This window comes from Sulfitobacter sediminilitoris, from assembly GCF_010667575.1.
In the GTDB taxonomy this organism is placed as follows: Bacteria; Pseudomonadota; Alphaproteobacteria; order Rhodobacterales; family Rhodobacteraceae; genus Sulfitobacter; species Sulfitobacter sediminilitoris.
Window position 1 is genome coordinate 1 of record NZ_JAABNT010000020.1, and the last position, 57,671, is coordinate 57,671.

Here is a 57,671-nt window from a genome sequence, read left to right on the forward strand (position 1 = left end):
CCTGAATCAATCAGCTCTGACTGCTCTTTCAATTGAGACAGAAGATGAAATTGATTGTGCTGAGTGCCCATATCGAGGCCAAAACTTTTCAACGATCAGATCCTAGCATGGCGCCGTTCTCCAAACAGGTTATCAGGTGAAACCCGAACCTGCCATAGACTGAACCCGAATGATCCACGGCGAGGAAACATCACCGCTCGTTTCTGCTGAAATGTGCTTGCAGCCTACCCGCAGGACAGAACAGAAGTCGACAAAGTGGGGAATCAGCTGTTCTGACGCAGCAATCGGTTGAAGCTCATCGAGATAACGGCCCATTGAAAATGCGCCACTGCCTCCGGATCGACTGACCGTAAGGCAGGCTGGATGGCCTCCAAGGGGCATTGGCGCGAAAAGCTGGGATTTGATCGCACCGTGTAGTTCAATTGACGGTTTCCATGTTAGCTCGCTGGCACTGCGCGCAAGCCCTTTGCGGACTATGGGCCCATTCGCTGCGAACAAATAAGGAATAGCAAGCCTGGCTCTTTGGTCAGGGTTTCGTACCCAAAAGCCGCGCAATCACGCCGACGAGAAATGCAGTGGTCAGGCCAAACATCAATATGCCGCAAACCGATGCCATGGCGCCCAGGATGCGAAACGTTTCGGTCAACGTAATGTCGCCGTAGCCGAGCGTCGTATAGGTGACGAGTGAAAAGTAGATCGGAGCCTCGTAACCCTGCAGCGCGCCACTTGCCCAGAAAGTGAAGGCCCACACGTAGATTTGCACCGTGTGGGAGAAGAGCAGGAATAGAAAAAGCGCAGAAATTGTCTTGAAGCCGGACCAGTACGTAAGGCCGTGGCGCAGTGGTTGCTTGGCGCGCAACCATGCCACCGTAACCATCGCTACTGAGATATGAATAGTCGCGCAAATGATAAGGAGAGCGCTGCCCAAGGCGATTTGCACCGCGACCGGCATCCCTGTCACACCGTCCGCGCCGCGCTGCTGAAAAACAGTCGATATAGTGGCGGGACAAGCAAAAGTGTCAAAGGTGAAGCCAGAACCAGACCGCCAATCATCAGGGCCGCCATTGGCTCGAACAAAGCGCCCCCGAACAGTGCCATGGGGATCAGGCCGAGAACCGTCGTCAAAGATGTCAGCAACACAGGGTTCAGCCGTTTTTTGGACGCCGTGACAATCGCATCGTCGAGCGGCAGTGTGTGGCGTTCGATATCAATCTGGTCGATCAGGACGATGGCGTTATTGATGATGATCCCCATCAACGAGATCATTCCCAATATCGCAAAAAACGAGAGCGGTTGACCGGTGACCAATAGGGCGAGAGGGGCGCCGATAACGATCATCGGTATTGTCAGGAAGGTGATCGCCACCCGGCGAGCCGAGTTGAACTGGAACATGAGCGCAGCGATCATGACGACCAACGCATAGGGCATGCCGCCCACGAGATTAGCATTAGCTTCTGCCGCGTCCGCGCTCTCGCCACCAACCCGGACCTGATAGCGTGGCCCGAGATCCAACCCTTCCAATGCCGGTGCGATCAGTGCCTCAACCTCAGCCGCCGCCAGTGCGTTGCTTTTGCCCGAGATGGTGATCTGGCGTACCTGGTTTTCCCGGCGCAACTGCGAGAATTCGAGCCGCGGCTGGAAGCGTGCAACCTGATCGAGGGAGACAAGCCCGCTTTCGGTTGGAATGCTCAGGTTCGCGAGGTCTTCGAGGCTGTCCCGGAAGGCCTCCTCAGCCCGCAAGACGATTGGAATCTGATCGACCTCGTCTCGAAAGACCGAGAACTGCGCCCCCGAGAAATAGGTTTGCATGACGTTCGAGATATCACGCGAGGTCACACCCAGTTCGCGGGCCTTTTCCTGCAGAATGTCGACAGCCACCGTCAGGCTCTTGTTTCCCCAATCGTTGCTGTTGAGCACGAGACCCGGAACCGCGTCGAAGGCCGCTTCGACGCGATTTGCGGCGAAAAGCAAGGTATCGGCGTCTGGCCCGGTGATTTCGACCTCAACAATGCCAGACTCGCTGCCGCCCATAGAAAGGCGGGTTACGCGGGCCCGGACCGCCGGGAAATTGGATGCAATGTGTTTGCGGGCGCGGTCCGCCGCTGCCACGGCACCTTCGAAGCTGTGGGTGTTGACCACAAAGAACGCGCTTGCGGGGTCTGTATCTGCGGGCGAGAGCGCCAGATAAAAGCGTGGTCCCCCGTGGCCGACGAAGAGCGTTGTGTTAGCGACCTCTGGGTTGGCCTCTTCATCCCGCAACCAACGGTCAATCGCCAAGGCTTCTTCCCGTGTTGCGGTAACGGAGCTGCCCTTGGGCAGGTCGATATAGATCAGGTACTCTGCGCGCTCCGACAGTGGGAACATCTCGGATTTGAGCGCCCCGAAGCTGTTGATCCCGACAGCAACCAACCCGTAACAGACAAGTGCGACGGGAATGCCCCAAGGGAGCAAACGGCGCACCAGCGCTCCATAGGTCCGGACGGCAGCGCTCTCTTCCTCGGTTGTCGCAGCCGTCGGGCGCAACAAGGCTGCAGCAAGGAACGGCAGAATGTAATGGGCCGTGAGCCATGAGCCAGCGAGCATGAGCGCCACGACGGCACCGAGCGAAAACGCGAACTCCCCGCTTGTCCCCTCAAGGATAAGCATCGGCAGAAACGCCGAAACAGTTGTGATCGACGCAACGGCCAAAGGCACGAAGAATTGCCCGCCCGCCGCGGTTGCAGCTTCTGCTGGCGATGCTCCATCCTTGATCCGCCTGTCGATATCTTCGACGACGACAAGTCCGTTATCGACCAGAAGCCCGAGCGAGATGATCACGGCCGCGATAGAGATCTGCTCAAGATCGATGCCCCATTGCGACATGCCCAGCAGCGCAAAGGTGACCGTAAACGGCACGATACAGGCGATGACCAGAGCGGCGCGGAATCCCAGAAATACCAGCATCACCAGGAAGACGACAGCGAAGGTCTGGCCGACATTTGAAAGCGCCCCGTTGATCGACGCTGTCACGTTCGTTTCCTGAAAGGTCGAGATATTGTAAGCAATTCCGATGGGCTGCGTGTTCTCCAGTTTGGATATCTCGTGGCGCAAGACCCGGCCGAGTTTCTGGATATCGCGCTCGTCCGACATCTCGACACTTACTAAGGCGGCGGGTTCACCGTTGAAATACAAAGGGCGCTGTAGCGGCTCGACATATCCGCGCCGCACTTCCATGAGGTCGTTGAGGCGGACGATCTCTCCGGTTGGCAATTGCGTCAGGACAGCTGCAATGTCCTGTATCGACGCAAGGTTCCCGTTCGCCTCCAGATAAATATTGGTCCCGTCCGCGTCGATTTGCCCGGCGGGCAGAATGACGTTCTGAGCATCGAGGTCATTGAGGAGCTGCGGCAATTGAACGCCGATCGCTGCAAGCCTGCGGCTATCGATCTCAAGCCAGATACGTTCTTCCTGAATGCCCGACAAGGTCACCTTGGTAATGCCGGGCACACGGTAAAGACCGGTCTGTAACGCTTCGGCCGCGTCTTCGATTTCTGCGTAGGTAAACCCATCTCCAGTCACGGCGACGGTCGCAATCGCTACATCGCCATAGTTCGTATTCACAAATGGTCCGACTGTGCCCTCCGGCAATTCGCCGGCAGTGTCCTCCATCTTGTTGCGAATGTCGGTAAAAATCCTGTTCAGCTGATCCGGGGGCACGCTGTCTCCAACGACAATGTTGAGTTGCGCGCGCCCGGTGGTGATCAGCGTCGAGATATCTTCGACCTCGCCGATCTCGCGGGCCGCGCGTTCCAGCGGCACCGCGATCAGATTTTCCACGCGTACCGGCGCCATACCCGGAAACTGTGCCGAGACGATCACCGTGCGGATGGTAATGGCGGGATTTTCGCGCTTGGGCAGAGCCAGATAGCTGAGCGCGCCAATCAGCAGCAAACCCACCATGACCAGCAATGTGAATCTGGACTTCTCGATGCCGAAGCGGGCCAACCAATCCATCCGGTCAGTCCCTACCGTCGAGGAGCCTGACCTCCTGACCTTCCTTGAGGAAGGACACGCCCGCAGAAGCGACAAGATCGCCGATCTCAAGACCTTCGGTCACGACAAGCATGTTCTCGCGGATGCCGCCCAATTTCACTTCACGCCGTTCGACAGTGGAGCTTTCGGCATCGTAGACGAATACCCCGGCCGTGGCCCGCTCCTGCCCATCTCCGGGGCTGCCGCCGAGCCCATCCTTGATTAGGGCGGATAGGGGAAGGGTGTATCCTTCTCGCGTTGGCAGCGGATAGTCGATGGCCGCCTCCACGGCCATGCCTGCTTTCAGCACCGGGTGGGTCTCTCTCAGCTCCAACACGATCGGAAAACTCGACACGGCATCGGCCCGCGCGCCGATTTCGCTGACGACAGCGCTCAGCGTGATGTCCGGACGATCGGCCAGCCTGACCTGCGCCGGCGTTCCGATCACCAGTTGACTAACTGCGTCGAAGCTGACCGAAAACGAAACCTCAAACCCTTTTGCCGAATACATCGATGCAATGGGAGTTCCTGGGCTGACCGTGGCGAAAGAGGTGGCCTCGACCGAATTGACCACACCGTCGAAAGGTGCGCGCAGTTCGGCCTTTTCAAGGTTTTCCAGAGCGGAATCCAGCGATGCCTCAGCCTGCTCCAGTGCCGCCGCAGCGGCCTGCGCTTGCGTGCGGGCGTTATCCACAGCGACCCGTGTTGTGCTGCCTCGCGAGAGGAGTTCTTCTTGCCGGACCAGAGTTGCCTCTGCATTACGTGCGTTTGCCTGTGCTTGCGCAACTGCCGCTTCGGCGCCTTCCACCTGGAAGGCCAGAGTGGCCGTATCCAGAAGAGCGATCCTATCTCCGGCATCCAAGCGCTGCCCCACATCCAATTCTACCACGTCGAGGGTCCCGCCAACCTCGAACGAGATGACCGTGAGATCGGAGGGCTCCAAAACACCTGGGAAACGGCGGGTCTGTGTCCGTTCGCGTTCCTCGATTTCGTGAACTTTCAACCCACGGATCACTGGCTCGGATGCGTTTTCTTCTTCGCGGCACGCCCCGACCATCAGCACCAACGAAATCACAGCGGCCGACTGAATAAAGCGCATTTCCCGCTCCTTCCTATTCCATGCAAGAGTGTCTGACAAATAGCTAGCTGTCCACTAGAGGATGCCATTTGTGCAGCTATGAGGCCTAAGGTCAGTCCCTGTGGCGTGCGGGCTGGTAGATCTCTCGAGGAAGAAAAGCGCCATTTGTGTTCGCTCCCGCCATGTAAGCAGCGCTGAGTGACAGCTGTCCGGCTTCAAACGGTCATCTGACAAAATGACTCAGATGTCTCAGGAGAGCCGATTGTGTTGAAAAACTCCGATTTTGACGAAAACCGCTAAAAAAGTGGCCCATAGAAAGCCAGTCGAAAAATTCGGCGAGGGGGTCTGCCAAAACGCTGACTTGGCAATGTGAGAGAGCCTCAAGGCTTACGCTGGCCGTTTGGTACGGACTTGGATGATTCAATAGATTCTAGCGGAAAATTCTGATGGTCGAATTTTCGAGTTTTTCAACACAATCAGCCCAAACCGGAAGCCTTCAGCTCCGACACTCGCACGTGCAGCATCTCCGAACTTGCACAGCATCAGACGTTCATGTTTCAACGCCGTACAACTATCGGGCTTTTAAAAGCCAAAGCGAACTTCATAAAGCCTATGTTCGCGTTGCAGGAGTCACTTTGGCGATAACAGCACGTGGACTATAACGCATTTTCACAGGCTCAGGTCAGAGCGGCAAGCCCGCCTTCACTAGCGCATTCACCCAGTGTTTACGTGCCTCTTCATTTTTGCCGAAGGGAATTTGCCGACCCGAGGCCGAGGCCGTATGTCCCGGCAAAAGGCGTAGAATATCCTCTTCGACAATCCGCTTTGCCTCCGCGAATTGACCATTCTTGACGTGGGCGACAGCCAACTGGCGATAGCCTGTCGGCATACCTGGAAAATCGCGTATCATTTCGCGGGCATTTCGTTCCAACTCCTCGGTTTGACCGAGCATCAGAAAGTACATTCCGCGCGCCGATCGCACCATAGAGCGAAAAGGATCCTGTGGGCTGAGCTGTAAGGAGTCCTCGCCGAACCTGTGGGCCTCCTCGTATTGCCCTTGCTGAAAATACCCCAACGCCATTGCCGCGTGGGACACGGCAAGATGAGGATTCAATTGGACCGCCCGCTGGGCCAAGGATATAGCATCGTCGGCCTCGCTCAGGAGAAGCTGCGCAAAACTTGCCGCAGTCAGTGCATATGCGTCTCCTTCATCGGCGGCCACCGCAGCGCGCGCAGTCTCCTGCGCACGAAGGCTTGTTACATCCAGCGCGGCACCCCACCCATAGATGCGCTGGATCGTGTAGGACCACGACAGATCACTCTGCCCGATGCCGCTTTCCGAGTTTAGCTCGATCGCCTGTCGGAAGAGTTCCTGTGCGCTGGCAACATCTTTTTCGTTCACGTGCCACATCAGGTTTCTGCCCTTGAGGATCAGATCCCAGGCACTGCCATCAGTGGCGATAGCCACGCGTCGCGCCTCCGCCCCCAAAACGCGCGGCAGGACCTCAGCCAGAATGGATCGCGTGATACGGTCTTCCATCTCGAAGGGGTCTGCAGCCTCCCCATCGAAATGGCCCGACCAAATACTGTCGGAGGTGTTCACATCCAGCAAATCGATATTTACCCTTACCCGCCCTCCGGCGAGACGTAGTTTACCTTCAACAGCGTAGGATACACCTTGGTCTCGGCGCAGCGTTTCAAGCGTGGTTTCTTCCCCTTCATAGATGCGGCTGATGTTCCGCGGAATAGTCAGAAACCAGGAAAAGCGGGAAAGCGCCGTAATGATCGTGTCCCAAAGTCCCATGGCGAGGGCGGGAGCATCACCTGTTTTTTCAGCTGTGGAAAAGGGCAGGACGATCAGAGCGGATTTTCGGGAACCGCGGGTATCTTGCTTTGCATCGCTGTGGCTCAACAGGCGGCCGTTCCAGACAAACACTCTCTCGAGCTCGGCGATATTCTTCAACCGCTGCTCGCCCGCGTCTTGAAATGGTTCTGGCACTGCGGTGCTAACCATGTTGTAGGTTGGTCCGGAAACGGCCACGCCGCCCGGCTCAACAACTTCCTGCAGGCGCGAGGCGATGTTCACACCATTGCCGAAAATATCCTCTGCCTCGTGCACGATATCGCCTACGTGAATACCAATGCGCAGCTTGATACGCGGATCATCCCGCAGCTCACGCTGCACCGCAAAGGCACATTGAACCGCATCTAGAGCGCTTTTGAAATCAACAAGCCAACCATCCCCCATACGCTTGATTACGTCTCCTTCGAACCTCTTCACGGTGGGTTCGAACAGATCGGTACGCAACCGTCGAAGGTCCTCCAGTGTGCGGCTCTCGTTTTCGCTCATAAGTCGCGAGTAGCCAGCAACATCAGCGGAAAGAACTGCGGAGAGTTTGCGATGGATGTTCGTCTTCATGAGGTGAGACTAGTGGTAGCTCTGTTAAAGCACCACGCTGAATTGTGTTACCTTTAGAGGCTAGAATTTCGCAATGCCGACTGCCACCGGTTCAGAGTAGCGCCAGATCAAGACCGTAGAAGCTCTTGACACCCAACAATCGAACAAAAATGTGGAAGACCCCAACGTTTGACTTCGAAGGTGGCGCATCACTTACTGTGAGTATGGCCCAAGGACTGGTTTGTCGGCCAAGCCGACCTTAGTGCTGAACGCAGCTGACGGCTGAAACGAGCCCATTTTACCTAATGCTGCACGCGGCCTGAATGACGCTAAAACGCGGCAAAGTAGTCTTTGAATGAGGGCTATCGGTCTAGTTGGTCCTTTCCAAGCTTGGTTTGCTTGGGCGCGACGGGCGAAGATCGCCTCCGTTGACTGCGGGCTTCGAGCGCACCTCCGCTAGCCGGGCCGCGCAGCGGCTGGATCAGCATTTGGTCGAGCCATAGGTCGCGGCGTGTACGAAACTGTTCGATGCCGATTTCCATACCGCTGTGCCCCTTCGCGGGTTGAGCAACGTAGGTTCCGAGAAGCCGGTCCCACCAAGGTAGATTAAAGCCAAAGTTCGAGTTGGTCTCGCGCGGATCGACAGAATGGTGGACACGGTGCATATCCGGGGTGACGACGATCCATCTGAGGATTCGGTCTACCGGACGCGGCAAATCAATGTTTGCGTGGTTGAAGAGCGCGGTAGCGTTCAGGAGCACCTCGAACAGGAGTACGGCGACGGCGGGCGGCCCCAAGGCTGCTACGACCGCCAGCTTGATCCCCATCGAGATGAGTATTTCTACCGGGTGGAAACGCAAGCCTGTGGTCGCATCAAAATCGAGGTCGGCGTGATGCATCCGGTGCAGACGCCAAAGCCCCGGTACTGCGTGGAACATCACATGCTGAAGGTAGATTGCGAGATCAAGAAGCAACATGGAGACTACGATGGCAACCCAAACTGGCGCATCGATATTGTTGAAAAGCCCCCATCCGCGATCCTCGGCTGTGGCTGCGAGACCCACCGCGAGGATCGGGAAGGTCAGCCGCAGTATCGCGGTGTCGAGTACCACGAGCGCGAGGTTATTTGTCCATCGGATAACGCGCGGAATATCCCGTCGTCGCCGGGGTGCAGCCACTTCCCAAATTACCATGGCCGTCAAAACGGCTAGGAAGGCAATAAGTCGGACAGTCGGTTCAGCAGCCAGTATTGTGTCGGACATTGACGCGCACTTTTCGGTTTTGCGTCGCGATAGAATTCAAACTGTTCTAGGCGATGGCTGTTCCAATGTAACCCAGACATTCAAGCGATACCATCTGATGGCGGCTCGTCCGCTCTCCGGACCTTAGTTCCGGGCGGAGCTAACGGCTGGAACGAGCCCAGAGCAGTCATTCATCCGCCCTGTGTGCACAGGCAAACGCGAACGGCCGCATTAAGCATAGTGCGACCGTTCAATCAGACATTAAATGCCGCGCTAGGCCGCTTTTATCAGGTCCGCTGCCTTTTCGCCTATCATGATCGAGGCAGCATTTGTGTTGCCGCTGATGATGTCCGGCATAACGCTGGCATCTGCAACTCTGAGCTTGCCGACACCGTTAACCTTCAAGTCCGCGCTGACCACATCGCCGATCCGGCACGTGGAGCAAAGATGGTAAACGGTGGTCGAGTAATGCAATGCCATGTTTTCCAACAAGGCGTCGCTTGGTGTCTGGCCGGTAACGTAGCCGTGTTTGCGTGCGAGTTCCGGCGGTACATTCAACGCGCCGGGTTTTGTCTCTCCAGGCCAGTTTTCGACGATCTCCAGTGCTTTTCGCATGATGGCGACCATGACTTTCAGATCATGCGGGTCAGCGTAATAGTTCATGCTGATAACAGGCGCTGCCGTTGGATCATTTGACGCCAAGGTGATTTCGCCCGTGCTGTGTGGCAGGACCGGATTGGCGAGCAGGATCATATTCTCCTGATCTGGCGCCAGTGTCGCATCAGCATCTTCGAAAAAAGTCGAAAGATCAATACGCAGACGATCCCCAAGCAAGCCCGCGTCATAGCCGCATGGAACATACCCAATTTGAGCGTCATGGCTGTGCGTGTCGTCCAGACCCGTCGAAAAAAAGCAGACCGCATCATAAAGAGAGGACGAAACCAGACTTTCCCCTGTTTCAAACCACTGCCCCAATCGGCGCTCCGCCTCGGCCTTGAGGCCAGCGAGTTCAGGCGGCAAGTCTTTATCCTCTGCGGGATCCGCCGGAAGCGGCCCGGCGGGCGCACGAAGCGCATCGGGCCCTGCCGACACGCCAACCTCGGCAACGGGTACACCAATTCCGGGCGCCGAGAAGAACAAAGCGCAATGCAAATGATCTTTCAGGTTTTTACCCACGGCGGGCAGCTCATGACGACATGTGATATCGACCGCTTCCAATTCGCGCCGGGGTCCAATCCCGGATAGCATCAGAATTTGTGGTGACCCGACAGCGCCTGCGCTCAGGACCACCTCGCGCTCTGCAAAAACCGCGTGGGTGGCGCCGTTCTCATCACGGTATTCAATGCCTGTGGCATGGAGCGTGTCCGCTTCACCACCCAAGAGAACACGCGCCACATGCGCCCCTGTGATGATCGTCAGGTTATCACGGTCTTCGACGCTGCCCTGCAGGAACGCGCGATACGTACTTGAACGCATTCCATTGCGCGTGGTGGTCTGAAACAAGGATGTGACCCCTTCAGGACCACCGCGCGAACTACCATTGTAATCGCCACGGTGCATACCGGTGGCTTCCGCGGCAGAGACAAAGTCCCGCGATGCCGGAATGACGGGCGATCGAACGGACACTCCAAGCGGTCCTCCGGACCCATGCGCCTCTCCATCGACAACGATTTCATTGCTGGGTGCCAGGTCTTCGCTTTTTTTGAAATACGGCAGAACCTCTTGAAAACTCCAGCCATCCGCGCCCATTGACGCCCATTTGTCAAAGTCGCCGGGGTGCCCGCGCACATATGCCATGTAGTTTATGCCCGATGACCCACCTAGCATTTTGCCACGCGGCACAGGCATCAGATTGTCGCGCAGCCCCAGACCCGCCTTGCCCGGATCGGCCGTAAACATCCAGTCTGTCGTTGGATCGAGTTGGAGACTGGCCACTGCTGCAGGCATCATTTCGTGATCCGGCGGATGACCACCAGCTTCTACCAAGGCGACACTGACGGACGCATCTTCGCTCAACCTGGCGGCGATGACCGCACCCGCAGAGCCACCGCCCACGACGATGTAGTCGTAAGTATCTGTCATTTTTTGGTGTCCTCCCTTGCCGCACGCCTATTGAGGGCCGCCGACGCAAACCATGATGCAGTATTTTCTGTGAAAGGCAAAACAAAAACCCAAAAGATATGCCCGTCGATGAGGACAAAGCGGAAATTGGGTTTGAATTGGCAAAGCGCCGCTTTGTCCGCATGTGAGACATCGAACGCAACCGCAGCGAATGGCCTGTGTTGGTAAGAGCGGTCGGTGCAAAAGCTGGCGTTGCCGCGGCGCTGGCTTGCCATAAGTGACCGCTGACGGTGGCCAATCGGTCATCCGACAGAAAGACTCAGATGACCGAGACGAGCCCAATGCAGACTCTTTCTCGAATTCCGCGCGGCTGTGATATCGTCTTCTCATGGAACGTCGGATAACCGGCGCAGCGTACGACCGGTTTGGATTTCGGCCAATTTGTACGAGTTCAATGGCCGCTTTCGGGAAACGGTGCTGCGCCGCCGCGTCTGGTTGAGAAATTTGATTGTCGCGCGTAGGGAAGTTTCGCTGCACCAGCATCAGGCGGGAAAGTCCGCATGGCTGCCCCTTGGGGTTCTATCTGAACAACAGCGCGCGCGCCCGAGGCAGACTGGGAATCTTATGTCGGACGGGGAACACTAGCAGTACAACCTGCACCAAATTATTTGGGGTCGAAATGGTCAATACACAAAAGATATCGTCCACGATAAACTGGCTGATCTCTGGGGCACAGCCCGCAAAACGTATCGAAGAGATCGTCGAAGAATGTGCTCGACGGCTAATTTCAGCGGGTGTTCCGCTTGACGCTTTTCTGGTCGATGGGATTTTTCTCAATGCACATGTCAGAGGAATCCGAACAATTTGGTCCAAGGGTGGTGGTGTGCGCGTCCAAACCATGAGTCGGGATTTTATGGATGAAGGCGGCTTTGTGGAGACTACTCAATACGCGTGCATAACCACTCAGCGGTTAATTCGTTTTCGTTTTGATGACGATGATCCTGAGGTGGCCTCAGAGCAACGCAATGGATTAATGGCCCAAAAATTCACGGATTTTGTTTATCTTCCTTTGTTCAACTTCGATGGAACAGTTTCAGGGTGCATAGAGGCTGGGACGAAAGCTTCTGGTGGATTTACCAGTGACCAAATAACCGCTTTGCGGCGGATGCAAGCGCCTGTTGCCCGTATGAAGGAGTATTTTACTGAGCGCCGCGACAAGCAAATTACTCTTGCAACATACATTGGTGAAAAAGCGAGTAGGAAGGTATTGAGTGGTAGCATCGGCTTGGGTGACGGCGAAAAAATCTCGGCTGTTGTATTTTTTGCCGACATCGCTGGCTTTACCAAGATTTCAAATGAGCTCGCTTTTGAAGACGTATTAAAAGTGTTGAGTAGGTTTTTTGCGGCAATTACGTCAGCGGTAGGAGGCAACAATGGAGAAATTTTAAAGTTCATTGGCGATGGCGTTCTGGCCATCTTTCAAACTCCGGACGACCTCACGGCGCAAGAGGAAGCGGCTGGAGCCGCTTTAGAAGCTCTTGAAGCCGTAAGTACGGCATTGACGGCGGATGAACAGAATCCAAAGATTAGGTTTCGCGCATCCTTACACCTTGGAGATTTGTTTTTTGGCAATGTTGGCAGTGGAGATCGCTTGGACTTCACCGCGATTGGTCCAACAGTAAATCTTGCCTCCCGGATGCTAGAAGAAGCAGCGAAGCGGAATGCCTCAGTGGTGTGCTCGCGAGCGTTCAAAGATGTTATTCCTGACACGACAGGGAAAATGGTAGAGTGCGAATTCAAAGGTTTTTCGGGCGAGAGAGAGATGTTTATTCTAGGATAGGCATCATGCAATAAAGGGGAACAGAGCCGACACCTGCAGCGAATGTTTTAAAAGTCAGCAACTCGGTTATTCGCACAACACGCAGTGAACGCCAGCTTTTAGCACGCGCTTTCTAACCTTCTACCTAAACACGTGGTTTAACAGTGTGTTGCGAAAAACTCGAATGCGCTTTAGCACCCTCTTATCACAACAAGACCGAATAGAGGCTCTTTTCAAATTTTTATGTCGCGGCTCGAGGTGGATCACCCGGCAGTCGATTTCATCGCTCAGACCCTGGACGTTTCAGGGATGTTGACGCGGGAAAGGCGTAAGAAATGTCTGGGACGGACGGGCGCGTTCCCGAAACAAAGACAAAAACAACTCTAACCTGCGGAGATGGGCTCAAGCAGTTGAATTTGTCCCATCTCAAAACTGATTGGCAAAGCTTTTGAAGTCTGCGGGCATTGGTGCAGCTGTTGCGCGCCATCCTGGAAGGGAGGCAGGCCTTCGCGATGCTCTTAGTGATACCGTTCCACCTTTGCCTGCATGACGGCCCCGTCCTGCAGGCTATCAAGGACGATGTCGATGATCGTGTGCGCAATCCTGGAAGCGGTGCTGGGTGAGAAAGACTTCTTAAGGGTCTGCATTGTCTCGTCCTTCGTTTCTTGGCCGTCTGTGGCCTTGCCTGTACTTTATGGCATGTGATTCTGTTTCCGTCTGTGAGCTGGTTCACACAAGCGGAAACTTTGTCCAAAGAGGGATGAGAACTTGGGTTCAGCCCCAATGCGGGTTTGCCCACGCCCCCTTGTTTTCCCCCATCCCGCAGACATCAGGCGAGCGGGCCCTCGGGTGTTCAGCCCTCCGGCTCCTTTCAGGATTATTGGACCTTTTCGGTCTGGCGCTCTCTGTTCAAAGGGGCAAGACCCGCCCAGATCGCGCAGCCTGCAATCACCAAGTAGGCAGAAATCGTTTGAAAGAGGACACCGCCACTCACAAGCGACATCAGCAGGATTGTCGTAAAGATCAGGACCGGTGGGACAATGGCTTCTGGGAAATCACGTTGGTGGGCCCGTGTCATCTGGCGCACGTAGAAGCGAAGTACCAGAAATATCAGAGCACCTCCGCCAATGAGGCCAAAGGCCAACATAGCTTCTAAAGGGAAGTTATGACTATGAAAGGCAGATGCTGCATTGTCTTCGCCGAGTACCACTGGGAAAAACTGCAAGAGACCATGGCCGAACAGGGGTTTTTCTTGAATAACTTCGACAGTCTTGAGCCACAGCTGAATCCTTCCTGACGATGCGGCATTTAGGTCTGCTTCGAATGTCCTTCCAAGAAGTCTAGATAGAAATCCGAAGTCTGCCGTCGGGGTGGGAGGTAGGGCTGACAGTGCGAGGCCTGGGACTGCGGTTGCTGTCGTCTGAAATGCAAGTCGGGGTCGGAGCCGCGGGTTCAGAAGAACCACGATAGCTACCGCCCCGAAGAGACCCAGCACCTGACCGCGACTGCCACTCCAGAAGAGAAGCGCCCACAAGATGATGAGCCCAACCGGGCGCCACCACCGTGACGGAGAGAGACCCAGCGGGCGGGGCCAGGCTGGCGCCAGGCCTGCGGCCAATGCTATGGCCAAGAGGGCACCATACCACCGGACATTCTGAACGGGCGCAAAGGCGGCTTTCCAAATGAAGTCAGGCGCCTCAGATGCCACAAACACGATGTACGGAAGGAGCGGCAGATACAGCAGCATCGAAACAAAGATCGCGGTCCAGATTGATGGGGGCACCCCGTCTGACCACCGCGCAAACAAACTGATCGCTGAGATGACCCCAAGGAGAGTCAGGAGGTGGATCACGGCAGCGGGGACCAGGAGATAGTAGTTCGGCTGCGCGAAGAGGGTCGTGTAGACGAAGGCCCAGGTCACCAGGGCGATGAGCAGGACATCCAAGCGGGTTAGGGTGGCTTTCCGGTATCGACGCTGGCGCGCCGACGAGAGCGCGCAGATGATCAGGGTCAGCACGATCGCCACGTGACCCAGGCTGCGGTAGACGAAGTACTCGATGCCCGGGGCCAGGGGGTCTTCAAGCGATAGAACCAAAGCACCGCAGAGCAGGGGCCAGAGAGCCAGTACGCCGATCAGGAGCCGGAGCACGCCTTTGTGCGGGCCCTGGTGAGAGCTCTCTACCGCTTCACTGATCTGCTTGCGTCCCATGCCGACGACGATGACGGGAACCGCATCGATTTGCGACTGGGTATTGGTTCAATAGGTCAACGCTGCGGTGCTTTCGCCACATGTCGCTTTTTATAAGACGCCGGGCAGGGGCTGCACAACGAGAGTGATCGACTGGTCATCGTCTGACGTGTTTCGCTCTGCAAACCCCCGATAACGTCGACTATGCGCCATATGTCCAAAATTGACTCCGACCATAAATCTTGAGCCCGAGGTCGCCAGTGTTGGGCGTCGGTGATTTTGATCGACCGTGCGGTCTGACGTGAGCTATGATCACAAAAGACGCGTTCGATTAGATTGGATCACCAGCCCCTTTTCGCTCGACGATCAGGCCGTAGCTGTCCGGTTCCCTATGGCGTGCAAAGTCAAAAATTGTCTCCCGGTACCGCGTCCCCAAGTCCAGGTCGGCTTTTGCTGTGATGACCTCATCTTCCAATGTGCTGGCCATGGCGACAATCTCGCCTGAGGGGGCGATGATGACGGACTGACCAACCATCATCGAGCCTTCCTCCCGCCCGCATTTTGCGGTTCCTACGACCCACGACGCATTCTGATAGGCCCCCGCCTGCATACTGAGGTGGTTGTGGAATTGGGTCAGACTATCGATATCGGTGTGGCCGGTATGGTCGACGGGGGTATTATAACCCAACGCGATCAAGTCGACTCCCTGCAAACCCATGACCCGGTAGGCCTCTGGCCAGCGCCGGTCGTTGCAGATCATCATTCCTACGCGCCCTCCGAAGCCGTCAAAAACCGGGAAGCCGAGGTTTCCAGGTTCGAAGTATCGCTTTTCCAGATGCTGAAATGTCCGCCCCGGCTGCGGAGCGTCGTGACCCGGCAGATGTACTTTCCGATATTTTCCAATGATCTTGCCATCGGGTCCGACGAGCACTGAGGTGTTGAAGTGGCGGATGCGCCCCTCTTCAGATACGCGTTCAGCATAGCCGAGGTAGAAGCCGACCGCGAGTTCCGCTGCCGCCTCGAACAGAGGCTGGGTTGCAGGACTTGGTAGGTCTTCCTCGTACCACGCCTCCAATTCATCTTTGTCCTCGATCATCCAACGCGGGAAGAACGATGTCAGCGCGAGTTCCGGGAAAACCACCAGTCTCGCACCGCGCCCATGCGCTTCGCGCAGCATGTCGACCATACGTGCCACACAGGACTGCCGCGGTTCGGTCTTGGCGATGGGGCCCATCTGGGCGCTGGCAACAATGATCTGGCGAGACATGTCAAACCCCTCTTTTCGCGGCTGTGGCCGCGGCGTCCACCTTACCACCGATTATCACAACGCCATATTGGCTTTCGGCGCTTTCTTTTGACACGATGCCGTCCAACACGTCTTCAAGAACCGCGGCCGGATCGCGTTCGAAAGCTGGCCCATACCCTCCTGCAGAAGGCCCAACAGCCAGAAATGTGTCGCCCGCCGCAGCTGGACGATAAGGCACCTTGGACACCAGCGACTCGTCAGTGCCATCAGCGTGGATAAGGTGCAGTTCGGCGGGTTTGCCGTCGGCGCCGCCCTGAAAGCCCCAAGGGGGAAATCTGTGCCCCTCACCTTCGACGGAAAAGCCGCCCGGTTCAAGGAACTGAAATGCCCTTATGGCACCCACACCGCCCCGGGTGCGACCAGCACCGCAGGTGTCCTCACGCAGTTCATACTGCGTGACGCGCATCGGCAAGTGGCTTTCGATATCCTCGATCGGGTTGTTGCGGGTATTGGCATAGAGCGTGTCAACCGCATCCATCCCATCCTTGGTAAAGCGCCCACCATAAGACCCTTCGAAGATTTCCATATGCACCCAATGGGTTTCCTCGCGTAGGCCAGAAAAGGCGATCACCTTGAGGTTGCCAATCCCAGCAGAGACCTGTTCTGGAACGGCCTCGGCCAGCGCCTTCATCACCGTGTCGGCCAGCTGGTTGCCAGGGGTGAACCTGGCAATCACAGGGGCCGGGAAGATCGGATTGGCAAGGCAACCGCGCGGAGCGATGATTTCGATCGGGCGGGTGAGGCCCGAGTTCTGTGGGATCTCGCCATAAATGTCCGAATCCAGCAGAACCGAGCGCACGGTCAACCAGATCGAGATGTCTACCGTCCCGACCAACGGCATGTTGATGGGCCGGTCGCCGACTTGGGGAGCCGTGCCGGTCAAATCTACCACCATCCGGTCACCATCGATTGTGATTGTCACCACAATAGGTAGTTCGCTCCGTTCCGGGTCGCCAAGGAATCCATCGATGTGAGTGGTGGCGGAGTAGACACCGTCCGGCACATCGCTGATCGCCTGGCGCATCATCCGTTCTGAGTAGGCCATAAGCGCCTCTGACGCGGCCCGGATGGTAGCGACATCGTAGCGGGCGATAAGATCACGGAACCGTTCGGCCCCAATCTCGCAGGCCGCGACCTGAGCATCCAGATCACCCACGACCAGCGCAGGTGCCCGGACATTGTCGCGCAGGATCTGCCAGACGGCTTCGTTGCGCACCCCCCCATCGACCACCTTGATAGCCTTGAACTGCAGGCCCTCCGCGTAGACGTCCATGGCATCGACAATCCCGCATGACCCGGGCGACAAGGCGCCAACATCTAGATGGTGCGCTGTCGTTCCGGCAAAGCCGACCAATTCATCTCCGTGAAAAACCGGCATGATCAGCGCAATATCCGGGCCATGGGACGCCCCGCCGTAAGGATCGTTGTGCATGATCACATCGCCAGGGGCAAACGTGTCACCACGGGCGGCAAGCACCTCGATCACGTTCTTCACGTAGCCTGGGATGGGACCGGATTGCAGCGGGGTCGACTGGACGGATTCTGCCAGCTGGTTTCCCACATGGTCAGTCAGAGCCGTGCCGAAATCCTCGGACTCTCGGATGATGGACGAATAAGACATCCGCATCAGCTTGTAACCCATCTCTATCGCGATGTTCTGCAAGGCGCCTTGGATGACGCTGGCGGTGACTGGGTCAATCTGGCTCATGACAGCCCCCCGATCTTAATAATGATATTGCCTGCCCGGTCCGCGACAAAGCTGTCGCCTGGCCGCACGATGGTTGTGCTGTCTTGCTGTAGGATCACGGCTGGGCCAGGAATCTGTTGATCCAATGGCAGGGCGTCACGCCGGTAGAAGGTGGTCTGCACTGTTTCCAAGTCCGTACCGACCCGGAAGACCGAAGGTCGGGTTGCTACCTTTGCTGCCTCCAATGATCCGCTCGTCGGGGGTGTCTGCGCCCTGATCTTTTGGGTTTCACCGATGCCGGTGACCCGAACGTTAACGATCTCCATGGGGCTACCGGGGAAGGATCGGCCGTACTCGGCTTCGTGCCGGGTCTCGAATTCCGCCCAGACGGCGGCCTCGGCGGCGGCGTCAAACGCGCCACCCGGCACGTTAATCCGCAGTTCGTAGCCCTGCCCGACATAACGGATATCGGCGGTGCGCTTGAAGGTCACGCGGGCCTCATCCACGCCATCGGCGGTGTACTGGGCCAGGAGTGTGGTTTCCATGTCGGCAAATCGCTCTTCGATCTGTCCATGGTCCATATCGTTTGAGAAAACGAACGCCGTGCGGATCGCATCGTATTGCAGGTCAGTGGTCAATAGACCCATGGCGGAGGTGATACCGGGATGCGATGGCACGATCACCTCGGGTATCGAAAGCATCGCCGCAACGTCTGCGGCCTGGAGGGGGCCGCCGCCACCGAAGGCCACCAGTGCGAAGTCGCGCGGATCCAAGCCCTTCTGCACTGTTCGGGACCGGATCGCGTTGGCCATGTTGGCATTGATGATCGTTATCACGCCTTCGGCTGCGGCCAGCCTGTCCATGCCTAGTTGCGTCGCCAACCGGTCCAGAGCAGCTTGTGAGGCCTCTACGTCCAGCCCCATCTCTCCGCCCAAAAAATTATTCGGGTCGAGGCGACCCAACACAACGTTGGCGTCTGTTACGGTGGGTTCCGTACCCCCATGACCGTAGGCAGCAGGGCCGGGGCGTGCGCCTGCCGAACGAGGGCCGACCTTGAATGCACCCCCCTTGTCCTGATGCGCAATTGACCCACCGCCAGCGCCGATGGTGTGTATGTCGATCATCGGTACCATCAGCGGGAACCCGGCAATCCAAGTGTCGCGCGGGGATGCCTCAGCGAAGCGACCTTCGGACACGATTCCGATATCAGCTGAGGTGCCGCCCACATCAAATGTGATCAGCGAGGTGCGCCCCGACAGCCCACCGGTCCAAGCCCCACCCAGAACCCCTGCCGCAGGGCCTGACAAAAGTGTGACCACTGGGCGCTCCGACACCATCGCCGCCGTCGCCGCACCGCCATTTGACGCCATGATATGGAGGTCGGCTTTCAAGCCGGCTGCGGCCAGTTCGCCTTCCAGCGAAGAGACATAGTCCCGCACCTTCGGTCCGACGAAGGCATTGATGGCCGAGGTCGTGAACCGCTCAAACTCGCGGAACTGGGGAGATACAGAGGAAGACGTTGTTACGAAGGCCTCGGGGTGCTCTTCCAGCACCAGCGCCTTGGCGCGCTCCTCGTGCGTCGGGTCTAGGAAGGCAAACAGAAAGCAGACCGCGATCGAATTGACCCCGGCGTCGCGCAGTTCGCGCGCAGCGGCTCGTACTGCGGTTTCGTCCAAAGGTACGAGAACCTCGCCTGACGGTGGCGCGATCCGGTGTGGCACCGTTTTTCGGTAGCGCCGTTTTATCAGAGGCCGATCCTGCCATGGGATCTCTTGCTGGATCGAAAAGTGCTGCGGCCTTTGGTGACGCCCGATATGGATGATGTCACGGTAGCCCTGATTGGTGATCATCCCGCAATTCGCACCATCATGCTCAAGGATCGCATTCGTGGCAGTCGTCGTGCCGTGATAAACATGGTCGATGCTCGCCCTGTCTACGTCGAACCGGTCGCAGAGAGCACTGATCCCCCCTAAAACGCCTCGTGCAGGATTGTCGAGAGTGGTGGGCACCTTGTGGATATGGGTCAACCCACCTTCGGTGTCGTGAAACACGATATCCGTAAATGTTCCACCAACATCAACACCGATTAGCCGCATGTCCAACTCCTACGCTTTCCGCATTCCCGTGGCGGTCGAGGTCTGGGAAGCAAACAATCCGCGTCACCACCGCTTTGAACCAATATGTTGGCAAGCTGGTGTTTTCTGCAATTAGAAACTTCGTTGCAGAATGCCCGTGCTCGTTGTGGCAAAAACACAAATTGAACTTGCCGACTAGATTAGGTGTTCAGTCCCGGCATCTGGTGGATCGGGCTTAAGATGAATCGATCTGGTTCTGCTGTCCAGATTTTGCAGATGTATTCGTATGGCGTGAGATCGCTAAGTGTTTTGAGGCGGCGAGATGGCTGCGAAGCTGTTCGTGTCTGTCGTAGTGATACTGAACAGAAGATCGAGAAATCAATGACCATTGTCGCGATTCAGACCCAGAAGGCAGAGGCATCGCCCTCAATCATGTACTTTGCGACGTCTGATGAGACGCCCTTGGGGTTGGACCCGATTAACCAATGCATCGCGTGCGTGACTGACAGGGACGTCATTGTTTCTCCGTTCGGCAGAAAAACCGTCTCAAAGATACTCATTTCTGGATCGAGCACGGATTTGTGCCGTGTGACCCTCGACAGTTTTGACGACGATTTGGAAGTGTCCATCTCTCAGGAAGCCGCGCCAGGCAAGGTGGTCTTTGAAGGCGTACACTGCGTCTCAGACAAAGGCGACGGTATCTTTGAAATCACCTTCTTTGGAACCTACTCTGATCTGCACAAAGCAGTTCTGGATGCTGGGATGACCGAGGTGGAATTCAAGCGTGACGTCTCCGACCCTTTCCGAGCGATTATCATGTGTCAGAATTAGGTGATTGGGCTGTGCCGCTATGGTCCGAACCGAATTCCTCGGTGAAGGGCTCTACGCCCATCACGGCAAGGTCACCGATGTAGGGCGAGGTAGCTTCCCAATCTCCTGTTATCCATCGTTCTGCGGCCGCGTCAAAAATCAGATAAGAACAATACAATTCGACACAGTCACTAATCTGGAATCGCGCCGAGCGTTTAGGCTTCACCGAGGGTTTTGGCAATAGCCTGTAAAATCACAGCATTGGTATTCAAGTCAGTATAGGTCGAGGTTACCCGACCGGTCTTACTGTAGATGCTTGACGCAAAGCCGCGCTTGGTACGGGCCTTTTTGCGGACATGGGTGAGCAGTTTGTCGGAATAGGCATGGGGTTTGCAGGCTGCCCATAGATAGGCGGCCTTGCTGCTGACCACCAGATTCTCACGCCAAAAGCTGGGATCTGCGAACTGCGGCTCATAACCCACCGTATCAAGTGCCCAGGTCCGCTCCAGCGCGTCCATCTGCAGCCCTTGGTAGGTAAACCAGGGCGCACGATCAATCGGCCCCTCAGAAACTGCGATCAGTCGGCCGTTTTCCTCATGATCTTCGAGCTGGGCAGCGAAAAGCACCTCGGCAAGATAGGCGCTTTCCCGCGACATCCCCAGCTCCAGCGCCTCCAGTAGAAGAGGTTCCGCGCCAAGGGGGCCGATCCAGGAGACAGTCTCAAGAAGCGCCATCTGATCATCGTAGGGGGAAGAACCGGAAAAGACTTCGTAGGGAGATGATACGCCGATGCCCCAGGCCCGAAAGGCCCGCGCAGAATAGTGCGCGCTGTGCGAACGATAGACCGAGTGCAACGCGCCGTCGGTGACTGAGTGAACCTTGCCCTTAATCACGATCTTGTCCAGATCCCAGCTTTCCACAAGAACGCTCAACCTATCCTCCAAGCCAAAGGTGCGCTTTAGATTGACAAAGGAGGCCAGCAGACGGCCCGCGTCACTGCCGTCAAAATCCTTATTGCCCCATTTCTGCCGATCGACCCGAAGCCATCCTTGTGGCAAGAGGCGGCCCTGGGATTGTCGTCCCCGAACCTGCGTCAGGATCTGCAAGATATTACGCTCAAACCTTTTTTCGCCTAGCAGCCCCAGCTGCCGAGCGGCAATCAGCGCATTGATGTGGCTGCCCACATCCCACATCGTCACGGTTGGATGCACACGCCCGCCTGTTGCGGAGAAGTCCACGGTCGCTGGACAGAGCCCCGTGTTTGGGACCGTATGCTCCTCAAAATAGCCCCAGGCAATCTTGGCATCTTCCAAGAGGACCTGCCGGTTTGCATCTGATGGAGCTATGCGGCGTGACCGGGTCTTCGGCAGGCTGGCGATGGTGCGGCGCTGACGTTCGATTTCTGCCCCTTCTGGGGCGATCATTTGCCCGAGGAACTGAACCGGCACGATTTTCGTCACCCCGTTGGCCGCCAGCGCCTTAAGCTGGTTCAATAGGGAGGTGCGTGCAAAAGGCTGCACAAGCGCCTCGGGACGGATCGAAATCACAAGGTCGTTGATCCGCCCAAGAGTTGTCGACAGCTGGGTGGCTTCTTGAGGGGTCGCGATATCGATGCTGGGCAACCATAGGACCCCACACCTGTCAAAGCCTGGCGCTTCCCTGGAGGCATCGCTGAAGGCGAGGCTGTGCCCTGGGGGCAAGGCCTTCTCAGGCGCTTCGGGCAGCTCCACGAGACCCATACGACAGGCACGTGTTACCTCGATGAGGTTGCTCTCCGCTTTGTCCTCAATACCATCCACTGACACGGGTAGCCAATAGTCAGTTGCCCGGCTGGCCTCAAAGTGGCCCAGCCTCTCTCCGACGCTGGCAAGAATCCCCTGCGCCGTCAGCTCCTCCAGAAAGATCTGAAAGGCCTTCGTTTCCGTGCGGTTGCTCGGAGCAGGGCGCGCCAGATGGAGGGCCAGGAAACGTTGAAACCCGTAGTTGTCCCGCAGCTGAAGATCCGAAACCAGCTGAACGGTGTTTTTTCCGGTGCTTTCGGACGCCAGCAGAGCTTCTCCCAGCTTCGAAACCCGGGCAAAAACCTCATCCACGGTGTGGCGCTCAAGGTCGCTTGCAGAGATATAGAGGAGCGCTTGGGTTGCTTTCGCCTCGCTCTCGATTTGAGCCATAGGATCGGAACGAAGATCAAACCTGCGCCCGCCAAAGAGGCGCACAACGCCGTTTGGCCAGGTCTCTGAGGAGACGGGCCTATCCCTCTTCGGAAGTGCGATGACCGTATTTACACCAGCTGATCTGACGCCCGTCGGCGATCTGGGACTTTCAAGATCATCACATGCGACAACCCTGAGCAGGGACTGGGATGTTTGTCCATCATGAGACCGCGCTCGGACCCGCCGGAGGATCGCACCGGCCTCCCGCACGCTGCGCCCCTGAAAATATGCGGAGCTATTTGATAGTTTGGGCACGAAGGGGACCACATCGACGCGGTGGCCCTGCAGGGCGTACGCGGCAAGCAAAGTGGACAGTCGGTCTTCCGGCTGCAAAGGCTGCCCGTCTGCGCCGAAGGGGTTTACCACAATGGAAAATGGCAGGCCCTTCTCAGTAAGCGCATCAAAGAGCGCCAGCAAATGCGCAACCGAAACCTCTGGGGTGATGTCCGTGATAACAAGGCAGGTGACCCGGTTTTGAAAGCCTGGCGCCTGCGCAAAGCCTAAGGCTGGGAACGCTGCCATTGTCCCGGCCGACCCAAGAAGAAAACTCCTGCGTTTCATGCGGTTTTCTCCCGGTGCAGCAGATCACTGCCGTGACGTTTTGATTTTCCCCATACCGCGAGCCTCCCCGAGAGCGCCCGCAGAAGGGCGCGGAACACAGTCAGATAAAGAAGCGGGCGATAGAAAATGCGCTGGAAAGGCCACATTAGGATCAGACTTTTTTTCGCCGTTCTTTCTGTCAGAACAGCGAATGTCGCAATCAGGAACTCCAGTGCTGGTAGGGCCAAGTAGGCCCAGAGCATCTCGGATGAGACCAGTGGAGCTGCCTCGCCCACCTCACCTGACCAACTTCCTGCAATCAGGTGATAGGCGAGGATAAGCACGAAAAGATCAGCGATCGGCGCCAGCAGCGGAAAGAGATAGCCAAAGATCAACATGTCGGGAATGGAAGCGAGGCCAACGCTGCGTGCTTCCAGAATGGCTTTCTTGTGCTTCCAAGCACTTTGGAACATGCCGAGCGACCAGCGCAGCCGCTGTGTCATGAGCGCACGAATGGTTTGCGGGACCTCGGTGTAGGCGACGGCGCGTTCGTCGTAGACAATACGGTACCCGGCACGGTTCACCGATATCGTGAGGTCACAATCCTCGGTTAGGGTCTCCGGACAAAAGAGCCCTGCCTTGTGCAGCGCCGCCACGCGCCAAGCCCCGATGGCCCCTGGGACCACTAGAATGGCGTTGATGTGGTCGAAGGCGCGGCGTTCAAAGTTCTGCGCCGTGACATACTCAAGCGCCTGCATTCGCGTCAGCGTGTTTATCGGATTCCCCACCACAATCTTACCCGCAACAGCTCCGACGCGTGGGTTCTGAAAATGCGTGACCAGTTTTGACACCGCATCCGGTGCCACCTGCGTGTCCGCGTCAATGCAGACCGCGACATCGACATCAAGCGTCAGGATCGCACGGTTCAAGGCGCTCCATTTGCCCTGGTTGGGATGAGAGATCATGCGCACATTTGTTTTGTGCTTGAACTCAAGAATTTCGTTCAAGGTCTTGTCGGAGGAACCATCATCGACAACGACAACCTCCAACCAGGGATAGTCGCTGGCGAGCACGCTTTCGATGCACTTTCCGATGGCCGCTTCTTCGTTGAAGGCCGGGATAATAACCGCGACCTTGGGGTTCGGGCCACCCACGACAGCTCGGTGACGGCGGCGAAGTGCCGCCAAAGCAAGGATGACTGCAGACCGGCAGAGACCGATGAGTAAAACAACCCAGAACACCAGCACAAGACCGTTGAATGTGCTCGATGCAAAGGCAAATGAGATGCGATCAAAGATTGGCTGAACGCCCGTCACTGTTGGCATGAGGGCAGCCTCATCGAAGCCCATAACATCACCAATCGATTTGAAACTATATCCCCTTCCCCGGAGCTCCGAAATGATGATTGGCAGCGCTTCAACAGAGGCCTTGCGGTCGCTACCACCCCCATCGTGCAGCAGGATCACATTGCCCGCGCCCGCTTCCACCTCGCGAATGACGTAGGTAGCGATCTCGTCGCTGGTCAAACCGAGCCAGTCTTTTGGAACGACGTCCATGCCGTAATTAATCTGCCCACGTGACTGAACGGTGAGCAGCGGCTCGATCCGGTCCGCACTGATCGGCCCGCCGCTCCGCAGAAAGGGCTCGCGGTATAGTCGTGTGGTCCGGCCCATAGTACCGGCCACTGCGCGGTCGGTGAGCGTATGCTCGAAATGCGTACGTAAAGCCGAGATCTGATCCATCCGCGGGTGTGAGAAGGAATGGGTGCCAACCTCGTGGCCCGCCTCCACCACGCGTTGCAGAATATCCGGATGGTTCATCACGTTCTGGCCGAGCACGAAGAAGGCCGCCGGTGTGCCGGTCTCTTCAAGAATATCGAGAATGCGCGGCGTGAATTCGGGATGGGGGCCGTCGTCAAAGGTCAGAACCAGCTCACCAGGTGCAGGTGCTCCGTACCGTTCAAGGCGGTAGGGCTCCGGATAGGCTTCATAGAGCTGATTTTTTACAAGGCCAGTGACCGGATCGACCTCGAAGGTGCGGAATCCGAACTTCGCGCGGTCCAATACGCGCAGCGCTGGACCTTCCCCAATATACTGGACGTAGGTGTCGATCATTACCCCCGATAGCGCCGGATCGTCCAAGCGCGCCGACGTGAGCTGCCCCTTCAACAGAGGCCACAATCCGGGATCTTCCTGGCCAAGGGACCAGATCCCTACATTTGCAAGGCCTATTTGTTCCAGGATCGACAACTGGTTGAAGGCGGATGCTACATCCTGTAGCCATACTTTCTGCCTTCTACCTTCAGCGTTCCGAAAGGCCGCAAAGCTTCCTGAAACCTCCTCAGTGAAGGTCAGCTGAGCCTTAGCACCTGTGACCGCAGATAGCGCCTCGCCGTAGGAAAGTCTGCGCGGCAAAGGTGCGCCACTTTCCCAGGAGGCGCCAAAGGTGCCGATGGCGAGAACCAACCTCTCATAGCCAATGGCTGCCATCGCCTCTTGAGCACGCTCCAAGAACCAAGTGTTTTCACTCAAGGGTCTCGGGGCCGAACCCACCCAGGGCTCGTAGAAAAGCTTGACGATCACATGGTCGAAGCCATCGGTGAGATCCCGCTCCACCCACGTGGCATCGTTCCCGCTGACAATAAGACAGGAACGCAGACCTGCCTCTTCAAGCGATTGGCGTACGTCATCCAGTAATGGCTGAACCTCGCCCCGCGCGGCCCGCGGAAGCTGATCCAGATCGAGACAGGCTCCGGCAGCCCCGACAGCCTTGAGGGCGCGGTTGAGATCGGAAACCAGTGCCCTGCGGGTCTGGTCCCTGGCAATTTTGGTACCGAAATCGGACTGCACTGGCCATAGTTCGACCTGAATACGCGGCATAAGCTCAGGGGGCGTGATGGCCGCGGCGACATAGTCATCAACGGGCATCCGCGTGTCCTCACTCACCAGATCAATGGCGAAGCCATTTGCCAGTTCAGTCACCGTGATCCAATCCGGTACAAGAACGTCGATTGTCTCACAGCTCTTATCGAGCGACAGGTGCGCCCAGTCTAGCGCGACTGGCAAGTGTGCAAAAACGCGCGAAAAGCTGGCCCCGGCCGCCATAGCGGCAAAGGGCGGGGCCTCAGCTTCGCAGGTACCGGACGCGGAACGCTGCACCTCTGGAAGACCCTGAGCGAAAGCAGCCAGTGCGGGACCCTTCTGCGTCGGCAACGCAGTCGCTGAGGCCCCCATTGTTCTGGCCGGATCAGACCCAGTGGTTTGTGCGCCGACAAAGAAGAAAAATGTCCAAAGCAGAAGGGAGGTAACCACAAGAACAAACCTGCGGCGCAACCGCTTCCGCCGGCCCTGCAAGGGGTCACTGAAGACGATTGGTTCGGCCGAACCCGTCTCCAGTAACTCATAGTGGAATGCAAACCGTTTCATGAACCTTTGTGGTCCTCGGCCCCCGAATGGAGAGCAGAGATCACCTTTGGCTCGACCAGAAGTCTAATTCTAGGATCGCTTAAAGACACGAGCTTCCCCGTCCGCAGAGACCGCCGATCCGCGAGGAGATTGGCAATCGGAGGCCCCCACCCAGTGACCTGTCGATAAATCGACAATAGCTAAGTATGTCTAAGAAAGCCAAACTCTTGACGCATTTTGCCTGATTTTCGACAATTTTCCCTTCTGATTGGCGCTGAGTGATGAACAATCAGACTGAGGTCTTGTTTCTGTTTCGAAATTGAAGCGGGCCTCTTGTTGAACGCTGGGTGAAGCCTAGGTGAGTCGCCACCCCCCACCCCTTCACAAATCCCCAATAATGAACGCAACACGCGGCAGAGCGGTCAGACCGGACGGATACCATTGATCTTAATAGCAGCTGTCCACTTTTGATTGCATGGCGACCCCGTCCTCAAAGCTATCAAGGACGATGTCGATGATCCTGCGCGCAACCTGGAAAGCGTTGCGGGTGGCGTTTGACTGAATAACGGTCTGCATTGATTTTTCCCAAGTGTGTTTACCAACTCTGGCCTTGCACCAACTTTATTGCATGTGAGTCCGTGCCCGTCTGTGAGCTTGTTCACACAAGCAAGACATTCGTCCAAGAACGGATCGTCATCTGCGCCGAGATGCCCTGCCGGGAGTGTCTCACTACCTTGAGCGGCCGGACGTTTACCGTGGCCTCGTGTTTCGCTCCACGAATACTTTCTGGGCCTCGATTCCATACAAGCCTTGAAAAGATACGGGACGTGGCAGAACCTACTGCCGTGCTCAGCTTGAACATTGCTTGCATTTGGGAACCGTCTGATGCCTGAGACAATTGAAGAAATGGAAGCTGCCCTGAGCCACTATGAAGAGGTAATAAGAAGCGGAAGATTTACGAAAGCAGAGCTCGCAGAGCTGCCCGCTGCTTTCAGAAGGTCTGGTCCGTGGAGTTTTGAATCAGTCAGAGAAGTCAAGAGCCTAGGCTCGGAGCCGGCATACCGAGCGCGCCTCGAAGATGCCCTTGCAGCTTATCGTGCATGGCCACTGTTTCGCCACGCTGACGAGCCGCCCTTCCACCATTCCAGGGAGACACGCTCTCGTCATATAGACATGCCGCTCTTTCGTCACTCTGAGAAAAAATAGAACACATTTTCCATGATTGCCCTGGCGATCTAAGGTGAATTCTCAATGCTGAGTCGCAACAAAACCGCCGGAAGAGCCAAAAAAATCGCGAAGACTCGGTCTGAGACTGTCGCCTGAGCTCTGGGCTCTCCTACCTCTGTGCCAGGGGAGAAGCAGTTACAGACAGCTCGCACGGGCCACCTCTCAATATTGCGCCGTAGCCGGGCGTTCGCCCAGCCGACCGGGAGCGCAGATGGTTCATTCACCAGGAGTGAGATGATGCCCAGTCGACGCAATACGCCCGCCCATTCACTCAAAACACGCATCGCTTGATAGATATGGCGCCAAGGTGCTCAGGCGTCTTCTCGCTGGTTGGTTGCTGGCAACCGTTCGGAATCATTGACACTTCTTGGCAGGCTTGAAGAGCCGTTCCCTTCCTTCGATTGGGGCTCTCAGATAGCCGGCAAACGCTGCTTTTGAGCGGAGAGGGCCAAGACAGTCAGGTTGCAACGCGAAGCAAGGAGAGTCTTGCCAAGGCTATAATTGCCCGCAAAACAATCCCGCGATTTCTCTTGCACGAGTGCTGTTGTTTGAACCCTCGGTCTTCGGCAAGTGTATCATTTTCGCCGCATCTAGAGGTCGTATCACAACGAAGGGTGTAGAGTAGCTTCAAAGTGTGGACTACGATCTCCTCGCGTGCGAACTATTTCTTACTGCGTGAAGTCCGAGGTTTAGATGCGTCTCACTGCGCTTGCCCTGTCGATCATTTTGCTTCTGTCCGCTTGCGACGGGTCAGGTGCGTTCTCTGCGTTCTCTGTCAGGTCAGACTCGTCACGCGATACGTCTAACCGAGAGTACTATAAGAGCGACGATCCCATGATTGTTGGACGGGTTCTGTTTCAGGACGAGGCTTATGGGCGAGCTTACTCGAAGTTTAAGAGGGCATTGGACCACAATCCAGAAGACCCAGCAGCTCTTTTGGGGTTTGCCGCCTCTGCTGACATGTTAGGTCGGTTTGACCAGTCAAACCCCGCCTACGCGAAGTTGCAGAAGCTGATTGGAAACCGGATCGAGTACCAAAACAATCGTGGCTACTCCCTCTTGTTGCAGGGTAATTTGATAGGTGCGCGTAAACACTTCATCCGAGCATATGAGTTAGACCCGTCGAATGAGCGGGCGGCAAATAATCTTGAGTTGCTTCGTAACTCGGTTAACTACCCTAAGCGGTCCCGGGGAGACATTAAGCCGTTATAACTATACTTGATCAGGTGACTGACATCTTAATGGCCCTGGTGATGGTGGGCTTGGTTTGTCTGATTTCCCGGATTGCTTGGACTGATTTCACTACTCTCAAGATAAGCAACGCGTCAGTCCTCCTTTTGATTGGCCTCTATGTTCCTTTTGGTGCGTTGGGTAAATTTGAAAGTTTCGGCGCCGATGTGGCGGCAAGCGCTCTTCTGTTCACAATTTCTTTCGCGCTCTGGTTGATGCGTGCAATTGGGGCGGGAGATGTAAAGCTCTATGCAGCATTGGGGCTCTTTGTTGGGATGCCATATCTGGGAGTCTATGCCGTCTTGTTGTTGGCGGTAACAGTTCTTTTTCTGCTTCTTTTGTTTCTGTTAGGGAATGGGTTTGGGAGCGGCCTATTTTCCACTCGCTTTCGGCAGATAAAGGAGAGTGGTAGGGCGCCTTACGGCCTGCTAATGTGCATCGCGGCCGTCCCCAGCATCTTGCTCCGAGTGTCGATGTCGCCTTGATTTTGGTGTATTATCAGCTCAAAATGATCTTGTTCAGCTAATTCAACTTAGAGTGAAGGGCTTAAAGACCTGTAATGAAGCAGTTTTTTCGTTCTGAAGACGGATATGTTTTGCTTTTTGCGATCCTTGTTCTTCCGGTCTTCATTTGGTTTGGTCTTCTAATCATTGATGTGAGCCGCGGAAACAACGCGCATGGAGACCTACAGTCTGCAGCGGATGCACTTGCTTTGGCGGGAGCAAGGGAGTTGGACGGCAGGTCCGATGCGATTATGCGGGCCAAAGCGGCTATGTCAAACCTTCAAAACTCCGTAAGCATGCTGGGCCTGGAAGAGAGCGAAGCACAGATTCCTTTGAATTATGATGACGCTGATGATCGCCCGTTTGATGTCGTCTTTCTTAGAAACATACCAGACGATGATGCAACACCCATAGACGCGGACTGGTTGGCAGATAATGAAACGATTGACGGCACTGAGGCTAAGTTTGTTTACGTTCGAGCGCAGTCACAAGATTTGCAGACTTTCTTTCTTGATCCTCGGAGTTTTAGTAGGTCTTCTGTACCGATTGCCGCCAGTGCCGTCGCAACAAGTGCAGTGCCGGTGGCTTGTAATGTTATTCCAATCTATATCTGTAACCCTTTTGAAGCCACTTTGAATCCCAATCTCAACTCGCGTTTCGCGGCCGGTGAGCTCTATGGGCGTCTTATTGAGCTGCACCTTGACCAATCATCGTCACCGGGTCCTGGCAATTTCGGATTCCTAAGAACGGCTGCGGGGTCTGGCGGCGATGTGTTGCGAGAGGCACTTGCGATCGGAGATTCGGGGGTATGCTACAGTCAAAGCGCTCTGGACACGGAACCGGGGCAAAACGTTGGTCCCATCGAACAGGGGATCAACACCCATTTCGGTTTATATGCAGGCCTATTCTGGCAGCGGCGGAACGATCCGAACTACCGACCAGCCTTAAATGTGCGCATGGGGCAAACCCAAGACGCGCAATATTGCAGTGTCTATGATGAAGAGCCCGATAACCATGATGCCATGGCTCTTCCCCGAGGCGAAGCGATGCTTGCACTGCCCGGTGGGTTTATCAGCGACAGCCGAGAATGGAATATCGATCTTTATTGGGATATCAGTCATGGTGCCCCTTGGGATGAACCGCTCCCTGGCGAGGCAGGTTATGTACCTCCGCCGGCCCCAACGGGCGACATATGGGTTAAAAACACGTATCCTGGTCCAACTGGAACGGCGCCCGCGACACCGTCCCGTTATGACACCTATATGCACGAAATTTATGAAGAACGTCTGGGTGACGAGGCGCCAAATGGTGAAGTCGGTGTATCACAATGCACGGACCTCGACCTCGGCGATTACACCGGGCCCGAATATCGGGACCGGAGGGTAATCTTCTCGGCTGTAATAAACTGCCTAGAGCACAACATACAAGGCGCTGCCACAGACATCCCAGCCGAGACATTTGTGAAGATGTTTCTGACCAAACCGGCTGTCGTTAATGGCGCAACGAAGTACCTCTCTATGGAGATTATTGACGTCACCGGATCAGGTGGGAGGGGCACGATGGCGGAACTGCTTCGGGAAGAGTCCTTCTTGGTACGCTAGGTGCTGAGACAGTTTGCGGGCGATTGCTTCGTTTAGTGTGACCGAGCTGAAACATGGTGCAAATTCTGAGACGTCCAATGCTTAACATCAAAGTAGCTGCCCACCTCCTGATCCTCGTTTGGTAGTCCATACTTCGGAAAGCCATATATAGATGAAGCAAATGGTGAACATTTTGCTCTAAACAGCTTTCGTCGAAGACATCTGGTGGCTTGGTATCTTGGCAGCAAGGGCCAGTTGATGATCTCAACGCGCATCCGTCGACTGCTACGTCCAATGTGTTTCGTTTCTCTAGAAAGCCTCCTCTGGCTGGCCAGATGTGATCGTTAGTGCATGACTGGCCTAAACCGGGGGGGCATTTCAATCATGCGGATATATGCAACCTCAACACATTGCCCTGGATTGTGCTCTCTTTGTCTTTCTTATTGATATAAGTCAATTCTTTACAGTAAATTGGCAGTTAGATTGGACTCGTACCTTTAACCATCGGCTTGGTAGAAAACCCTGTTCAGGGTCTTTGCCCGTCTGAACGTAGAAAATAAGAAATGAGGGGAAACTCTATGATTAGCAACTTTGGCCTTTATTTGGCTACTTTGGTCCACCGCTTCCGAAAGGAAGAAGATGGCTTGGCCTTGACGGAATATCTTATCCTGTTGGGGCTTCTTACTGGCGCTGTGATCGTTGCAGTTTTGGCGTTTGGTACTCAGCTTGGCGTTTTGTGGCAGGAATGGGCCACTTGGCTGGAAAATGAGACCCGTTTGGGAGCGCCGTCCTAACTAGGCTCACTCTAGCGCGCTGGCCTTGCGGGCGCGCATTGCCTTAAATTGTTGAAGACGTGCATCGGTTTGAGGAAAAGGCCTGGTTGGCAGAATTGTGGCCTGCCTGAATCTTGCTCTCAATGGTATCTTCATTGAGAGTAGGTGCTACTTCGGTGCTTAGATTAGGTAAGGGGTATGCGATATGAGGTATGCGGCGATTTTCAGTCTCCTATTGGCAGCTGTACTTGCATCTGCAGCCGTTTATGGGGCTCGGACGTGGCTCCTCAGCGAACGACAGCAGCTTGTCGATGTCTTGGAGGAGGAAGAGAAACGCCAAGGCGAGGCACCGAGAGACACAATCGTTGTCGCAGCTGAGCAGATACAGTTTGGCGAGCGTATCGTGCAAACAGCCTTGATGGAGATCGAATGGTCCGGAGCAATCCGCCCTGAAGGCAGTTACGCGCAGATTTCTGATCTCATTATTGGCGATACCGATGAAACAGTTCGGTTTGCCGTAACGCCAATGGCCGTCGGCGAACCAGTCCTGTCTTCAAAGGTCACCGAGCCTGGCCAGCGCGCTAAATTATCTACCGCTCTGGCACAAGGAAAAAAAGCTGTTTCCATTCGTGTGAATGATGTCCTTGGTGTTGCTGGCTTCGTGTTGCCAGGCGATCGGGTGGATGTTCTGCTGACGCGTGACGAATTTGTGGACGTGCTCTTGCAGGGCTTGAAAGTGCTTGCGATTGATCAGATTGCGGACGAGCTCAAAGATAATCCAAGTGTAGTGAGAACGGTGACCTTTGAAGTCAATACGGAGGAGGCCCAAAAGCTTGTTTTGGGGGGAAATGTTGGGACATTGTCACTCGCGCTGCGTAATGTGGGCTCCGCAGAGATTGAACAGATAGCGCGGGTTACAATTGATGATCTTAGCGACGTCGACGTTGCCGATGATTTGGTTGAGGCAAGACTAAATGAAATCCGAAATGCGGCAGCGCAAGGGGTTTCCGATGACCGGCTAAGAGAACTAGAATCCTCCTTGGGGGATGTTCTTGCTGATTTGTCTGCGAAATTGGATCAGGTCGAGTCTAAGCTGCGAGAACTTGAGAGCCCGAACACACCCGTACGAGGTCAACTTGTGTTCGACAACATTGACGACCTTCTGCCGCCTGATCTGGGAGAGTGCACGATTGGTGTTATTCGCAATGGGCAGCGGAACGAGTACAAGGTTGACCGAACGGATCTTGAGAAGGAAGCAGACGTCGTTGAAGAGGCGGTCTCTGAATAGGTGATTGCTCTCGTGTCTTACGCGAGACGCTTGAATTTGATTGTAGGTACTGAGCAGCAGATCGGAAATAAGATGGCTATCATTCAAAGGGTAAGAGTTTTACACTCTAGGCTTTGGCGCGCACGAGGAAACAGGCTGCGTGATTTATGTGCAGTTTTCATACTGCTATTGCTATCTGCCACAGCGCAAGCACAGGAACAGAGTATCATCATCGATGATGGCGTTGCCTCTCGTGTTCGTATGAACCCGAACGAGACCCTAAGCATCAAGACGAATATGCCATATGCGGATATTCTGATCGGAAACACTAACCTGATAGATGTTTTTCCACTTACTGACACGACTCTTTATGTCCAGTCCAAGGGTACAGGCCTTACAAACATCACGTTATACTCCACTGAAAAGCAGCTTCTCGAAGTAATTGATGTTCGTGTAAGAAGTGATTTTTCCGAACTTGAATCCTCTTTGCGAGCGGCCGTACCAAGTGCGCAGGTGTCCGTCACCAACGTCAACGACCGGATACGTTTGTCGGGCCAAGTCAAGGACGCAAGAGATTTGCAGACCGTGGTTGAGATTTCCGAGCAGTTCTCGGAGGAACCCGTAATAAATTCTGTTCGTGTCGCTGCGGCTCAGCAAGTTGAACTAGATGTCCGCATTCTCGAGGTTGAACGCAACTCAGGCCGTAGTCTTGGGATCGGACTCAGGGGCACTAACCAGAGTGGCGATACCACAGTACAGACAAACCCAGGCGGCATAACAGGGGGGGCGTCTGTACCTTTTGGTACGTTTATTGGAGATCTACTCGAAGTAAACGGAACGCAAATCGATATTATTATCAATGCGTTGGAGCGCAAAGGACTTGCTCGACGCTTGGCCAATCCCAAATTGACAACAACGAGTGGAGTCGAGGCGAATTTCGTTGTGGGGGGCGAGGTGCCAATCTCTCGCCCAGTTTTTGGTGAAAGTGGAAATGTGGCTCCGCAAACAGACTACCGGGAGTACGGCGTAAAACTGAATTTTGTTCCGAGGGTATTGGACCAAGGGTTGATTTCGTTGCGTGTCACTCCGGAGGTTTCGGATGTGGATTTCTCGAATAGCGTGAATGGAAATCCAACGTTCTTTACTCGCCGTGCGGATACGACTGTTTCCCTTCGGGATGGGCAGAGTTTTGCGATCGCAGGCCTGCTTCAATCTGACAACGCGCGAAACATTGAGCAGCTCCCATGGCTTGGCCAAGTACCAATAATCGGGGCGCTTTTTCGGTCAACTGGTTTCCAGAAAAGCGAAACTGATCTTGTAATAGTTGTGACCCCGCGTTTGGTGCGTCCGGTCTCTCCGGACGAGAAGCTGGCATCACCGTTAGATAACACGCGGTCTTCCGATGACGTTGAGCTTTTCCTTTACGGTATGCTCGAAGTCGATCGAAGGCTTCTGCGGCGCTTTCGGGAAGGTGATGGCGTAGTCGGGCCATATGGTCACATGATTGAGCTGGAGTTTGACGATGCGCTTATCAACAAAAAGTAAGCTTGGGTCACTCGGACTGGTTGTCCTGCTAAGCATTTCAGCTTGCGACGACTATTTAAATAATCGTGATAGAGTTTCACCGCATACTGGTGACGCGATGGATGCTAATACGGCAATTCAAACAATCGACCCGTGGCCGCCAACATCCTACGATACGAGAATTCCAGTCGGTAACTGATCCCAGCCGTGATGGGCCAGACTGCAGGAGGGGCATCCAGTACTTCGCCCAAGCATCAAATGAAAGAGAAGTTGCGTGTGGCAAAGGATCGATCGATTGCAGGTGGCGATGGAGTACGATGACACTGCTTAGCGTTGTAAGCCGATTTTTTCGCGAAGAGCTTGGCGTTGTGTTGATCGAAACGCTATTGGCTATCCCTTTCCTGACCTTGCTAACGTTCACCATCCTTGAGTTTGGCAACATCCTTTGGCAGCGTGAACAGCTTCAAACCGGTGTCAAGGATGCTGCCCGTTATTGGGCACGCTGCCGCCCAGTTGACGGCAATGGTGCTGCCTTCATGCCGTGCAGCATCGACACTGCGCGAGCCATAGCTTTCACGGGGCTCCCGAGTGGTGGCGCGCCGCGTGTTCCTGGCTGGGATGAAAGTTCAGAACTGACTATTGTTCCCGGAGTTCCACCGGGTGTGCCGACCAGTGATGATCTGGTAGTTGTTTCGGGGGCCGTGACGTACCAGGGCTCGCCAATGCTTAACGCGATTTTCCCAGATAGCTTTAGCATGGGCTATTCTTTTCAAACTCGGTACATAGGATGGTAGACCGTGGGTCTTTACAGGCTTTCTTCGATGAGGAAGACGGGGTCACTCTGGTGGAGGCCCTGCTGGTCACGCCTATCGTGATTCTAGCTATTACCGTTATGGTGGAGCTTGGTGTCGCGATGTTTCAATGGAACCAATCAGTGAAAGCCATTCAAATCGGCGCACGCGCCGCATCTGTTTCAGAGCCATTGATGACATGGGAGACCTATGAAGCGGCCATGATGAGCGATTGGTCTGGCACAAACGAAGGTGATCCGACGCCGGTTGCCGCGGTAACGATCTCGTGTGGGGCTGGTTCCTCGCCCTGCGATAGCGATGGAATGGATCGTTTGCTCACAGGCGGTGATGGAGCCTGTGGTGAAGGGGGTCTTCCTATTGGGATGTGCGACGTCGCCCCCTGGATCAGGGCTGAAAATGTTCTGGTCACTTATTCTCGCAGTGGCCTTGGATATGTGGGCCGACCCTGCGGTCCGGTAAGTACGGTGACTGTTGAATTAAGTGATGTGGAGGTGGAACTGCTCTTTCTGGATCGGGTACTGGAACTCTTCATTCCCGATAGATCACCTTTCGAGAAGATCACCATTCCTCGGCACAGGGTAAGCGCAACGAGTGAAGACCTCAGCAATTCAAATAAATCATGTTGAGAAGGTAAGTATTGGGAAATGGATAAGATTTTATGAGCACTGCAGCACTGACACGCGTTGTAATCGTTTTGGGGAAGGAGCTCGAAACCAGTAATGTGGCTGAAATCATCGCGAATAATCCGCGGTATGTTGTGACTACGCTTCGCATGAATGAAATCGCCAAGAGCGCGAGTTTGCCAGACGCCGACGTAGTCCTTGTTGACTTCAATATGATGGGGGATGAGGAACGACAAATCTTCTCCGAAGTGCGCGCCAATGCCTCCGATAAGCCGCTGATTGTAGTGTCCGAAAAACTTGAACCTGACGCGATGCGTCATCTGTTCAAATTCAACGTTGACGATTGGCTTAGTAAGCCCGTTGAACCAGAAGCCCTTTTGGATGTGATCACCAACTCAGTGCGTGCAAAGCGCAGTGACTCGCATCAAGTGAATGCAGTGATATCTTGCGTTGGAGGGGCCGGTGCGACCACTGTTGCGATAAATATGGCCGATATCGCTTGCAAATCGCGGCCGAAGAGGAAGTCAGGTGTTGCATTGGTGGACCTCGATTTCTCCACTGGTAATTGTAGCTATTTGCTTAACATGGTGAGCACCTTCAACCTTGGAACTGTTGCATCCGCACCAAGTCGAATCGATCAAGAGTTCATCAGCGTAATCCAGCAAAAACATGATGCGGGATTCTTTCTCTATTCATTTAAACGGCCAGAAGTGAACACTGATCCAGGTAGTATTGAATTGGTTCTTCGTCTTCTGGATGCCATCAGTTTAGAGCATTCAAACGTATTCCTTGATATTCCCTATTATGAAACGCCATGGCGCAGCAATGTCTTGTCTGCGGTAGATACTTACACATTAGTCACTGAATTGAACTTGCCCGCGATCAAGCACACCTTAGACTTGATCGAGCACATCAAAGAGCTGCGCGGTGGTCATCTATCCATGCATGTCATCTTTAATAAGCACTCGAGAAAGCTGTTTGGCGCACGGATCACATCTCGTCGGATCAAAGAGTTGTTGGGAGATATTCCTTTCAGTTATCTGCCCAGTGACGGCTCTATGCTCGGCGAGGCGGCCGACCGAGGTGTCCTACCAAGCGAGATTTCGACACGATCGCCCTTTCTTAAGAAACTGGCCAATTACATGGAAACTGCTAGAATTTCAACGGGGACGACCACGTGAAGCAATGTGAAATCAAACGTCGGCGCTTTATCGGTGGTGGCCTTGCCGCAGTTGGAGTGGCGGCGGGAGTACTCGCTCCGCCGCTAGCCGCCGATGTCAAAAAGATACCGCGGGAGCATGGAGAAAGCACCATGTCCATCGTGCCATATTCAGGGCACGAGAAGCCGGGAACGATCATCATATCAAATTCAAGCCGTACCCTCTTGCGAATTCAGTCTTCAACTCGTGCAGAGAAGTACCGTGTTTCGATAGGACGCGATGGCTTTGAGTGGACTGGCACTGTCTATGTCGGACGGAAGGTAGAATGGCCCGATTGGCGTCCGCCCGAAGCGATGCGAAAGCGTGATAGCAGTCTGCCAAATTACGTGCCACCGGGTCCCTATAATCCGCTCGGCGCGCGCGCAATATACCTATATTCTAACGGGCACGACACGCTCTACCGGATACATGGTACAAATAGTTCGGAAACAGTCGGAAATTATGAGACTTCTGGATGTTTCCGGCTAACAAATCGGGATGTGATAGACCTGTTCAAAAAGGTAAAGAACAGGGACAAAGTGATCGTCTATTGAGATAGGTAAGGAACGTTTAATGGTGGGACGATTTTTCCACAGTCAAGGAGCTCAGGAAAGCAGCACGAGTGACGTGTTGGCCCAACAAAAGATACTGAGACTTGATAAGTATGAAGCAAAGAACGGACAAGCGTCTGGAGAAGAACAGAAAGTTGCAGATAGCGGCCCGGACTTTGTTGCTGAACGGGTGGCCCTGCATCGCTACCTGCTCGAGAGAATTAACCTTTCCATACTCGATACAATGGAAGCAGACGAAGTCCGAGAAGAGCTTCGGCCACTGGTCCGCAACTATGTGAAGGAAAACAATCTTCCGCTTAACGCGGCGGAGTTGGACACACTCATCTCGGATATCGGAGATGAAATGCTAGGGCTAGGGCCACTGGAGCCACTCCTGGCTGATGATACGATCTCTGACATTTTGATAGTCGGCGCGGGTACCGTGTACGTGGAACGGTTCGGAAAAATTGAGCTAACCCGTGTACGCTTTAAGGATGAGGCTCATCTCATGCGGATCGTAAATAAGATTGTAGCCGCGGTAGGGCGCCGTGTAGACGAATCTGCTCCACTTGTAGATGCGCGCCTGCAGGACGGTTCTCGTGTTAACGTTGCGGTACGACCCATCGCGGTAGATGGACCGCAAGTATCAATTCGGAAGTTTTCACGTAATCCTTTATCGCTACAAAAATTGGTGTCATTCGGCGCGTTGGCTAAGGGGATGGCAGAGTTGTTGGCTGCGGCAGTTGAAGCCAAGGTTTCCATAATTGTGTCAGGTGGTACTGGCTCTGGTAAGACAACGGTGCTGAATGCGTTGTCGAGCTTCATTCCCCATGATGAAAGGCTTGTGACGATTGAAGATGCTGCTGAACTCCAACTCCAGCAGCCTCATGTGGTACGACTTGAAACGCGACCTCCAACAGTCGACGGACGGAATGAAGTCCTCCAAAGAGACTTGGTGAAAAATGCGCTACGGATGCGCCCGGACCGCATTATTGTTGGAGAAGTCAGGGGGCCGGAGGCGTTCGATATGCTACAAGCCATGAATACGGGCCACGAAGGCTCAATGTCCACGATTCACGCCAATAGTCCACGTGACGCGATTGCCAGGATCGAACAGATGGTTGGAATGGCAGGAATGCCGATGACGCAAACCGCAATTCGTTCGCAGATTAGCTCTGCCGTTCACCTGATCGTTCAACTTGCTCGCCTGCGGGACGGAACACGTCGCGTTGTGTCAATTTCGGAGATCGTGGGTATGGAGGGTGACGTCGTACAATTGCAAGAACTGATGCTCTTTAAGAAGATTGGCTTGGAAGAAGACGGTAAAATTAAAGGGGAATTCCGCGCATCAGGCTTGCGCCCAAGTTTCATAGAAGATCTTGAAACAATGGGGATTCATCTTGATCCCCAAATTTTCAATCCGTCGGGGCCGCTTTGACACATGTTTGACAACCCTTACTTATTTTACGGTCTGATCTTCGCTGCTGCTCTCCTGGCAGCCGATACTTTTCTGCGTACTCTCGGTTCTATTCGTCGGTCAAACAGAGAAGTTGTTAACCGTTTAGAGGAGCTTCGGAAATCAAAAGGGGTGGATGTCGGTTTTGGCGAACTCCTGCGGTTGCGAGGTCTTGGTGGGCGTGACGGTGAGCAAACACTGGGCGGTTTGATCAATCAATATATCGCACAAACTGGACGCGAGATCAGCATTTTCCGGCGTTTCGTTATCTTGTTTTTCTTGTTTTTTGTCGGCTATGGTCTCGCGACAGTAGTCATTTCTTACGCTCCAGTTTTTCAAATTTTGTCTGGCTTTATTTTCTCTGTCCTTGTTTCATCATTGATGGTTTACGTGTTGCGACAACGCCGAATTTTGCAGTTCACGGAACAGCTCGCTCCGGCCATTGATATCATGGTCCGCAGTTTGAGCGCTGGTCATCCCCTGACAACAGCTATCTCTCTGGTGTCTCGGGAAATGCCTGATCCAATAGGATCTGAGTTTGGTATTCTTAGTGACCAGATGACCTTTGGATCAGAAATTGAGCAAGCCATGCTAAGTATGTGTGATCGGGTTGGCGCGCCAGAGCTTAACATGCTGACTGTCAGCGTGAGTGTGCAACGTAGCACTGGTGGAAATCTCGCAGAAATTCTTGATAATCTTGCTCAAATGATACGCGATCGGATTATGATTAAATCAAAAGTCAAAGCGATTTCAGCTGAGGGCCGCATCACCGCATGGATCATGCTGCTATTTCCGTTTGGTCTCTTCTTCATGCTGAAGACTTTGGTTCCGACCTATTTTGATCTGGTCTGGGAGAGTGGTTACGGCGAATTTATCGTCGCTGGATGCCTTGGTCTGATTTTTGCTGGTATGATCATCATTCGGCGACTTGTAAACTTTGATTTTTAGAGCCGTGTCGTGCTCTCGGAGGTAACGCTTTGAACGAAACGCTTATCTTGGCTAGTGTGTTTGTCGCGGTGCTCTTGGTCGCGTATACTGTAGTGAGCTTTCTTTTTCTTAGAGCAGAGATCGCACGAAATGCCGGTTCGACGCGTGCGCGGAGAACACTGACTGATGAGCAGATTGACCGCATACTTGGATCTGAGAATAAAGAAATTCGCTACTACTTGGATGTAGTTCAGAATGAACCTTCGAATTCCTTGCGGATGCGTATGGTGCAGGCTGGGTTCTTCTCAAAGCGGGCTGTGCTGTATTTCAACGCGCTACGGTGGGCGATCGCGGCCGGAGTTTTTTCATTTGTCCAGTTTGGTGGTCGAGCAATCTGGGAAACGGTCAGTAATGCAGCAATTCTAATGTTCGCAGTGATTGCTGCTGGGTTAGCATTTATTGCTTGTTCAATTGTACTTGAAAGGATTGGTAAACGTCGAGCCCTTGAGTTCAAAAAGATATTCCCGGACTTCATGGACATGTTACTAGTTTGTATGGATTCCGGTCTGGGTCTAGAAGCAGCGATAGAAAGGGTGACGAGAGAGTTTCTGCTCACAACACGTGATTTTGGTATACAGCTTAGTATTGTTAATTTGGAGTTACGTGGTGGACGACCCTTGCACGAGGCAATTCAAAGTTTCTCGAAACGAATAAATGTTGAAGAGGCGCGGACTCTTGCTGTGTTATTCAAGCAAAGCCAGGAGTTAGGTGCAAGCGTAAGCAAGACACTTCGGGTATTTGCCCGGGAAATGCGTCAAAAACGCCTTATCCATGCTGAGGAGAAGGCAAATTCACTACCAGTGAAAATGCTCTTACCCATGGCACTTTTCATGTTTCCTGTAAATCTAATCATCGTTCTCGTGCCAATCATGATGCTGATAATGAAAATGATAACAACCCTGACCCCATCTTAGGGATGAGTTGCGAACGCTGATTGCCTTTCAAAGAGGGCTTCTCGGCCTGGTGTACTTGTCCACTTCTGTCTCTGGTGTCGCAGATTTTGCCCACAGTTGGTATGTAGATTTCTAATGAGAAGGTCGGAGTCAATGGCTTCACTCGAGTTGTGGTTTTGTTGTTGATACAGTATCCGCAACAATCCCGTCACAGGACATCGATTCAAAGGTTGGGCATCGTATCATAAGAATATGGACAAGAAGCTCTCGACTTGAGGTAGACGATAATGTGCCTCCTCCGCGTGGTTGCTTGCGCACACTCACACATCGAAGCAGTAGTCGCCTCAAGCACCCTTGGCGCGCTTTTGATAGAGCAGATCACCAAATGTTAGTGCGATATCGTCTGGACAGATTGAACTGTCATACGTGCACATATTTTATCATCACGGACCGAAGCTCGCAAAGTCTGGACTTTAAGTTGACAGTCTTGGGAGGCCTTGTACTCTATTGCTGTTAAAAATGCGGGTATTGTCATGCAAAAGATATCAGGTACATACATGGGACAAGGAACAGCTTGCCCGCTTTTTTTGCTAGATGATGGTGAGAAAATCACTCTAACAGGGCGAATGCCAGGTATGGAGCCTGGTCAGAAATTCGAATTCGAAGGAAACTGGATGCTACATTCGACGTGTATGCAGGGACGTACTTTTAACGTTGCAAGATTTTGGCGAAGAGATAATTCCTATCTAGATGACAAAAGTGAAGTGAAGACATTTTGGCCGACCATTAGCGACCGGTAGCTTTTTCGCTAACGCACTATTATCTTTAGCGACATGAAAAGAATATTTTAGTTCCTGGCTAATATTCTACATTCAATAATCTAGAGTGATTTGTGGCGCTTAAATAGATGAAGAGATCTTGTGCTTCTTTACCTTGACAACATTTTTCCAAGCGATTTGCAATAATTCGTCCGTGAGCTCGAAATCTCGTCCAAGATAGCGGCAAATCGCTTTGATATGCTGTAAAAGAAAGCCTGGATGTGCGCCGGAGGTGACTACTCCCGGCTGTTCGTACTCACTTTCAAAAAATGCTTTAACAACATCTGATTTGAATTCAATATTCCTTACGTTACAGGCGTTTGCAAAAATCTGAAAATAATCTTCGCGTGTCGGGGAGGGCACATGAATCTTGTAGAAGACCCTTCGCAGGGAAGCTCCATCCCCAAGCTCTTCTGGGAGCATATTTGATGAAAATATTACGAGCTGATCGAAGGGGATTGTGAATTTCTTTCCAGTATGAAGCGACATAATATCAAATCCCTTCTCCAAAGGGACAATCCAGCGATTAAAGAACTGCTGAGTTGTAGCAACTTGTCGTCCAAAGTCATCAATGATAAACACTCCGCCGAGCGCTTTTAGGTGCATTGGTGCTTCGTAAAAGCGCGAGGTCTTCTCAAATGAGAAATCAAGCATTTCTAGCGTCAATTCGCCACCTGAGCTTAGGACTGGACGCCTGCATGGCACCCATCGCGGGTCTAGCGGCAGAGAACCCTCGGGTAGGTCGGCAAGTTCATGCAGAGTTTCGTCGAAGAAACGAATAATTTGGTTCCCTACTATTGTTGCAAAGGGAATAAAAATGGTGTCTCGAAATGATTGGCCGAGTGCTTCAGCTATGGCTGTCTTGCCGTTGCCTGGTTCTCCGTAAAGTAATATTGACCGTCCGGAATTTGCTGCAGGCCCGAGCTGAGCCATCATCTGGGAGGGTATGACCAGATGACTTAAGGCTCTCTCTAGGTCGTCGTGACGGATTTCTTCATTAGCAATCGTTTGCCTCTTGATTTGTTTGGAAAATGTCTCAAGTGGAACTGGTGCAGGACCGATGTATTGTGACGAAAGCATCGCCTCAAGCGCCCATTTGTGCCCAGAATCGGTCAACGAGTAACGGATCTCAGACTTAATATCATCAGACTCAAGACCTTGTGATTCAACGAGGTTTAGAGAGATCATTTCTGTTACAACCTGCCGACAAACGATGCGCGGTAGCTTGACGACTTGGCCAATTTCAGGCGGGGTCATCGTTCCCCCCTCGTATAGCACTTTGGTGAAGAGCCCGGTCAGGAACGCTTGGCTAAGTCCTGTTTCTTCGACCGTCCTTGGTGGTGCTTCATATTCAAAGATAGACAATATAACCTCCCAAAAAATAACTTCACCATTCAACATTTTGCGTTATAACTCTACGAATTATCTACCGCATCGCAAGCTTCAGTCCGATCTCATGCAGCAGCTTCAGGATGTCTCCGTCTGAGTTTCGTTTCTAGGCCATCTCAGGCCCCTTCTTTCGGCCATGGTAGTGGCCCAGTTTTAAGGGGGAAGGATAGATGGGTTCTGACGATTCTACGCCCGTCAGAGGGACCGCTGGACCTATTCGCTAAGGGAGAGCTGCACGCCGAACCAGCCGCCTTCTACGTCTACGAGGTTGCACGCGACGTTGCCTGTCGCATCACGACGACTGAAGCATATATCGATGCGAGCCGACGACGAAAGTGAGTCGAGATGCTCTTCGCGCACCTCGCTGCAACCGTCCGCAACCTCCAGAAACTCGCGAAGTTGATCTCGGGTTCGCCCGCGCTGGCCAAACCACTAACCAACTGCAAACGCTATTATTGCTCGTGGCTGGCCAACTTTTCCAACATTCAGCCCGTTCCGGACTGTCTTTTCTGCGTGATTTAGCGCAGCACCTAGCCAACTTTTGGATAAATCTTAAAGATTAAGGCATTTGAATTGACCTAGATTAAATGACTGACCTCTCTTTCTGCTATGTTGCGGATGCATATCGGAAGGCAAAGCCAATGGCAGACTGGCATTCGGAGTCCCTCGCGAGCATTCTAGAAAAGTTGGGCAGTTCGGTTGATGGATTAACCAGTCAGGACATCGAACCACGGCTGAACCGCTTCGGCCACAATGAATTGAAGGTGGAGAATGACACTCCAGAGATCGTCAAGTTCCTGTACCAGTTCAAAAATTTCTTTGCGATCCTACTAATCCTCGGCGGAGCGCTCGCACTGACTTCCGAGCGGATTGATCCGGGACAGGGTAATCTCTATATCGCGGTAGCTCTATTGGCCGTGGTACTACTGAACGCTGCGTTTACCTACTTTCAGGAACATCAGAGCGAACGCATAATGGACAGCTTCAAGAAGATGATGCCGTCCATGATTACAGCTTTCCGTGATGGCTATCCGCAAGAAGTACCCGCCGAAGAGCTGGTGCCGGGTGACGTCATCGTTCTCAACGAGGGAGACCGGGTTCCAGCGGATGGACGTCTGATTTCTGCCAGCGAACTGAAGGTCGATAATTCCAGCCTGACAGGAGAAAGCGAACCGCAGCTGCTGGACGAGGGTAAATCAGCGGCTGTGGAACTCGAAAGCCCGAACATGGTGTTTTCGGGCTCGCTGGTGGAGAGCGGGGAGGGCAAGGTCGTCATCGTCAAAACCGGCATGTCGACCATTATGGGCAGCATAGTTCAACTGACCAAGGCCACCGAGGCGCATGAAACGCCTATCCACATAGAATTAAAGCACTTCATCAAGGTCATCAGTTTTATCGCCATTCTCTTAGGCGTGAGTTTCTTTGCCGTATCGGTCGCCATCGGGAATGGAGTGATCAGCAGCCTGATCTTCGCTATTGGGATCATCGTAGCCAACGTGCCTGAAGGGTTGCTACCAACCGTGACGCTGAGCCTGACCATGGCCAGCAAGCGGATGGCGAAAAAAAACGCGCTCATCAAGAACCTCGAAAGCGTGGAAACGCTCGGGTCCACAACGGTCATCTGCACCGATAAGACTGGCACGCTCACGCAGAATAGGCTTGGTGTGAATACCGTAGTTCTAAGCGGCAGGGAATACAGCGCTGACGACCCGCTTGTGTCCGGGGCCACTTCTTTCCAAACGTTTCTCAAATCCATGAGCGTCTGCAACAATGCGTACCTGACCGAGAATGACGGTTTTGTGGGCGATGCCACTGAAGGTGCCCTTTTGCTTTATGCGCGTAATCACGCCGATGTGGCGACTCTGCGCAGGGTTCAGCAGATTGCCGAGCAACCCTTCAACTCCACCACCAAGCGGATGATCACGGTTGCAGACGCGGGAGATGGTCCGCAGGCTTTTCTCAAAGGGGCACCCGAGGTTGTACTGGACATGTGCGACCGCATGGCCCTGAACGGAGATCAGGTGCCCCTTACCGAGGAACGCCGCGCCGACGTGATCCAGGCTTATCGACAACTGGCTGGGCGCGGCGAACGCGGGCTTGGCTTTGCAGCGCGCGCATGCGGGCACAACGAGGTCCCGGAAAAGGGGTACGTCTTTCTGGGACTGACCGGAATGATCGACCCGCCGCGCCCTGAAGTCCCCGACGCGCTGGCGCGTTGCCATTCGGCAGGGATCCGAGTGATCATGCTGACGGGCGACTTTGGGCTCACCGCCAAGACTATTGCGACCCAGATTGGACTGATGTCCGAAAAGGGGCGTGTCGTGCAGGGTGAGGAACTGTCGGCTATGACTGACGCGCAGCTGCAGGAAATGTTGCGGGACGAACCTGAGATCATCTTTGCCCGTATTGCTCCAAGGCAAAAACTGCATGTGGTGCAGGCGCTGCAGGCCAATGGGGAAATTGTCACGGTGACAGGTGACGGCGTGAATGACGCCCCTGCGCTCAAGAACGCCGATATGGGCGTGGCGATGGGAGTGATGGGAACCGATGTCGCCAAGGAAGCCTCGAATATGGTGCTCATGGATGACAATTTCGCAACTATTGTCGTTGCAGTGGAGGAAGGGCGGACGATCTTCGATAATATCAAGAAGTTTATCGCTTATATCCTGACCTCAAATATACCCGAAATTCTGCCGTTCATTGCCTATGTCCTTTTGGAAGTCCCACTCCCCTTGACGGTGATCCTGATCCTCGCGATTGACCTTGGTACCGACATTATTCCCGCGCTGGGATTAGGAGCCGAGAAACCCGAAACCGACGTCATGAAACGCAAGCCGAGACCGCGCAGCGAGGGGCTTTTGAGCCGCAACTTGCTACTGATGAGCTATGGAATCGTGGGTATGGTGCAGGCGGCGGCGGGGTTCTTCACCTATTTCACAATCCTTTTCAGCGGCGGCTGGCAGTGGGGGCAAGAACTGGCCGGTTCCAACCCGCTCTATTGCACCGCTATCACCGGGTTCTTTGCTTCTATTATCATCTGCCAAGTGGCTGACGTGATCATCTGCCGAACGAGGACGCAGAGCCTTTTCACCGTTGGCGTTTTCTCCAACAAGCTGGTGCTTGTGGGGATTGCCTCCGAATTGCTGCTGCTGGCATGCATTAGCTACATTCCCGCGTTCAACACCTTCTTTGGAACAGCGCCACTTGAAGCCTGGCATCTGATTTTGTCGGTTCCCTTCGCAGTCGCGATCCTAATTGCTGATGAAGTCAGGCGCCTGTTTGTTCGGCGCGGCAATACCTTTGTCTTGCGCTGGCTAACCTGGTGACGCAAAACTGCTGGACGTCTGAGACGGTCTTTGGCCAGGTTTCATAAAACGGCAGCTGTCGATAGAAGTTGCATTTGCGGTTTGGATTAGTTCATTGTTCCGGAGCGGCAAAATCCGTGAGCCACCCATCGCTCATGCTGGTTTCCGGCCCATGATATTATTAGGAGGGCCGTGCCAAGTTGCTACTGCCACATCCCGCTTTTCAATGCGGTGCGCAGGTCGTGCACGAACAGAGCTGTCCGCGTTTGATCGCCTGTCGAGTTTCGCTCTGCAGACCCAGATAGTGAACGTTTTAGGGTCTTTAGAGACAATCCGCCGCAAATCCCCATTAGAGGAGTTTTCCAAATTCCTGATATCCATCGCTATGAGGTCCTGTTGCGACCGTCGCTTGTCTGGGACGTGAGGTTTCCCTGCGACGGACCCGACGGAACTTAAGGTTGATGTCTTCATCGTAAGTGGGGGCGGGTAGGGCGAGTAGCGTATGGACTTTGCGGGTTGCGTAGAGCGCTTCGACTTAACACTGAGTCGCTTATTCGCTGCCTCTCCCTTCGGTCGAATGCGAAAAGCGATAAGGGGTTCTCAAGGTAAAATCGAAGCGCTTCAGAGGCGCCGTTGCACCTTCGACGGCGCTTTTTATTTGCCCTGATCTTCAAAAAAGGTGCCTTGCGAAGTAGTCACAAACTTGCAAGAAACTCGATCAAGCGTTCATTGACCTCGTCCGCTCGTTCTTGCTGCAACCAATGCCCAGCTCCTGCCAGAACGTGGAGGCCGCGGAGATCCGGGAGATTGCTCCGCATTTCGGCATGGGCCTCCGGCGTGTTTCCTGCAATCAGATCATATTCGCCGCAGAGGTAGAAGCTTGGCTGCTCGATTGTTCTCCCCACAAAGGGTGCAAGCTGGGCAGTTATTGCATCAATGTTACGATAATAGTTGAAGCCGCCTGTAAACCCGGTTCGCTCGAACTCTGACACATACAACAGAAGGTCATCTTCGCTCAGCCAAGGAGGCAGTTTGTCAGGGACCGTGAGGGCGGCACGGATTCCGCTGCCTCTATCCATGAAACCGTCCCATTGCTGCTCAGGACCAATGTCACCGGAAACGGAGTAGAGAAGACCAAGCAAATAGCTTCGAATATCGCATTCCGCCTCGGCTTCAGCCTCCAGTCCTTCTGCGATGAAAAGCCGATAGTAGTCCCGTTCACCGCTCAGCGCCCGGTACATGTCCGATATTCTCATGCCGGGTGGCAGCGCGACTGGAGGTCTGAAGGGTACGCTCAATCCTGCGACTGCGCGGAAAAGGTCAGGACGCATCAGCGCGCTGTACCAAGCGACTGGTGCACCCCAGTCGTGGCCAATAATCACCGCTTGCTCGCCTCCAACAGAATTGATCAGGCTGACCATATCACCGACGAGAGACGTAATAGTATAAGCGCCGACATCCTGCGGCTTGGAGCTTCTGCCGTAACCACGCATATCCGGCGCAACAACGCGATAGCCTCCCTTTGCAAGAGCTCTGAGCTGGTGTCGCCAAGAGTACCAGGATTCAGGCCAACCGTGGCAGAGCAATACAGTCGGGCCTTCACCTATCTCTACGTAGTGTTGGCGTATTCCATTGGCGATTACCGTTTGGTGAGTGAAATGATCGTTCATGTCATGCTCGCCAGATAGACGCAGCGTTCGTATTCATAGTTTGGTGTAAAGCCCATATTTTTGCCTTTGATTTGATAAATGAAATTTCCCACCACAGTCGCTCAAAAGTATTGAACGTCTCTAGAATGGCGGTTGAGAGATAAATCCCAAATCGGAAATGATCGACTTCTCAGGGGGTTAGCTCACCAACCGGCGCATATTTTCTCGTGCTCTTGGTGTTGCTGCGCTGAGCCGAGCCAGAACGGCCATCTTTGCATCATCGGAAGGGTCCAACTCAGAAAGGGCGTGCGCCGAAGCATTCAGACGGCAGGCCGCAAGCCAGTCGCTCATCCCTTCAATCTCTCCCCAAGCCACCTCATTGAGTGAGGTCGTCAGACGTCGGTCTACCCAATCAGCAACAGTGTCAATCATGGGAGTAACGCCGGTCGCGCGACGCTTCAGTTCTTCGTCTTTCACGGTGGCCTCCAGATGTGCAATCACCGCAGCGCTAAACGTTGGTTGTGTCATGCGGATCATCTGCAGGTTGATGCGGCCGGGAGAGAACACAGGATCGCGATCATCGATATTGGAAGCCGCAGCACTCGCAGCGCAATCGATTACAAGCGTATCCGCCGGTAACGAGACTTCACCCTTTTCCAAGATAAGGCGACCTGGGTCAGCGCGTTGGACATGGCCCATTCGGATCACGTTTTCCACACGTGAAAGCGCATTGACTTCGGCTTCAGAGGTCACCGCCTGATGCATCATGTCCGGCCAATTATCCTTGTCAATCCGCAACCAAAACCCCTCGGCCTCCATTTCTTTAGCAAAGGAATCGAGATCTGGGGTCTCGGCGAGAATTTCCATCTGGCGCGCTACAGCGCCGATCATGTCGTTGAAAAACTCGATACCGGGTTGAGATATTCGCCGATTTAGCAACCAAGAGTCGCGGGGGCGCACCCAGGTTATAGAGCCCGGATCCACATTATGGTGCAAAAGCCAAAGGACTGTATCCATCGCTGTCTTGCCGCCACCGATCACAGCAAAATTTGAGTAGCGTGCAGCCTGACGAGGCAGATCGTTTGGTGGAATACAGGCGAGATCGTCGGCCACTTCGAAACGGCGACCATAGGTGAGAGGGATCTCGGTGCCGATGCGGCGACCATCCACGATTGCTCGCGCAACCTCCGGACTTTCTTTCTTACCGGTCATCAGGTTGACGATCACGCCATCTTCATCGCGCCATTCTGAGAGTGGCCGCCAGTTGACACGGCCAGAAGGCAAGAAAACCTCATCCATCAGCGCATGGAAGTAGGCTAGGACTTCAATCCCTGACGCGAGCTCGAAAAATCCAGCGTTCGGGCCAAATTCGTTAATTCTGTCCCGGCCAAGTGGTCGCGATAAAACGCCATAGTAACGCGAAGGCTGGTGTAAACGAACAAATGGATAGGCATCGTTCCAATGCCCACCTGGCGCATCACGTGTATCCACAATGACAAAGGTTGCGTCAGTTTCGATCAACATGGTGTCTACGAAAGCCATGGCAGAGGCACCACAACCAATGACGAGGTAGTCTGTCTTCATGGTTCTGATCCTCAAAATTTGCAATCTGACTATGCCACTATGCAATAATTCAGTGAGATTGCCACTTTTATCCCAAATTCAACGAGGTAGCAGACATTTGAGATGGCTGGAGAAATGCTAAAGCGGCTTCGTGTTCCCCTTCGGCATAAGTTTCTCCAAAGGACCAATCCGGTCGATTGCGCGTCTCATTTCAACTTTTCAACGATTTGATAGAGATATTCCGGCGTCGTTTGGTTCCCAAAATATGGCCCGCCATCATTGAAGGGTGGCGGGCAATTGCATTGAACTTAATAGCAGCTGTCCACCTTTGATTGCATGGCGACCCCGTCCTCAAAGCCATCAAGGACGATGTCAATGATCCGGCGCGCAACCTGGAAAGCGTTGCGGGGTGAGAAAGACTTCTTAAGCGTCTGCATTGTCTCGTCCTTAGTTTCTTGGCCGTCTGTGGCCTTGCCTGTACTTTATGGCATGTGATTCCTTGGTCGTCTGTAAGCTGGGTCACACAAGAAAAACATTCGTCAAAGAACGGATTAAAAGTTGCATGGGGCTATTGATTGCACCAAGAGACCGTGCAGTGAGTGTATCGACACTTTGAGCATCGGGGTGTTCACCGTGGCCTCGTATTTCGCTCTGCAAACCCCGGGACAGAATACTTTCTGCGTCGCCTTAGATGTCCGGGTGAACTCCAATGTATCTTTCCAGCTCGTCGATATTGGCCGCCACCGTGGAGCTGTTGAGCCGCGCTAATGTTGCAAAACTCGTACCAACCTGCTCCATCCCCGTGTGAAGGGTGACCGAAGAGGCCGCACTGAGGGGCGCATAGGCTGAAAACGCATTCTGGGCCCGTTCTAGCAGATCATAGGCCTCGCGATTGGCCTGCAACAGGGTCCGAACATGTCGGGGAAGGGCGCATCAGGTGCTGCCACGGCATCCTTCTCGTAGTCGGATTTCGCCGTTTCGAACGACGATTTGTCTCGCCAGCCGTCAATTTTGCCTAACTCCGTGAGCAGGCGGTCCAGTCCCGGAGTCTTTGTGCTTTCCGGCGCCAGGAGCGGGTCAGCACTGCGTGCCGCCGCCCCCTTGTCATCAGACCTTTTCTGGGGGCATTTTGTCTCCGGGATTCACAGCGATGCCTTGAACGAGACTTTTCTGGCCAGAAAGGAGTTGTTTGGCCACTAGATGCCATCGCCCCTGCGCAGACACGTCAAAGCGCCTCGTCCTCTGCTCTCTTTTCCGCGGCCAGGAGCAATCCTGCCCGAATAGCGCTTCCGGACATCATTGGATCGGCCCCGATCTTGGCAAACAGGACGCGGCCAACACTTTGTGCACGCCCCTCCGCCTGTGTGTAACAGCGTGCTACGCAGGTGGAGCAGAGGGGCCTACAAGAGCCATTCTCGGTTTCAAACCCAAAAGCTAAGATCATCCACAACGACGCCACCAACTGCGACGATTTCTATCTTATCGACCGCATCAAATTGGGAACCAGACATAACCACGTTCTCATCTTTACCAGCGCGCAGGCTATGGGTTTCGGAGGCGACTGCCTCTCCATTTACAAATCCGGTAAAGGTCGCATCAACACGGCCTTTCCCAGAAACGGTCACAACCCCGCCTTCGAACTCAAAAACAGATCCGCCGTGACTGATCGAGAGGCCATCGCCAACGCTTTGAGCAGCCTGATCTCCTGAGCCAATTCCCGTAAGGCCGGCATTTGTGACCATGAAGCCATCTTCCACAAGGACTTCGTCAAGGATATCTTCGAAATCCAAAATGACTTGCGTTGGAGCGGGACCAAAACCTTCGATGGATATGGTTGCAGTGGCTGTATCAAAGCCCCCTTTGTCATCCGAAATTTCATAGACAAAACTGTCGGTTGCCGTCTGACCATCATAGAGTGCGTCAAAGGCGCCATTTGGGTCGTACGCAAAGGTGCCATCCTCAGCGAAGTTCACAGATGCACCTGACACCAGTGCGACCTGTCCCGATGCAGCACCACCTACAGACGCCACGATCAGGTCATCACCGTCCAAGTCAAGATCGATCCCGTTGCCATTGTCGGCAAGCAGATTGCCGTTCAAGATCGCGCTCTCGCTCATCGAAAGAAAAAACATATCGTCTTGGGCTTCCGGGGGTGTGTTTCCGCCCGGATCGACAATACTGCGCGTGATCATCACGATATCGTCAATCAAGAAACTGCCATCGCCTGAAATCACAACCCGGTCGATGCTATCGAACGTCGTATCGAAATTCACATCGGTGGGGCGACGTGCGCCAACGTTCAACTGGGTAGACCCAACACGCACATTATCATCATAAGCCTCTATGAGAATTTTGGTGCGGCCAGATCCAACAATCGAAGACAGAGCGTCGAGGTCGAAATCTTCGCCGCTTGTTGTAATGATGAATTGGCCCGTGCTTGCACCTGCCTGGATGCCGCCAAGGCTGGACGAAGAGACAACATCGAGCCCATGAAAATCGAGACCAGCTGTGCCTGCGTAGGCGCCTGCGGTGACACCTTCAAAATTGACCAGAATGGATTCTGTGATCGTTTGGGGCGACACGCCGTCAATGGTGATTGATACGTTGGCAGTGTCAGTACCTCCTTGCCCATCAGCGGCAGAATAAGTGAAGCTGTCGGTAAAGGTTTGACCGTCCTCTAGCCAATCGAATTCACCGTTCGGATCGTAGTCGAATGTTCCGTTCGCCCCGAGCGTCAACAGCGCGCCAGAGTCGAGTGATAGCTGTCTGCCCACATTAAGGGCTTCGCCGTTCACCTCAGTCACAGTCAGTGTCGAGCCATCGGCATCGCTATCGTTGCTCAAGACATTGCCATCCATCACTGCATTTTCAGAAACCGAGAATGTATCATCCAGTGCAACCGGCGCCGTGTTGTCGAAGGCACCGATAACCGTTACAGTCACATTGGCTTCGCTGGTCTTGTTGCCGTCCGAAATTGTATAGCTGAAGGTTTCCGCCCCGGTCTCACCAAAGGCAAGATCGTCGAAAATGGCATTCTGAGAATATTCAAGTGAGCCGTCAGCAACGAGCCTGACTGACGCACCCGATGCGAGAGAAACAGTCTCTCCGACTGAGATCGTAGTACCGTCGATTGCGGTAATCGTCAGTGTATCGGCTTCTGGGTCCGTGTCATTTGACAGCACCTTCATGCCAGACAGCACCACGTCTTCTTCGACAGTATAAGCGTCGTCTACGGCAACAGGCGGCAGGCTATCGGTTGTGCCGTCAATAATGATGGTGACGGTCGCTTGTTCCGATGTTTCTCTTCCGTCAGAGGCGATGTAGCTGAAGCTGTCTGTGGCCTGCTCGCCCGCATTCAGTGCATCAAAGATACCATTCTGCGCGTAGTTGAACGTCCCATTTGAATAAACGGTGAGCGTAGCGCCTGAGGTCAGTGCAATCTCGGCGCCCCCTGGTCCGTTTGCAACCACGACGCCATCAACACTGGCAATGCTGAGAGCGTCGCCGTCGGCATCGGTATCATTGTCCAACAAACTTGTGGCGCTGAGCAGTTGGTCTTCGCTAGCAGTATAGGTATCGTCGTTCGCCACGGGTGCAGAATTCTGGGTGTTTATGCTATCTGCAACCGCCTGCCAGCTGATAGTCTGATCTGAGAAGGCCAACCATTCGACAGTATCTGAGATCCAGTCGATTGTGGAGTCGATCACCTGCAGCAGGCCGCTGACGATATCAATCGTGTAGCTGGCAAAGGTTGCTCCGAATATCACCTCGTCCGTGCCGGTACCTCCGTAATAGGTGTCGCTCCCGACGCTGTCATGGAAGGTGTCGTTCCCTCCGTTGCCGGTAAAGGTGTTGTCGGCATTATTCCCATAGAAAATTTCTGACCCAGAGCCACCAACAGCGTTTTCGATGATCGTGCCTTCACCAATCGCCAGGTTGCCAATGCGCCCCCCTATATCTGAAAGTGATGGGGCGGTGGCGCCTCGGTCAGATGGTGCGAGGTTAATCAGCGTGTTGTTCGAATACCCCGACAGATCGAGTGTATCGATGCCCCCACCATCGATGATCGTCGAAGATGTCCGGTTGGCGTAAGAGGACCATTGCGCCCAAATATCGCTCACTGCAAAGGTGATTGTCGTGTTGAAGCCCCATACGGTGTTCTCCGTAAAGGCATTCGATACACCGTAGCCTTGCCGTCCATACAGATCGTCCAAAGCCATCCAGTCAACCGCCATGGGCGTTTGCAGAAATTCATAACTTGCGTCGATCGAGGTGTTCTTTGTCTGGCTGAAATAGGACATCATCGATGCTTGCCAGCTGTCATTTGCAAAGACGTTATCGACGCCATAGGTGGCGCTGCCGTTGTACGGTCCTTGGTGACCCAATCCAATCGCATGACCGATTTCATGAAGGATCGTTTGCAGCGTGTAGTCGTCGTAGGTGGAGGTGCTCCCAGACCACGATTTCGCCACGTTAATTTGTGCGTAATGGATGGTGCTGCCCCAAGTGCCACTATTGTAGTAGCTGTGGCCGGCATAGGCGCCGCTGTCATTATCTCGAAAAAAGAAATCGACGAAATTTGTGTCAGTTGATGTGGTCTCCACAAACTGAATACCAAGTGTAGCCTCAAACAGCTTGAAGGCTTCGCGCACGAGCGTGGCTCGGTCTGCCTCCAAACCATCCGCATCGGCAGTGTAGCCAGAGAGATTGTAGTGCAGTACGCCGCTATTGGCATCAGTGCCGGATGACGTGACATTGTGTGAACGCGTGCCGTCGCCATAGCCGGTGTTCCAGTATCCGGCCTTAAGAAACTCTGCGAGATCGCCAAGAACCGCAGGTGCGGAAGCAGAAGAAGCTCCGTCCTGAGTTTCGCTGTCAGCAGCTAAGCGGGTGAGCTCTTCCAGCTTCATGGAACAACCGCCGCAACCACATGAACCTTCGTGAATCATGCTCTCGTACAAAGTCAGATCGGCGACCCAACTGCTGGAGCTACCGTCCGCTGGACCTGAATATTTCACCTGATCCACAAGAACCTTTAAGTCCGCGCTTTGCACGTTTGTGAAACCATTCGCGCCCCAGCTGTTGGTCGCAACTGGGCCAGTTGTTTCAGCCCTTTGCATCGCGTGTGATACGGAGGTTTCGGGGGTAACACTCTCTAGCTGCACGTTGCCTGGCGGATGATCTGATCCCAATGCGGAAGGTGCCGTCGGTTCAAACAGATTTTGCTCTTTAATCCCGTCTCCAGCAGTCGGTGTTCTCTCTGTGGTCAAGTATGATGACGGCGCCATTACAAAAGATGAACTGACGCTAACTACACCAGCCCGGTTGACTGCAACCCCGCCCTCGCCGGAAGTGTCAGTCTTTACCGAATTTCTACGCATCATTCCATCTCCCTGTAAGCTTCCAAGAAGCCGCTACGATGGACACAAGGGTCGATTACGTAGGGCGGTCTTCCAGCGCGAGAATCACTGCACAGAAATTCGGATTAAAGTATGGCCAGAAATCGTCGGGAAATTGCCGACGTCTCTTGGGGTCTGGTCCAATGAATTAACTTGAGGTTGTTCTGGCTGCCTGATGCAAGCACCCGAAGTTAAGGGGTATGATCAGCAATCTTTATTGGCTGAGCGAAGATCAGATGGTGTGGCTAAGGACATATTTTCCGAGAGCCGAGGCCCGGCACGTGTTGATGACGGACGTGACCCATTATTTTCGTCATTCGCTATTCGATGAGATGGAGCGATACGCCCGCTGAGTATGGCCCTCCTAAGATGCTCTACAGCCGATGGATGCGCTGATCGCACCATGGGTCATCAGGGGGGCTATGGACGGCCCTGCCTTCGCTGCCTACCTCCGCCAAGTGCTGGTCCCTGAGATCGCGCCACGGACCGTAGTCATACGCGCCAACCTCGCCTCCGATCGGAACAAGGAGGCCGCTGAGGTACTCCGCGCACATGGCTGCTGGTTCCTCTACCTGCCACCGTACTCGCCAGACCTGAGCCCGATTGAACAGGCTTTCTCAAAACTCAAAGCGCATCTGCGCTGGATCGACGCCAGGACATTCACAGACGTGTTCCATCCTATCGGCACAATCTGCGATCTCCACGAACCGCAAGAATGCTGGAACTGCTTCAAGGCTGCCGGATATGCCTGAAGTTAACTCGAAACGCTTTAGCGTCTGCGATCTGGAGACCGCCATCTACGACTACTTGCTGCAGTACAACACCAAACCAAAACCCTTCACATGGACCAAAACGGCCCAGGATATCCGCGTGTAGTTACCAGCCGGTGGCGGTGCAGATGACCTCGAGGCTGATGCCCTTCGGCTTTGCCAGCATCTTGAGGACGCGTGTGGTCTTGGACGCTTTCAGTGGGCGTGACGGTGTCATGGGGCTCTCCTGTCATCACGGGCAGCGGGATGTCTGCCCTGGTACCGAAGAGGGCCCGACGCATATCCGGGCATGGCAACAGGAACGCTTTGCTGCGCGCCGAGATCATACGCCTTGCGGTGATGTTGTATGTCAGGTCCCCGCTCTCGCTCCGGAATGTCGAAGACCAGCTTCACGAGCGCGGCATCGACGTCAGCCATCAGACAGTCCGGTACTGGTGGCATCGGTTCGGTCCGACGCTCGCATCAGAGCTCCGAAAGCGCCGCATCGAGGCATGAAATCCAGCAGTTGGCGATGGCATTTGGACGAGATTTCCGAAAAATTAACGGGGAGCGGCACTACCTATGGCGCGCCGTTGACCGTGAGGGCGAAGTCCTGGAAAGCTTCGTCACGAAGAACCGTGATAATGAGGTCGCCTTGAATATCTTAAAGAAAGCAATGCGTAAGCATGGCCGGCCTAAAGTTATAGTCACGGACCGGGTTCGCTTCTACGGTGCCGCCCTGAAAGAGATCGGTGCGGCAAACAGGCAGGAAAACGGCCGCTGGCTGAACAAAGGGCAGAGAATTTACATCTGCCATTTCGACGACGAGAGCGGGCGGTGCTTCGCTTCAGGCGAATGCGAAGTTTGCAGAAATTCGCGTCCGTTCACGCCTCAGTATAAAAACTGCTAAACTCAGAGCGCAGCCTCTATTCCAGACCTAGCCTTAAACTGGAGCGAACCGTCGCTCTCAACGAGTGGCACCAGATTTGTTGTGGTTAAGTTCCGGCGTTCAGCGATAGACGGAGATAGGTTCGAATTGGCCTAACATCAAATAACAATTTACCAAAAGGTGGGGACTGGGGCACTCAAAAGGAGCACTTCTGCCATCATCTACACCTTTTTGATCACAAGGTTCTCTTCGAATTGCGCCCTCTGCGTAATTGCGCGCCATGTCCGCTCTGGCGGATAAAGGAGCGTGGGTTTGGTTCTCGCGTTGTTTAATTACACGACGGTAGTCAGGTTCCTGCTAATGTGGAGTTTGAGAAATGCCGTTAGAAGTCGGGTCGAAGGTCGTCGATGGAAACCTGAGCGATTGGAATGATGTACGGCCCTTGTTTTCGCAA

General features: G+C 54.2%; 39 protein-coding genes and 3 pseudogenes (1 of these 42 running past the window's edge). 21 read left to right on the top strand and 21 right to left on the bottom strand.

The window, feature by feature from the left end; translation table 11 throughout:
* Window positions 1-526: 526 nt before the first annotated feature.
* From GV827_RS20210 to GV827_RS20235, 6 genes are all read right to left on the bottom strand, one after another.
* On the bottom strand, window positions 527-952 hold the full coding sequence (locus GV827_RS20210; protein WP_164355625.1) for an ion channel: 426 nt from the start codon (window positions 950-952) through the stop codon (window positions 527-529).
* A gap of 5 nt (window positions 953-957) precedes the next feature.
* Window positions 958-3,993, bottom strand: a complete 3,036-nt coding sequence (locus GV827_RS20215; protein ID WP_164355626.1) for an efflux RND transporter permease subunit — start codon at window positions 3,991-3,993, stop codon at window positions 958-960.
* A gap of 4 nt (window positions 3,994-3,997) precedes the next feature.
* Window positions 3,998-5,110: an efflux RND transporter periplasmic adaptor subunit gene (locus tag GV827_RS20220; RefSeq protein ID WP_164355627.1), complete on the bottom strand. Its 1,113-nt coding sequence runs from the start codon at window positions 5,108-5,110 to the stop codon at window positions 3,998-4,000.
* Between the two features lie 661 nt (window positions 5,111-5,771).
* Entirely contained in the window at window positions 5,772-7,508 is a 1,737-nt protein-coding gene (locus tag GV827_RS20225; RefSeq protein WP_164355628.1) for an adenylate/guanylate cyclase domain-containing protein, read from the bottom strand.
* Window positions 7,509-7,849: 341 nt separating this feature from the next.
* Window positions 7,850-8,749 carry a sterol desaturase family protein gene (locus GV827_RS20230; RefSeq protein ID WP_164355629.1) on the bottom strand — a complete coding sequence of 300 codons (900 nt, stop codon included), beginning with the start codon at window positions 8,747-8,749 and terminating at the stop codon, window positions 7,850-7,852.
* A 252-nt stretch (window positions 8,750-9,001) separates the two neighbouring features.
* Window positions 9,002-10,810 (bottom strand): GMC family oxidoreductase, encoded by a 1,809-nt coding sequence (locus GV827_RS20235; protein WP_164355630.1) that lies wholly within the window; start codon window positions 10,808-10,810, stop codon window positions 9,002-9,004.
* Between the two features lie 658 nt (window positions 10,811-11,468).
* Between GV827_RS20235 and GV827_RS20240 the strand changes: the two genes are divergently transcribed.
* Complete coding sequence (locus tag GV827_RS20240; RefSeq protein ID WP_164355631.1) at window positions 11,469-12,629, top strand: adenylate/guanylate cyclase domain-containing protein; 1,161 nt, start codon at window positions 11,469-11,471, stop codon at window positions 12,627-12,629.
* Window positions 12,630-13,126: 497 nt separating this feature from the next.
* Here GV827_RS20240 and GV827_RS23895 read toward each other — a convergent pair whose 3' ends face one another.
* The 6 genes and pseudogenes from GV827_RS23895 to GV827_RS20265 all read right to left on the bottom strand — a co-directional run.
* On the bottom strand, window positions 13,127-13,255 hold the full coding sequence (locus GV827_RS23895; RefSeq protein WP_268895768.1) for a hypothetical protein: 129 nt from the start codon (window positions 13,253-13,255) through the stop codon (window positions 13,127-13,129).
* A gap of 230 nt (window positions 13,256-13,485) precedes the next feature.
* The gene (locus tag GV827_RS20245; protein WP_164355632.1) at window positions 13,486-14,817 is read right to left on the bottom strand and encodes an O-antigen ligase family protein; all 1,332 of its coding nucleotides are present in this window, start codon (window positions 14,815-14,817) and stop codon (window positions 13,486-13,488) included.
* Window positions 14,818-15,127: 310 nt separating this feature from the next.
* The gene (locus GV827_RS20250) at window positions 15,128-16,063 is read right to left on the bottom strand and encodes an N-carbamoyl-D-amino-acid hydrolase (RefSeq protein ID WP_164355633.1); all 936 of its coding nucleotides are present in this window, start codon (window positions 16,061-16,063) and stop codon (window positions 15,128-15,130) included.
* A gap of 1 nt (window position 16,064) precedes the next feature.
* Window positions 16,065-17,810 carry a hydantoinase B/oxoprolinase family protein gene (locus GV827_RS20255; protein ID WP_164355634.1) on the bottom strand — a complete coding sequence of 582 codons (1,746 nt, stop codon included), beginning with the start codon at window positions 17,808-17,810 and terminating at the stop codon, window positions 16,065-16,067.
* A complete protein-coding gene (locus GV827_RS20260; RefSeq protein WP_164355635.1) occupies window positions 17,807-19,885 on the bottom strand; it encodes a hydantoinase/oxoprolinase family protein in 2,079 nt (692 codons plus the stop codon). Before GV827_RS20260 ends, GV827_RS20255 begins: the two co-directional genes overlap by 4 nt.
* A gap of 179 nt (window positions 19,886-20,064) precedes the next feature.
* Window positions 20,065-20,282: pseudogene (locus GV827_RS20265) on the bottom strand (IS481 family transposase); the annotation flags it as partial.
* Here GV827_RS20265 and GV827_RS20270 point away from each other — a divergent pair.
* Window positions 20,246-20,695 (top strand): hypothetical protein, encoded by a 450-nt coding sequence (locus tag GV827_RS20270; protein WP_164355636.1) that lies wholly within the window; start codon window positions 20,246-20,248, stop codon window positions 20,693-20,695. The pseudogene GV827_RS20265 and the gene GV827_RS20270 overlap by 37 nt on opposite strands.
* Window positions 20,696-20,889: 194 nt before the next feature.
* Here the strand turns inward: GV827_RS20270 and GV827_RS20275 are convergent, their stop codons facing one another.
* Window positions 20,890-22,845, bottom strand: coding sequence for a DUF3131 domain-containing protein (locus GV827_RS20275; protein ID WP_164355637.1), 1,956 nt, complete (start codon window positions 22,843-22,845; stop codon window positions 20,890-20,892).
* A gap of 318 nt (window positions 22,846-23,163) precedes the next feature.
* Between GV827_RS20275 and GV827_RS20280 the strand changes: the two genes are divergently transcribed.
* Entirely contained in the window at window positions 23,164-23,391 is a 228-nt protein-coding gene (locus tag GV827_RS20280) for a hypothetical protein (protein ID WP_164355638.1), read from the top strand.
* Between the two features lie 53 nt (window positions 23,392-23,444).
* Here GV827_RS20280 and GV827_RS20285 read toward each other — a convergent pair whose 3' ends face one another.
* Together GV827_RS20285 and GV827_RS23900 are read right to left on the bottom strand one after the other, a co-directional pair.
* The gene (locus tag GV827_RS20285) at window positions 23,445-26,852 is read right to left on the bottom strand and encodes a glycosyltransferase (protein WP_164355639.1); all 3,408 of its coding nucleotides are present in this window, start codon (window positions 26,850-26,852) and stop codon (window positions 23,445-23,447) included.
* Between the two features lie 426 nt (window positions 26,853-27,278).
* The gene (locus GV827_RS23900) at window positions 27,279-27,407 is read right to left on the bottom strand and encodes a hypothetical protein (protein WP_268895769.1); all 129 of its coding nucleotides are present in this window, start codon (window positions 27,405-27,407) and stop codon (window positions 27,279-27,281) included.
* A gap of 1,485 nt (window positions 27,408-28,892) precedes the next feature.
* Between GV827_RS23900 and GV827_RS24130 the strand changes: the two genes are divergently transcribed.
* The 13 genes from GV827_RS24130 (at window position 28,893) to GV827_RS20350 (ending at window position 41,477) form a co-directional block, all read left to right on the top strand.
* Complete coding sequence (locus tag GV827_RS24130; RefSeq protein ID WP_164355640.1) at window positions 28,893-29,270, top strand: tetratricopeptide repeat protein; 378 nt, start codon at window positions 28,893-28,895, stop codon at window positions 29,268-29,270.
* Window positions 29,271-29,299: 29 nt separating this feature from the next.
* Window positions 29,300-29,773 (top strand): prepilin peptidase, encoded by a 474-nt coding sequence (locus tag GV827_RS20295; protein WP_164355641.1) that lies wholly within the window; start codon window positions 29,300-29,302, stop codon window positions 29,771-29,773.
* Between the two features lie 74 nt (window positions 29,774-29,847).
* A complete protein-coding gene (locus tag GV827_RS20300) occupies window positions 29,848-31,392 on the top strand; it encodes a TadE/TadG family type IV pilus assembly protein (RefSeq protein ID WP_164355642.1) in 1,545 nt (514 codons plus the stop codon).
* A gap of 557 nt (window positions 31,393-31,949) precedes the next feature.
* On the top strand, window positions 31,950-32,165 hold the full coding sequence (locus GV827_RS20305) for a Flp family type IVb pilin (protein ID WP_164355643.1): 216 nt from the start codon (window positions 31,950-31,952) through the stop codon (window positions 32,163-32,165).
* A gap of 184 nt (window positions 32,166-32,349) precedes the next feature.
* On the top strand, window positions 32,350-33,432 hold the full coding sequence (gene cpaB, locus GV827_RS20310; RefSeq protein ID WP_164355644.1) for a Flp pilus assembly protein CpaB: 1,083 nt from the start codon (window positions 32,350-32,352) through the stop codon (window positions 33,430-33,432).
* A 72-nt stretch (window positions 33,433-33,504) separates the two neighbouring features.
* A complete protein-coding gene (locus tag GV827_RS20315) occupies window positions 33,505-34,956 on the top strand; it encodes a type II and III secretion system protein family protein (RefSeq protein WP_204326003.1) in 1,452 nt (483 codons plus the stop codon).
* 296 nt (window positions 34,957-35,252) lie between these two features.
* Entirely contained in the window at window positions 35,253-35,729 is a 477-nt protein-coding gene (locus tag GV827_RS20320; RefSeq protein ID WP_164355645.1) for a TadE/TadG family type IV pilus assembly protein, read from the top strand.
* Window positions 35,730-35,779: 50 nt separating this feature from the next.
* Window positions 35,780-36,373, top strand: coding sequence for a TadE/TadG family type IV pilus assembly protein (locus GV827_RS20325; protein WP_204326004.1), 594 nt, complete (start codon window positions 35,780-35,782; stop codon window positions 36,371-36,373).
* A gap of 32 nt (window positions 36,374-36,405) precedes the next feature.
* Window positions 36,406-37,551: an AAA family ATPase gene (locus tag GV827_RS20330; protein ID WP_164355647.1), complete on the top strand. Its 1,146-nt coding sequence runs from the start codon at window positions 36,406-36,408 to the stop codon at window positions 37,549-37,551.
* 131 nt (window positions 37,552-37,682) lie between these two features.
* Window positions 37,683-38,123, top strand: a complete 441-nt coding sequence (locus tag GV827_RS24135) for a L,D-transpeptidase (RefSeq protein ID WP_164355660.1) — start codon at window positions 37,683-37,685, stop codon at window positions 38,121-38,123.
* A gap of 19 nt (window positions 38,124-38,142) precedes the next feature.
* On the top strand, window positions 38,143-39,558 hold the full coding sequence (locus GV827_RS20340) for a CpaF family protein (RefSeq protein ID WP_164355648.1): 1,416 nt from the start codon (window positions 38,143-38,145) through the stop codon (window positions 39,556-39,558).
* 3 nt (window positions 39,559-39,561) lie between these two features.
* A complete protein-coding gene (locus GV827_RS20345; RefSeq protein WP_164355649.1) occupies window positions 39,562-40,524 on the top strand; it encodes a type II secretion system F family protein in 963 nt (320 codons plus the stop codon).
* 29 nt (window positions 40,525-40,553) lie between these two features.
* The gene (locus GV827_RS20350) at window positions 40,554-41,477 is read left to right on the top strand and encodes a type II secretion system F family protein (protein WP_164355650.1); all 924 of its coding nucleotides are present in this window, start codon (window positions 40,554-40,556) and stop codon (window positions 41,475-41,477) included.
* A gap of 878 nt (window positions 41,478-42,355) precedes the next feature.
* On the opposite strand, the gene GV827_RS20355 is transcribed toward GV827_RS20350, so the two are convergent.
* Window positions 42,356-43,639 (bottom strand): P-loop NTPase family protein, encoded by a 1,284-nt coding sequence (locus tag GV827_RS20355; RefSeq protein ID WP_204326006.1) that lies wholly within the window; start codon window positions 43,637-43,639, stop codon window positions 42,356-42,358.
* 665 nt (window positions 43,640-44,304) lie between these two features.
* On the opposite strand from GV827_RS20355, the gene GV827_RS20360 reads away from it, so the two are divergent.
* A complete protein-coding gene (locus GV827_RS20360; protein WP_164355652.1) occupies window positions 44,305-46,989 on the top strand; it encodes a cation-translocating P-type ATPase in 2,685 nt (894 codons plus the stop codon).
* A 674-nt stretch (window positions 46,990-47,663) separates the two neighbouring features.
* Here the strand turns inward: GV827_RS20360 and GV827_RS20365 are convergent.
* The 4 genes from GV827_RS20365 to GV827_RS20380 form a co-directional block, all read right to left on the bottom strand.
* Window positions 47,664-48,638: an alpha/beta fold hydrolase gene (locus GV827_RS20365; RefSeq protein ID WP_164355653.1), complete on the bottom strand. Its 975-nt coding sequence runs from the start codon at window positions 48,636-48,638 to the stop codon at window positions 47,664-47,666.
* Window positions 48,639-48,815: 177 nt separating this feature from the next.
* Complete coding sequence (locus GV827_RS20370; RefSeq protein WP_164355654.1) at window positions 48,816-50,201, bottom strand: NAD(P)/FAD-dependent oxidoreductase; 1,386 nt, start codon at window positions 50,199-50,201, stop codon at window positions 48,816-48,818.
* A gap of 287 nt (window positions 50,202-50,488) precedes the next feature.
* Window positions 50,489-50,617 carry a hypothetical protein gene (locus GV827_RS23905; protein WP_268895771.1) on the bottom strand — a complete coding sequence of 43 codons (129 nt, stop codon included), beginning with the start codon at window positions 50,615-50,617 and terminating at the stop codon, window positions 50,489-50,491.
* A 984-nt stretch (window positions 50,618-51,601) separates the two neighbouring features.
* Window positions 51,602-55,090, bottom strand: a complete 3,489-nt coding sequence (locus GV827_RS20380; RefSeq protein WP_164355656.1) for an Ig-like domain-containing protein — start codon at window positions 55,088-55,090, stop codon at window positions 51,602-51,604.
* Window positions 55,091-55,962: 872 nt separating this feature from the next.
* On the opposite strand from GV827_RS20380, the gene GV827_RS20385 reads away from it, so the two are divergent.
* Window positions 55,963-56,331, top strand: coding sequence for a transposase (locus tag GV827_RS20385; RefSeq protein WP_204326007.1), 369 nt, complete (start codon window positions 55,963-55,965; stop codon window positions 56,329-56,331).
* Complete coding sequence (locus tag GV827_RS23910; RefSeq protein WP_268895772.1) at window positions 56,324-56,455, top strand: hypothetical protein; 132 nt, start codon at window positions 56,324-56,326, stop codon at window positions 56,453-56,455. The genes GV827_RS20385 and GV827_RS23910 overlap by 8 nt, the downstream gene beginning before the upstream one ends.
* Here the strand turns inward: GV827_RS23910 and GV827_RS20390 are convergent, their stop codons facing one another.
* Entirely contained in the window at window positions 56,456-56,566 is a 111-nt protein-coding gene (locus tag GV827_RS20390) for a DUF3489 domain-containing protein (protein ID WP_164355658.1), read from the bottom strand.
* Window positions 56,567-56,688: 122 nt separating this feature from the next.
* Here GV827_RS20390 and GV827_RS20395 point away from each other — a divergent pair.
* Both GV827_RS20395 and GV827_RS20400 read left to right on the top strand, forming a co-directional pair.
* Window positions 56,689-57,327, top strand: a pseudogene (locus GV827_RS20395) (IS6 family transposase).
* 266 nt (window positions 57,328-57,593) lie between these two features.
* Window positions 57,594-57,671 (top strand): annotated as a pseudogene (locus GV827_RS20400) (hypothetical protein); its annotated part runs 1,051 nt beyond the window's last position; the annotation flags it as partial.

Excerpts from the sequence above, each read along its gene's own strand:
- GV827_RS20210 (WP_164355625.1), bottom strand. The coding sequence starts at position 952 with ATGCCGGTCGCGGTGCAAATCGCCTTGGGCAGCGCTCTCCTTATCATT.
- GV827_RS20215 (WP_164355626.1), bottom strand. The coding sequence starts at position 3,993 with ATGGATTGGTTGGCCCGCTTCGGCATCGAGAAGTCCAGATTCACATTG.
- GV827_RS20220 (WP_164355627.1), bottom strand. The coding sequence starts at position 5,110 with ATGCGCTTTATTCAGTCGGCCGCTGTGATTTCGTTGGTGCTGATGGTC.
- GV827_RS20225 (WP_164355628.1), bottom strand. The coding sequence starts at position 7,508 with ATGAAGACGAACATCCATCGCAAACTCTCCGCAGTTCTTTCCGCTGAT.
- GV827_RS20230 (WP_164355629.1), bottom strand. The coding sequence starts at position 8,749 with ATGTCCGACACAATACTGGCTGCTGAACCGACTGTCCGACTTATTGCC.
- GV827_RS20235 (WP_164355630.1), bottom strand. The coding sequence starts at position 10,810 with ATGACAGATACTTACGACTACATCGTCGTGGGCGGTGGCTCTGCGGGT.
- GV827_RS20240 (WP_164355631.1), top strand. The coding sequence starts at position 11,469 with ATGGTCAATACACAAAAGATATCGTCCACGATAAACTGGCTGATCTCT.
- GV827_RS23895 (WP_268895768.1), bottom strand. The coding sequence starts at position 13,255 with ATGCAGACCCTTAAGAAGTCTTTCTCACCCAGCACCGCTTCCAGGATT.
- GV827_RS20245 (WP_164355632.1), bottom strand. The coding sequence starts at position 14,817 with ATGGGACGCAAGCAGATCAGTGAAGCGGTAGAGAGCTCTCACCAGGGC.
- GV827_RS20250 (WP_164355633.1), bottom strand. The coding sequence starts at position 16,063 with ATGTCTCGCCAGATCATTGTTGCCAGCGCCCAGATGGGCCCCATCGCC.
- GV827_RS20255 (WP_164355634.1), bottom strand. The coding sequence starts at position 17,810 with ATGAGCCAGATTGACCCAGTCACCGCCAGCGTCATCCAAGGCGCCTTG.
- GV827_RS20260 (WP_164355635.1), bottom strand. The coding sequence starts at position 19,885 with ATGCGGCTAATCGGTGTTGATGTTGGTGGAACATTTACGGATATCGTG.
- GV827_RS20270 (WP_164355636.1), top strand. The coding sequence starts at position 20,246 with ATGACCATTGTCGCGATTCAGACCCAGAAGGCAGAGGCATCGCCCTCA.
- GV827_RS20275 (WP_164355637.1), bottom strand. The coding sequence starts at position 22,845 with ATGGCTCAAATCGAGAGCGAGGCGAAAGCAACCCAAGCGCTCCTCTAT.
- GV827_RS20285 (WP_164355639.1), bottom strand. The coding sequence starts at position 26,852 with ATGAAACGGTTTGCATTCCACTATGAGTTACTGGAGACGGGTTCGGCC.
- GV827_RS23900 (WP_268895769.1), bottom strand. The coding sequence starts at position 27,407 with ATGCAGACCGTTATTCAGTCAAACGCCACCCGCAACGCTTTCCAGGTT.
- GV827_RS24130 (WP_164355640.1), top strand. The coding sequence starts at position 28,893 with ATGATTGTTGGACGGGTTCTGTTTCAGGACGAGGCTTATGGGCGAGCT.
- GV827_RS20295 (WP_164355641.1), top strand. The coding sequence starts at position 29,300 with ATGGCCCTGGTGATGGTGGGCTTGGTTTGTCTGATTTCCCGGATTGCT.
- GV827_RS20300 (WP_164355642.1), top strand. The coding sequence starts at position 29,848 with ATGAAGCAGTTTTTTCGTTCTGAAGACGGATATGTTTTGCTTTTTGCG.
- GV827_RS20305 (WP_164355643.1), top strand. The coding sequence starts at position 31,950 with ATGATTAGCAACTTTGGCCTTTATTTGGCTACTTTGGTCCACCGCTTC.
- cpaB (WP_164355644.1), top strand. The coding sequence starts at position 32,350 with ATGAGGTATGCGGCGATTTTCAGTCTCCTATTGGCAGCTGTACTTGCA.
- GV827_RS20315 (WP_204326003.1), top strand. The coding sequence starts at position 33,505 with ATGGCTATCATTCAAAGGGTAAGAGTTTTACACTCTAGGCTTTGGCGC.
- GV827_RS20320 (WP_164355645.1), top strand. The coding sequence starts at position 35,253 with ATGACACTGCTTAGCGTTGTAAGCCGATTTTTTCGCGAAGAGCTTGGC.
- GV827_RS20330 (WP_164355647.1), top strand. The coding sequence starts at position 36,406 with ATGAGCACTGCAGCACTGACACGCGTTGTAATCGTTTTGGGGAAGGAG.
- GV827_RS24135 (WP_164355660.1), top strand. The coding sequence starts at position 37,683 with ATGTCCATCGTGCCATATTCAGGGCACGAGAAGCCGGGAACGATCATC.
- GV827_RS20340 (WP_164355648.1), top strand. The coding sequence starts at position 38,143 with ATGGTGGGACGATTTTTCCACAGTCAAGGAGCTCAGGAAAGCAGCACG.
- GV827_RS20345 (WP_164355649.1), top strand. The coding sequence starts at position 39,562 with ATGTTTGACAACCCTTACTTATTTTACGGTCTGATCTTCGCTGCTGCT.
- GV827_RS20360 (WP_164355652.1), top strand. The coding sequence starts at position 44,305 with ATGGCAGACTGGCATTCGGAGTCCCTCGCGAGCATTCTAGAAAAGTTG.
- GV827_RS20365 (WP_164355653.1), bottom strand. The coding sequence starts at position 48,638 with ATGAACGATCATTTCACTCACCAAACGGTAATCGCCAATGGAATACGC.
- GV827_RS20370 (WP_164355654.1), bottom strand. The coding sequence starts at position 50,201 with ATGAAGACAGACTACCTCGTCATTGGTTGTGGTGCCTCTGCCATGGCT.
- GV827_RS23905 (WP_268895771.1), bottom strand. The coding sequence starts at position 50,617 with ATGCAGACGCTTAAGAAGTCTTTCTCACCCCGCAACGCTTTCCAGGTT.
- GV827_RS20380 (WP_164355656.1), bottom strand. The coding sequence starts at position 55,090 with ATGAAGCTGGAAGAGCTCACCCGCTTAGCTGCTGACAGCGAAACTCAG.
- GV827_RS20385 (WP_204326007.1), top strand. The coding sequence starts at position 55,963 with ATGGATGCGCTGATCGCACCATGGGTCATCAGGGGGGCTATGGACGGC.
- GV827_RS23910 (WP_268895772.1), top strand. The coding sequence starts at position 56,324 with ATGCCTGAAGTTAACTCGAAACGCTTTAGCGTCTGCGATCTGGAGACC.
- GV827_RS20390 (WP_164355658.1), bottom strand. The coding sequence starts at position 56,566 with ATGACACCGTCACGCCCACTGAAAGCGTCCAAGACCACACGCGTCCTC.